Raw genomic sequence first — 41,508 nt, forward strand, 5'->3', positions numbered from 1 at the left:
GGTGGGTGAATCAGTACGGTACTACAACAGGGAACGTCCACACCTGTCACTAAAATACAAAACCCCCGATGCAGTGCATCGGGGGTTTTAACCTGAAAAGGTGTCAACCTATACCAGGACTAGTCATTATGCAGCACGACTCGCTAGCATCAGCACCACTTTAACGTGGTCCATATTGTGCAGATGTCAGTTTCGCAATGTGACGCCTACCGCAATTCCCGCATTCTCTATCCGGCTATGTGCAGTTGCACAATGTCAGGCGTGCGTGGGATGCGTATTCTGTCAATTCTTCCCTATCTCTGGAGTGATTGATGGCCACCTATCATCTCGATGCGCGACTGGCTCAGGATATTGTTGCCCGCACCATGCAAATTATTGACAGTAATGTCAACGTGATGGATGCACGCGGCCGCATTATTGGCAGCGGCGATCGTGAGCGTATTGGCGAATTGCACGAAGGTGCGCTGCTGGTGTTATCGCAGGGAAGGGTGGTGGATATTGATGAAGCCGTGGCGAAACATCTGCATGGTGTGCGGCCCGGCATCAATTTGCCCCTGCGTATTGATGGCGACATTGTCGGGGTGATCGGTTTGACCGGGCAACCGACGGCACTGCGACATTACGGTGAACTGGTGTGTATGACCGCCGAAATGATGCTGGAACAGGCGCGGCTGTTACACATGCTGGCGCAAGACAGTCGTTTGCGCGAGGAACTGGTACTGAACCTGATCCGTAGCGATACGCTTTCACCTGCGCTGAGCGAGTGGGCGCAGCGCTTGGGCATCGATCTCAATCAGCCGCGCGTGGTGGCGGTGGTGGAGGTGGACAGCGGCCAGCTTGGCGTTGACAGCGCCATGTCGGAACTGCAGCAGTTGCAAACACTGCTGACGACGCCGGATCGTGACAACCTGATTGCCATCGTCTCACTCACCGAAATGGTGGTGTTGAAACCGGCGCTTAACGCCCACGGCCGTTACGATCAAGACGATCACCGCCGTCGCGTGGATCAGTTATTACAGCGTATGAAAGAGAGTGGCCAGGTGCGGATGCGCATCGCGCTGGGTAATTTCTTTACTGGTCCCGGCAGCATTGCGCGCTCCTACCGCACGGCGCGCACCACGATGATGGTGGGTAAACAGCGCATGCCGGAGCAGCGCAGCTTCTTCTATCAGGATTTGGTGCTGCCGGTGCTGCTGGATAGCCTGCGCGGTGGCTGGCAAGCCAATGAACTGGCGCGTCCGTTGGCAAAACTCAAAGCCAATGATAATAATGGATTACTGCGCCGTACGCTGGTGGCGTGGTTCAGTCATAACGTCCAGCCGAGCGCCACGGCACGCGCACTGTTTATCCATCGTAATACGCTCGAATATCGCCTTAACCGCATCTCTGAGCTAACCGGATTAAACCTCGGGAATTTTGACGATCGACTGCTGCTGTATGTGGCATTGCAACTGGATGAACAGAGCTGACCCGCATCGTGGTCTGGAGAGGAAGATGCCCCGATTGAAAGTGCCTCTGGTCTGGCTGCTGGCCGGTTGGCTTGTGACCGCAACCTGCCAGGCTCAAGCCGTTTCGCTGGCCTTTATATCCGGCGAAGAGCTGCAACTTACGCGAGCCGCACTGCAGAATCATCAGGCTGCGCCGCAGACGGAACAGGCGTGGCAACAACTCAAACAGGCAGCCGATCGCGCGCTTAAGCAGCCAAACCCCAGCGTGATGCAGAAAGGGATGTTACCTCCCAGCGGTTCCCGCCATGATTATCTCAGCCTGAGCGCCTACTGGTGGCCGGATCCCGATAAGCCCAATGGCTTGCCTTGGGTACGCCGCGATGGCGAGGTCAACCCGGCGAGTAAAAACGACCAAAGCGATGGTGTGCGTCTGGCCCGTTTCACTGCGGATGTGCAGGTTTTGGCACTTGCCTGGTACTTTTCCGGCGACACCCGTTATGCAGCGAAAGCCCAATCGATGATTCGCAGCTGGTTTATCGATCCAGCTACCCGCATGAATCCCAACCTTAATTTTGCTCAGGGCGTGCCGGGTAAGGCACAGGGCCGACATACTGGCGTGCTGGATGGGCGTTACTTTGCTACGCGCGTGGTGGATGCACTGCAGCTACTGCAAGATTCGCCCGGCTGGCACCAACAGGATCAGGTTGCATTGCACGCATGGTTTAGCGATTACCTTGACTGGCTATTGCACAGTAAGCTGGCACAAGGCGAGCGTGATGCACCTAATAATCATGGCAGCTGGTATGCCGCACAGGTGGCGGGCATTGCGTGGTATTTGCATCAACCTCAGGTGATTAAGCAGATGGTGGTGTTAGCCCAGGATAAAATAGCCGGGCAAATTCGTGCGGACGGAACGCAGCCAATGGAACTGGCACGCACACGCTCGTTCCATTACAGCTATTTCAATTTGCAGGCACTGACAAACGTCGCGCAACTGGCGCAGCGCAGTGGAACCGGCGATCTCTGGCATTATCATCAGCAGAGCGGTTCATTGTTGAGTGCACTGGATTATATGGCTCCTTTTAGCGATGACAGCAAAATCTGGCCATGGAAAAACCGCGATCGTGTCAGTCTGCGCTTGATTCCACTGCTCTCGCTTGCGGATAGCAGCCTGAATAGCGACCGCTACCAGCGATGGATCCACCGCGCGATTGAAATGCATTCGGCGGCCAATATCAGCGCAGCAGAAGCGCGAGGTGCGGAAAGAGAAGCACTGCGTGATATTTGGTTGTTATCGCGGCCACCCACGCATCTGTGATGGTCAGGTTACATTCGAGGTTGTGTGCTGTTGAGCATTAAACCCATCGATGCCCTGTGTGCAGCATCGGCATCGCCAATCATGATCGCTTCGTAAATCTTGCGGTGTTCATCCAGAAAAATATCCTGCGCGCTGGAGGGCCAGGTGAAGAAGCACTTAAAGATGGTTTCCAGCAGATTACCAAACGGGATGTAAAAACAGTTGTCCGTGGAGTGAAAGATCAGACGATGAAAGGCGCTATCCACCTCCAGCCAGCGAGCAAGATCGAAGGAGCTTGCGGCGCAAACGGCGATCATTTCGCGGAATAAAACAGAAAGCTCAATGCGTTGTGACTGAGTAGCGTGCAACGCAGCTAGCCTGGCGGCCTGCGGTTCAATGGCCTCACGGAATGCCAGAAACTGTTGATACATCTCTGCCGTTGATTCGATGCCCTTCATCCATTCCAGCAGTTGCACATCAAGCAGATTCCAGTACGTGCGGTCACGTACATGCGTGCCGAGCTTGGGGCGCGATTCCAATAATCCTTTCGAAGATAATAGTTTGAGTGCTTCACGCACGGCAGTTCGGCTGACGCCAAAGTGGCTGCACAGCTCGACTTCGCTGGGCAGAACATCACCGGCCTTAAGCGTTCCAGATAGAATTTTTTGCGCGAGGTCACCGGCGATATGAACATCCAGACCGCGCTGTCCTGAGGTGATGGCTGCGAATTGCATGGTTTTTGTTTTACCGGAAGTCAGACATAACCCGATAGTAGCCAGGGATTATGAATACAGGTAGGTGAAACAGTCCCAGATAAAACTGAAATAAGGCAAAAAAAAGGCCAGCGTAAGCTGGCCCTGGGAACGCGGGGGAAATTAACGACCGTTGCGGGTCAGTTGATCCAGATCGGATTCAATTTCAGCGATCTTATTCGATACCACGTTTTCCAGATGACGCAGATCCGCGAGGATTTTGCGTTTCAAATCGACTTCAACCTGATCGCGCTGGCAAATCTGATCCAGTTCGTCGATCACGTAACGCAGGTTCGGGCTGATTTCCTGTACTTCTTTATAGCCCTGGCTGGTGTGATCGGCCACGACGGTTTTGCGCTGACGCGGGTATTTGAATTTCACGCTTTTCGCGAAGAATTCACCTTTGTCTTTGCGGAAGTAGATTTTCAGAATGTCGTTGCTGGCTTCCTGACGCAGGCTGTAACGGTCGATGTCTTCAGGAGAGCTGATACCTAAGCTTTTCAGGTTGTCGTACATAGCGTTTATATTCCATCTAAGAGTGGGTGAGCGCGCAGGACTATCATCATCATTCGGGATGCAGCAGAAACGCAGCAACCGGAACGCTTACGGCATACTTAATCAACTGTAGACACAAAAACCGGGATGAACAGTGCGCGACCGGAGTTAACTGGCGCGGATTATGAACTGTTTGAAAAATAAACGCACCAGTTAATTCGCGGCGCGAAGCAGGTAGTTGGGGCGAGAGTGTAAAGAAATGATTACGGGCCTGAATACAGGCCCGTCGGCAGGGTTATCGGACTAAATCAGGGTTTAGTCGATGGTACGCAGCAGTTCGTTAATACCGGTTTTCGCCAGAGTTTTGGCGTCCACTTTCTTCACGATCACGGCACAGTACAGGCTGTAGCTACCATCTTTAGACGGCAGGTTGCCTGATACCACCACGGAACCTGCTGGAACGCGGCCGTAATGCACTTCGCCGGTTTCACGATCGTAGATTTTGGTGCTCTGACCGATGTAAACACCCATGGAGATCACTGAACCTTCTTCAACGATTACGCCTTCAACGATCTCGGAACGTGCGCCGATGAAGCAGTTGTCTTCGATGATGGTTGGGTTCGCCTGCAGTGGCTCCAGAACACCGCCGATGCCAACGCCGCCTGACAGGTGAACGTTTTTACCGATCTGCGCGCAAGAACCTACAGTGGCCCAGGTGTCAACCATGGTGCCTTCATCAACGAAAGCGCCGATGTTAACGTAAGAGGGCATCAGCACGGTGTTACGAGCAATGAAAGCGCCCTGACGCACGGCTGCTGGTGGTACAACGCGGAAACCGGCGTTCTTGAAGCGTGCTTCATCCCAGTTAGCGAACTTCATTGGCACTTTGTCGTAGAAGCGGGTTTCTGCGCCGTCAATCACCTGATTGTCATTGATGCGGAAAGACAACAGCACCGCTTTCTTCAGCCACTGATGCGTTACCCACTCTCCGTTGATCTTTTCAGACACGCGCAGTTCGCCGCTATCCAGCAGGCCAATCACCTGTTCGATGGCTTCACGGGTCACGCTGTCCACGCTCGCTGGCGTGATATCGGCGCGGCGCTCAAAGGCAGATTCAATAACGCTCTGTAACTGTTGCATATTTTTTTCCTGATTCTGTCATAACGGAATGCACGCCAAAAAGCGTACATAGTAAAATTGCCTGGCAAACATCATTCACGTTGCAGGACAAAACACGAAGTGTTTTGAACAGCGCTCGCGCTGGCCCCGCAGGGGTGAGGCCAAAGGCCGAATCACGCGGCGACGCAGTGAATCCCCGGGAGCATACATCAGTATGTGACCGGGGTAAGCGAGGAAAGCCAACCCACCTGCAGCGTTAAGGATGGAAGCCAGGTCACAGTTTATCGTTTGGATTGAGGGCCTCTGTCAACCGTTGTTGCAGCACATTGCGCATTTCTACATCAAGTGCGCGTCGCTCGCTGTCCGCAAGGATGAAAAGATCCTCAACCCGTTCGCCAATCGTACTGATGCGCGCGCCGTGCAGTGAAACGCCGAGGTCGGCAAACACTTCCCCAACACGCGCCAGCAAGCCTGGCTGATCCAGCGCCACCAATTCCAGATAACTCCGACGGTCGGTATGCGTCGGCAGGAAATTCACTTCGGTATCGACACTAAAGTGCTTGAGGCGTGCAGACTGGCGACGTGTGCGCGGCGGCACCCATTCGGTTTGGGTAATCGCTTGTTCCAGCGCCTGCATGATCATCGGATGGCGATCGGCGGCCAGCGGGCTGCCATCCGGCTCCAGCACAATAAAGGTATCCATTGCCATGCCGTCGCGGCTGGTAAAGATCTGGGCATCGTGCACGCTCAGGTTGCGGCGGTCCAGTTCACCGGCTACTGCGGCAAACAGGTGAGGGCGGTCCGGGCTCCAGATGAAAATTTCAGTCCCACCGCGTGTGGCCTGTGGGCTGACCAGTACCAGCGGTTTGGTGAGGTCGTGGTCGATCAGGTGACGCGCGTGCCATGCCAGCTGATTCGGCGTGTGACGCAGGAAATAGTCAGCACGGCAGCGGCTCCAGATATGGTGCAAACGCTCTTCGTTGAGGTTTTCCATACGCAACAGCGCGAGGGCCTGTAAACGGTGATGACGCACGCGTTCGCGTAAATCCGGGCTGTTTTCCATGCCGCGACGCAGCTGTTTTTCAGTCGCGAAGAACAGTTCGCGCAGCAGGCTCTGCTTCCAGCTGTTCCACAGACTCTCGTTGGTGGCGCAGATGTCGGCGACGGTGAGACACACCAGATAACGCAGGCGGTTTTCATTTTGCATCACTTCGGCGAATTGCTGGATTACCGTCGGATCCTGAATATCGCGGCGCTGAGCGGTGACCGACATCAGCAGGTGATGGCGCACCAGCCAGGCCACCAACTGCGTTTCCCGCGAGTTGAGCCCATGCAATTCAGCAAAATCAAGCGCGTCCTGCGCCCCCAGAATCGAGTGATCACCGCCGCGCCCTTTGGCGATATCGTGCAGCAGGGCGGCCATCAGTAACAATTCGATTTGTGGCAAACGCGGCCAGAGTTCAACACATAATGGGTGCATCGGACGCGTGGCTTCGTTGGCGAAGCTTTCCAGCTTTTGCAGGACGCGAATGGTGTGCTCATCCACCGTGTAGGCATGGAACAAGTCAAACTGCATCTGTCCGACAATATTGCCCCACAGCGGCGTATACGCCCAAAGGACACTGTGGCGATGCATCGGAACCAGCGCACGCTTCACTGCACCCGGATGGCGCAGAATCGACATAAAGGTCTCGCGCGCTTCAGCAATCTGGCACAGCGGCTGCTTCAAATGGCGACGCGCATGGCGTAAATGACGTAGCGTGGTGGAGTAAATGCCGGTGATGTTCTCATTTCGCACCATCACGTAGAACATGCGCAGAATTGCCTGCGGTTCACGTTCGAACAGCGTGGGATCGCGCAGATCGATCAAATTGCCGCGCAGCTGGAAATCATCATCGATGCTGCGCGGTTTCTCAGTAGTGGAGAGGGCGAGAATCGCTTCATCAAACAGCTGCAGCAGCATCTGATTGAGTTCACCAATGCGGCGTGTCACCCGGTAAAAGTCTTTCATCATGCGCTCAACCGGCTCATTGCCTTCGCCGAGATAGTTGAGCCGCTGTGCCACAGTCAATTGGCGATCAAACAGCAAACGGTTGTCGTAACGCGTCAATGTTAGGTGCAGTGCAAAGCGAATGCGCCAGAGGAACATTTGGCACTCATTGATTTCGTTGCGCTCGGCTTCGGTGATGAAACCAAAACCCACCATTTCATCCATGGTGGTCGCGCCAAAATGACGGCGCGCAACCCACTGCAGGGTGTGAATATCGCGCAGGCCGCCGGGGCTGCTTTTAATGTCTGGTTCGAGGTTGTAACTGGTGCCGTGATAGCGCTGATGGCGTTCCTGCTGCTCTTCAATTTTTGCCGCAAAGAAGCGCGATGATGGCCAGAAACCATCGCTGAAAATGTTCTTTTGTAGCTCAAGGAACAGAGCGACATCGCCAGTCAGCATGCGGGATTCAATCAGATTGGTGGCCACGGTGAGATCCGATAAGCCTTCCAGTAAGCACTCTTCCAACGTGCGAACGCTGTGGCCAACTTCGAGCTTTAAATCCCACATCAGCGTCAGTAGTTCGCTGGTGCGCTGTGCGGCGGCGTCATCCAGTGGCTGGCGGCTGAGGATCAAGACATCGATATCGGAGAGGGGGTGTAGTTCACCGCGTCCGTAGCCGCCCACCGCGACCAAGGCAATTTCTTTCATCTTATCGAAGCCGTAGAAACGCCACAGACGGCGTAACAGGCGATCGATAAACAGGGTGCGGACGTCAATCAACGATTCGACATCCGTACCCGCATCAAAGGCCACGCCCAGATGCTGCTGAAATTGCTCAAGATAAAGTTTTATTTTGTCACGCGTCAGGGCTTCATCAGGCCAGCTGGCGGGGGAATCGGTCAGGCATTTGTGTACTGCTTCGGTCACGCTACCACTCATCGACATGCCTCGTAAGCGCCAAAAAAAAGGCCGGCATTAAGCCGGCCTGGTACTGTCTTCAAGAACGTTACGCGTTATTTTCGAGCACCGCAGCAATGGTGTCATCTTCACGCAGCGTAAGAATCTCACAGCCGTTTTCTGTCACCACAATAGTATGCTCATACTGCGCGGACAAGCTGCGATCTTTGGTTTTTACGGTCCAGCCATCCTTCATGGTGCGGATACGATAATCACCGGCATTGACCATCGGCTCGACGGTAAAGGTCATCCCCGCCTGCAACACCACGCCGCCGTCATCGGCATCGTAATGCAGCACCTGTGGCTCTTCATGGAAACCTTTGCCGATGCCGTGGCCGCAATACTCGCGCACCACCGAGAAATCCTGCGCTTCAACATATTGCTGGATGGCACGGCCCAGCTCACGCAGGCGGATGCCCGGCTTCACCAGACGCAACGCAATGTAGAGGCTTTCCTGGGTGACACGACACAGTCGCTCGCCTTGAATGGTCGGTTTGCCCACGATGAACATTTTTGAGGTATCGCCGTGATACTCCTCTTTGATAACCGTAACGTCGACGTTGACCACATCGCCATCTTTCAAGACGCGATCATCGCTCGGAATGCCGTGGCACACCACTTCATTGACCGAAATACACACTGATTTCGGGAAGCCGTGATAGCCAAGGCACGCTGAGATAGCCTGCTGCTTGTTAGTGATGTGATCGTGGCACAGGCGGTCGAGTTCGCCGGTGGTCACACCCGGCACCACGTGCGGGGCGATCATTTCCAGCACTTCAGCAGCCAGACGGCCTGCCACGCGCATTTTTTCGATTTCTTCAGGGGTTTTAATTGAAATGGCCATTAAATAATCCGCAATCGCCGACATTTTCGACAATAATGAGTTCTGTGGCAGTCATGTTAGCAGCCAGCAATTAGGCTGCCAAATCGGGATTGTCCACGCCTGTCGACGCTAACTACTATTGGCGTATTCCTGCGCATTATGGTATAAAGCGCGCCGACGATTCTCTGTCACCTTCCTGGCTGGCGAGAAACGCATAAAACTCACTTTGTGTACTAAAACACACATGTATCGACACATACTCCGGGGTGCCTTGAAAGAGGTCGGTTGTATGGGATACATGGAGGCCCAACCCCAATCATACTTTAGAGGTAATCATGGCAACTGTATCAATGCGCGACATGCTCAAGGCTGGTGTTCACTTCGGTCACCAGACCCGTTACTGGAACCCGAAAATGAAGCCATTCATTTTCGGCGCACGTAACAAGGTTCACATCATCAACCTTGAGCAAACTGTACCTATGTTCAACGACGCTCTGGCTGAGTTGCAGAAGATTTCTTCACGTAAAGGCAAAATCCTTTTCGTTGGTACTAAGCGCGCTGCTGCCGAATCTATTAAAGAGTCAGCTCTGAGCTGCGACCAGTTCTTCGTTAACCACCGCTGGTTGGGTGGCATGCTGACTAACTGGAAAACTGTTCGCCAGTCAATCAAGCGTTTGAAAGATCTGGAGTCTCAGTCTCAGGACGGTACTTTCGACAAACTGACCAAGAAAGAAGCGCTGATGCGCACTCGTGAACTGGCCAAGCTGGAAAACAGCCTGGGCGGTATCAAAGATATGGGCGGTCTGCCGGATGCACTGTTTGTAGTTGATGCTGATCACGAACACATCGCTATCAAAGAAGCAAACAACCTGGGTATCCCAGTATTTGCTATCGTTGATACTAACTCTGATCCAGATGGCGTTGATTTCGTTATCCCAGGTAACGACGATGCGATCCGTGCTGTAAGCCTGTACCTGACTGCTGTTGCGACTACCGTGCGCGAAGGCCGTTCACAGGACCTGGCTGAGCAGGCTGAAGAAGCTTCAGAAGCTTAATAAGGTTCGCTCTTTCTAAGAGCCCTTAGACATCAGATGTTATCTGTTAAGGGGGCCGCACAGGCCCCTTTTATTTATCTAAGTTTGCCACGCTCCCTATGGGTGAGCGGGGCAGAGTAAATTTTCCGCAACAAGTTTCTGACAGTGTGAATGCACACAGAGACGAATCGAGGATTTTGGAATGGCTGAAATTACCGCTGCATTGGTAAAAGAACTGCGTGAGCGTACTGGCGCAGGCATGATGGACTGCAAAAAAGCGCTGACTGAAGCGAACGGCGACATCGAGCTGGCGATTGAGAACATGCGTAAATCTGGCGCGATCAAAGCCGCTAAGAAAGCAGGCAACGTTGCTGCTGACGGCGTGATCAAAACCAAAATCGCTGATGGTTTCGCACTGATTCTGGAAGTGAACTGCCAGACCGACTTCGTTGCTAAAGATGCTGGTTTCCAGGCTTTCGCAGACAAAGTACTGGACGCAGCTGTTGCTGGTAAAGTGACTGATGTTGAAGCTCTGAAAGCGCAGTTCGAAGAAGAACGCGTAGCGCTGGTTGCTAAAATCGGTGAGAACATCAACATCCGTCGTGTTGCTATCCTGGAAGGCGCTCAGCTGAACAGCTATCAGCACGGTGCACGTATCGGCGTAGTGGTTTCTACCACCGGTGCTGACGAAGAGCTGAGCAAGCAAGTTGCTATGCACGTTGCTGCAAGCAAGCCAGAATTCGTTAAGCCAGAAGACGTGTCTGCTGATGTGGTTGAGAAAGAGTACCAGGTTCAGCTGGACATCGCCATGCAGTCTGGCAAGCCAAAAGAAATCGCAGAGAAAATGGTTGAAGGCCGCATGAAGAAATTCACCGGCGAAGTTTCTCTGACCGGTCAGGCTTTCGTTATCGACCCAAGCAAAACCGTTGGCCAGGCTCTGAAAGAGAAAGGCGCAGACGTGATTAACTTCATCCGCTTCGAAGTGGGCGAAGGCATCGAGAAAGTTGAAGCTGACTTCGCAGCAGAAGTTGCTGCAATGTCTAAACAGTCTTAATGCTCCGAAAGAACCGCCGGAAGGCGGTTCTTTTTTGTCTGCGTTTTGCGTGGACCACTTTTCAGTCTCATCCCAATAGCTTTTTTCGTTCGCTAAGCGGATGATCGATCAGATTTAACTTCTCATTCATCATATCTTCCAGGAAGAATTGACCATGGCGACCAACGCAAAACCTGTATATCAACGTATCCTGCTAAAACTGAGTGGCGAAGCACTGCAAGGTGCCGAAGGTTTTGGTATTGACGCGAGCGTGCTTGACCGTATGGCGCAAGAGGTGAAAGAGCTGGTTGAGCTGGGCATCCAGGTGGGTGTGGTTATTGGTGGCGGTAACCTGTTCCGTGGCGCAGGCCTGGCTCAGGCAGGCATGAACCGTGTGGTCGGCGATCATATGGGCATGCTGGCAACCGTGATGAACGGTCTTGCAATGCGTGACGCATTGCATCGTGCGTATGTTAACGCGCGTCTGATGTCCGCGATTCCGCTGAATGGCGTGTGTGATAACTACAGCTGGGCAGAAGCGATCAGCCTGCTGCGCAATAACCGCGTGGTGATCTTCGCCGCCGGTACGGGTAACCCGTTCTTTACCACTGACTCAGCCGCTTGCCTGCGTGGCATCGAAATCGAAGCCGATGTGGTGCTGAAAGCCACCAAAGTTGACGGTGTTTATTCAGATGACCCGGTGAAAAACCCGGACGCTACACTGTATGAACAGCTGACTTATGGCGAAGTACTGGATAAAGAGCTGAAAGTCATGGATCTGGCGGCCTTTACGCTGGCTCGTGATCATCAATTGCCGATCCGCGTCTTCAACATGAACAAGCCTGGCGCACTGCGTCGCGTAGTGATGGGTGAAAAAGAAGGCACCCTGATTACGCATTAATACCCGACGCAAGATAAAATAAGGTATATTCTGTTGGCGCGATGCAATGGCATCGCGCAGCTTTCAGGATGATCGATGTTTATCGATACCACTTCCGGGTTGCCCGGAAATGGCCAGGTCAAACCGAATCCAAGGGTTTTAACGTGATTAACGACATTAAAAAAGATGCCGACACGCGCATGGAAAAATGCGTGGATGCATTCAAAAACCAAATCAGCAAAGTGCGCACCGGTCGTGCTTCGCCTTCACTGCTCGACGGCATTATGGTTCCTTACTACGGTACACCTACGCCATTGCGTCAGCTGGCGAGCGTCACGGTAGAAGATTCTCGTACGCTGAAAATCAACGTGTTTGACCGCTCACTGAGCCCGGCCGTTGAAAAAGCCATTATGGCATCTGACCTGGGTCTGAACCCAAGCTCAGCAGGCACCGATATTCGTGTGCCACTGCCAGCGTTGACAGAAGAGCGTCGTAAAGATCTGATCAAGGTCGTGCGTGGCGAAGCGGAGCAGGGTCGTGTTTCTGTTCGTAACGTGCGCCGTGATGCTAATGACAAGATCAAAGCACTGCTGAAAGACAAAGAGATCAGCGAAGACGATGAACGTCGCTCGCAGGAAGAGATCCAGAAAATGACCGATGGCTACATCAAAAACCTTGATGCTGCATTGGCCGAAAAAGAAAAGGAACTGATGGATTTCTAATTCCCATCAGAACACCTATACCCAAAATAATTCAGGGTGCAGGAAGGCGGCAAGGGAATGAATCTCCAGGAGCTTACTCAGGTAAGTGACTGGGGTGAATGAGCTTAGCCAACGCACCTGCAACTTGAAGTATGACGGGTATAAAACGCCGTTCAGAGACGTTGTACGACTCTGGCGGCGTTTTACATTGTGCCTGGCGCTGTTGCAGGCACGATCCACGACGTCACAGGGATAGCATGATGAAGCGATTAACTCTGCTGGGTTCCACCGGCTCGATTGGTACCAGTACGCTGGCAGTCATCGCGGCCAATCCAGACCTGTATCAGGTCACCGCGCTGGTGGCGGGTCAAAACGTAGCGCTGATGGCTGAACAGTGTCAGCAATTTACCCCACGTTATGCGTCGATGTCTGATGAAGCCTCCGCACAGGCGCTGCGTGAGCGACTGAGAGCATTAAATCTTCATACCGAAGTGCTCTCCGGCGTTCAGGCGGCTTGCGAGCTGGCTGCATTGGATGAAGTGGATCAGGTGATGGCGGCCATCGTTGGTGCTTCTGGCCTGCAACCCACGCTTGCCGCGATTCGTGCCGGCAAAACTGTTTTACTCGCGAATAAAGAGTCACTTGTCACGTGCGGCCGCCTGTTTATGGAGGCGGTACGTCATCACAATGCCCAGTTGTTGCCGGTCGACAGCGAGCACAACGCCATTTTTCAGAGTTTACCCGCTTCCATACAGCATCAGTTGGGGTACGCTGATCTGCGAGAGAATGGCATTGATTCTATTCTCCTTACGGGATCGGGTGGTCCTTTTCGTGACACGCCATTAGCGGATTTGGCCGCCATGTCGCCAGATCAAGCGTGTGCACATCCGAACTGGTCAATGGGGCGTAAAATCTCTGTTGATTCGGCCACCATGATGAATAAAGGTCTTGAATACATTGAAGCCCGCTGGCTTTTTAATGCCACTGACGCACAGATGGAAGTCATCCTGCATCCGCAGTCGGTGATTCACTCCATGGTGCGTTACTGCGATGGCAGTGTGCTGGCGCAGCTAGGATCGCCTGATATGCGAACGCCTATCGCCCACAGTATGGCATGGCCAGCACGTATTTCGGCCGGTGTAACGCCACTCGATTTCACGCGAATGAAGTCACTGACGTTTGCTGAGCCGGACTATGAGCGCTATCCCTGCCTGAAGCTGGCGATTGATGCTTGCTCAACAGGGCAGGCCGCCACCACCACGCTGAATGCGGCAAACGAAGTGGCCGTCGCGGCATTTCTGCAGTATCAGATTCGCTTTACCGACATCGCCGCCATTAACAGCGAAGTGCTGGCGTCCCTGGTGTGCCCGGAGCCGGGCAGCATTGAGGATGTGATGGAGATTGATCGGTTAGCGCGTATCTGTGCCACAGAATTGCTACCACGCTTTCGTTTAGCAGGTTGATACTTCCCGCTATTTGTTCGCTCAGGGTGAAAATGGTATAGTCGCTCGCTCGCGTTTTTCGGCCCGACATTGTTTCGATGTCATCTGGTAGCGATACCGGGGTTTGCCGCAGGCGCAATGTATTCAGAAACCACAGCATTTCTGATGAAAGGAATTATTACGCGTTATGTCGTCCAACAATCACAACACAATCGATGACGAGTCGTACTGCACGCCACGTCACGTGGCCATCATTATGGATGGTAATGGTCGCTGGGCAAAAAATCAGGGCAAACTGCGTATTTCAGGCCACAAAGCCGGGGTAAAATCAGTACGCCGGGCCGTCAGCTTTGCGGTCAGCCACAAACTGGAAGCGCTCACGCTCTACGCGTTCAGCAGTGAAAACTGGAGCCGACCGGTACAGGAAGTGACGGCCTTAATGGAATTGTTTGTCTGGGCGCTCGACAGCGAAGTCAAAAGCCTGCACAAACACAACGTGCGTCTGCGCGTGATTGGCGATATCAGTCGTTTCAATAATCGTATTCAGGAACGCATTCGTCGCGCCGAGGAACTGACTCAGCAAAATAATGGACTCACCCTCAACATTGCTGCCAACTATGGCGGCCGTTGGGATATTATCCAGGGTGCCAGAAAACTGGCTGAACAGGTTCAGGAAGGTTTATTACGTCCTGACCAGATAACCGAAGAAAGTCTGGCTCCGTATCTGTGTATGCAGGAGCTGGCGCCGGTGGATTTAGTGATAAGGACCGGGGGAGAGCATCGGATTAGCAACTTCCTGCTGTGGCAGATCGCCTATGCTGAGTTTTGGTTTACCGATGTTCTTTGGCCTGATTTTGATGAACACGTTTTTGAAGGTGCACTGAATGCATTCTCTTCGCGGGAGCGACGCTTTGGCGGCGCGGCACCAGGCGGCGCCTGAGCAATCTGGGGGTAACCTTTGCTGAAGTCTCGTCTGATCACCGCGCTTATTTTGATTCCGCTGGTGATCGCTGCTCTGTTTTGGTTACCGCTGTCCGGATTTGCGATTACCACCATCATCATCTGTATGCTTGCCGCCTGGGAATGGGGGCAGTTTGCAGGTATGGCATCGCGTCAGCAACGTATCTGGCTGGCGGTGCTTTGCGGCCTGATACTCGCGGTGATGCTGTTTACCCTGCAACCCTACCAACGTAATCTTCATCAGTTCCAGATGGAAGGCTCCCTATGGGCTTCTCTGGGCTGGTGGATCGTCGCTCTGGTTCTGGTGCTCTTCTATCCTGCATCTGCCGCACTGTGGCGCCATTCGCGCCCATTACGCCTCATATTTGGTCTTCTGACCGTTATCCCCTTCTTCTGGGGCATGATGGCGCTGCGCCAATATCACTATGATACTGACCACTTCGCTGGTGCGTGGTGGCTGTTGTTTGTGATGTTCATCGTGTGGGGCGCAGACTCTGGTGCTTATATGTTTGGTCGTCTGTTCGGCAAACATAAGCTGGCACCCAAAGTTTCGCCGGGCAAAACCTGGGAAGGCTTCTTTGGTGGTTTGCTCTCTTCAGCGATTATTGCGTGGCTGTTTGCGATGTTAGCGCCACTCACTGTCGCGCCAGGCACGTTGGTGATATGCGCCGTCATTGCCACACTGGCTTCCGTACTGGGCGACCTCACTGAAAGCATGTTCAAACGTGAAGCGGGCATCAAAGACAGCGGTAACTTGATTCCGGGTCACGGTGGTATCCTCGATCGTATCGATAGCCTGACCGCTGCGGTGCCGGTTTTTGCCTGCCTGCTGCTGCTGGTGTTCCGCACCCTCTGAGGATTAGCGACAATGTTGAGCATACTCTGGAGTTTTGTCGCCTTTATCGTGGCGCTTGGCGTACTGATCACCGTGCACGAATTTGGCCATTTTTGGGTCGCCCGCCGCTGCGGTGTCAAGGTCGAGCGTTTCTCGATTGGCTTTGGCAAAGCATTGTGGCGTCGCAGCGATCGTCAGGGCACCGAATATGTCATCGCGCTGATTCCACTCGGCGGCTACGTCAAAATGCTCGACGAGCGCGTTGAGAGCGTTCCTGCTGAATTGCGCCATCAAGCCTTCAACAACAAAACCGTGCTGCAACGTGCCTCAATCATTGCGGCCGGTCCTATCGCTAACTTCATTTTTGCCGTTTTTGCCTACTGGGTGGTCTTCATCCATGGCGTACCGGGTGTACGCCCGGTGGTTGGCGAAATTCTGAACGGATCCGTCGCTGCTGAAGCGCAAATTACCTCCGGTATGGAACTTAAAGCGGTAGATGGTATCGAAACGCCTGATTGGGATGCTGTGCGTATGGCGCTGATCGGTAAAATTGGCGACAGCAATGCCACGCTTACCGTCTCGCAATTTGGTGAAGAAGCCACACAGCAGAAGCAGTTAGATTTGCGCGAATGGCAATTTGAACCAGATAAACAAGATCCGGTTGTCGCGTTAGGGATTCGTCCACGTGGGCCGCAGATTGAAACGACCTTAGCGGAAGTACAGGCAAACTCACCGGCAAGCGTTGCCGGTTTGCAAGCGGGCGATAGGATCGTTAAAGTCGATGGTCAGCCGTTAACACAATGGCAGGCTTTTGCGGCACAGGTACGCGATAATCCGCGCAAAAACATGGCGCTGGATGTTGAACGAAACGGCGAACAGGTGGCGTTGACGCTAACGCCAGAAGCAAAACCGGGTAATGAAGCGGAAGGCTTCGCGGGTGTCATCCCGCGCGTGATTCCGCTGCCTGATGAGTACAAAACGGTAAGGCAGTACGGACCCTTTGCTGCAATTGGTGAAGCCAGTGTCAAAACCTGGCAGCTGATGAAGTTAACGGTCTCAATGCTGGGCAAGTTGATAACCGGGGATGTGAAGCTGAATAACCTGAGCGGGCCAATTTCGATTGCGCAGGGTGCGGGGTTATCAGCGGAGTACGGGGTGATTTACTATCTGATGTTCCTGGCGCTGATCAGCGTCAACCTAGGGATCATCAACCTGTTCCCTCTGCCGGTATTAGATGGTGGACATCTGCTCTTTCTGGCGATCGAAAAGATCAAAGGAGGACCGGTGTCCGAGCGAGTTCAGGACTTCAGTTATCGCATTGGCTCAATTTTGCTGGTGTTATTAATGGGGCTTGCACTTTTCAATGATTTCTCACGTCTGTAATAGCTGGAACGCAGACAGGCGCGGGATGTGTTAGGAAAACGCATAACAACGATGGCGATGAAAAAGTTGCTCATAGCGTCGCTGCTGTTCAGCAGCGCCACCGTTTACGGTGCAGACGATTTCGTAGTGAAGGACATTCATTTCGAAGGTCTCCAGCGAGTCGCCGTCGGCGCGGCTCTGCTCAGCATGCCCGTACGTGTCGGTGATACGATTTCTGACGACGACGTCAGAAACACCATTCGCTCACTGTTCGCCACTGGCAACTTTGAAGATGTGCAGGTTCTGCGCGACGGTACAACCCTGATTGTTCAGGTGAAAGAACGTCCGACCATTGCCAGCATCACTTTCTCCGGTAATAAAGCGGTGAAAGAAGAGCAACTGAAGCAAAACCTTGAAGCTTCGGGTGTGCGCGTCGGTGAAGCACTCGACCGCACCACGCTCTCTTCGATTGAGAAGGGCCTGGAAGACTTCTACTACAGCGTCGGTAAATACACCGCCAGCGTGAAAGCGATTGCGACACCGCTGCCGCGTAACCGTGTGGATCTGAAGTTCGTCTTCCAGGAAGGCGTTTCTGCTCAGATTCAGCAGATCAACATCGTCGGCAACAAAGCCTTTAGCTCTGACGAACTGATCTCGCGCTTCTCACTGCGTGATGAAGTGCCATGGTGGAACGTGGTAGGCGATCGTAAATACCAGAAACAAAAGCTGGCCGGGGATCTTGAGACCCTGCGTAGCTTCTATCTGGATCGCGGTTATGCGCGCTTCAACATCGATTCAACTCAGGTGAGCCTGACGCCAGATAAAAAAGGCATCTACATCACCGTGAACATCAACGAAGGCGATCAGTACAAGATTGCCGGCGTGATCGTGAACGGCAGCATGGCGGGCCATTCTGCTGAAATCGAAAAAATGACGCGTATTCCATCGGGTGAGCTGTATAACGGCACCAAAGTCACGCAGATGGAAGACGACATCAAAAAACTGCTGGGTCGTTATGGCTATGCCTATCCGCGTGTGGTGACACAGCCGGAAATTAACGACGCAGACAAAACCGTTAAACTGCACATCAATGTGGATGCCGGTAACCGTTATTACGTGCGCAAAGTGCGCTTCGAAGGTAACGACACGTCGAAAGATGCCGTGCTGCGCCGTGAGATGCGTCAGATGGAAGGCGCCTGGTTGGGCAGTGACCTGGTTGATCAGGGTAAAGAGCGTCTGAACCGTACCGGTTACTTTGAAACCGTCGATGTGGACACTCAGCGTGTGCCAGGTTCTCCGGACCAGGTAGACGTCGTTTACAAGGTTAAAGAGCGTAACACCGGTACCTTCAACTTTGGTGTCGGTTACGGTACTGAAAGTGGCGTCAGCTTCCAGGTGGGTGTGACCCAGGAAAACTGGCTCGGCACCGGCAATACCGTTGGCATCAGCGGTACCAAAAACGATTACCAAACCTATGCTGAATTCTCACTGACCGATCCGTATTTCACGGTCGACGGTGTGAGCCTCGGTGGTCGCGTTTTCTATAACGACTTTAAAGCGGATGATGCTGATCTGTCTGACTACACCAACAGAAGTTATGGTGTGGATGGCACGTTGGGCTTCCCAGTTAATGAAAACAACACATTACGTGTCGGCCTGGGTTATGTGCATAACGACCTGTCTAACATGCAGCCGCAGGTTGCGATGTGGCGTTATCTTGACTCGGTTGGTCGTCATCAGGGTCTGAATGATGATGGTGATTTCTCAGCAGATGATTTCACCTTCAACTACGGTTGGACGTATAACACGCTTGACCGCGGTTTCTTCCCAACCAAGGGTAACCGTACCAACCTGAACGGCAAAGTGACCATTCCAGGTTCTGACAACGCCTTCTACAAAGCGACGTTGGATACCCAGCAGTACGTGCCATTGAACCGTGATGGCACCTGGGTGGTGCTGGGACGTGGCCGTGTAGGATATGGTGACGGGCTCGGTGGAAAAGAGATGCCGTTCTATGAGAACTTCTACGGCGGTGGTTCAAGTACGGTTCGTGGCTTCCAGTCCAATACCATTGGTCCGAAAGCGGCTTATCTGAACGATCACTCGTCCACCTGTAATCTGACCGATGCTAACGGTATCTGTAAGTCAGATGATGCGGTGGGTGGTAACGCCATGGCGATTGCCAGCCTTGAGCTGATCACGCCAACGCCGTTCCTGAGCGAGAAATACGCTAACTCAGTCCGTACTTCGGTGTTTATGGATGCCGGTACTGTCTGGGATACCAAATGGCAGAACACCGCAGAAACACGTGCGGCGGGGATTCCGGACTACAGCGATCCGAATAACATTCGTGTCTCTGCGGGTGTCGCCCTGCAATGGATGTCGCCATTAGGTCCGCTGGTATTCTCATATGCTCAGCCGATGAAGAAAGTCGAGGGAGACAAGTCAGAGCAGTTCCAGTTTAACATTGGTAAAACCTGGTAAGGCTCTGAACAAGGAAGTGAATATACCGTCTTGCATCCGTGTCGCGCATGAGCGTGACACGCTGCAAACACACACGTTGAGGTAAGGAGTTTATAGTGAAAAAGTTGTTCTGTGCTGCTGCTCTGGGTGTTGCATTAGCTGCTTCTGCGGGTGCCCAGGCGGCCGATAAAATCGCCGTCGTGAACCTGAGCCAGGTTTTCCAGCAATCTCCGCAGCGTGCCGCTGTTGCTAAACAGCTTGAGGGTGAGTTCTCAAGCCGTGCTTCTGACCTCCAGTCGCAGCAGCAGAAAATCCAGGGCGAAATCCAGGATCTGCAGCGTAATGCGTCAACCATGAAGGCCAGCGACCGCACCAAGAAAGAGAAGCAGATTGCTTCTGAGCGTGCTGCCTTTGAACAGAAAGCGCAGGCTTTCGACAAAGACAACCAGACTCGTCAGATGCAGGAGCGTAACAAGCTGCTGGCTAAAATCCAGACCGCTGTACAGTCTGTAGCAAAAAGCGATGGTTACGATCTGGTGCTGGATTCTCAGGCCGTTCTGTACTCTTCTGCTGATGCTAAAGACATCACTGCTGACGTTGTAAAACAGGTTAAATAATCGATGTCATCAATTCGACTGGCTGATTTAGCCCAGCAGTTGGATGCAGAATTGCACGGAGATGGCGATATCGTCATCTCCGGCATTGCTTCTATGCAATCCGCCACCACTGGTCAAATCACTTTTCTTGCAAACAGCCGCTACCGCGAGCAGCTCGCTCATATCCAGGCTTCAGCCGTGGTGCTGACGGAAGCGGATCTGGAGTGGTGTAAAACCGCTGCCCTGGTGGTGAAAAATCCTTACCTTACGTACGCTCGCATGGCACAACTGCTGGACACAACGCCGCAGCCCGCGCAGAATATCGCGCCCAGTGCGGTGATCGATCCGACAGCGACGCTGGGTAAGAACGTTTCGGTGGGTGCGAATGCGGTGATCGAATCTGGCGTTGAGCTGGGTGACGACGTCGTAATTGGCGCAGGATGTTTTGTTGGTAAGCAGACGCGTATCGGTCGCGGCTCACGTTTGTGGGCTAACGTCACGATTTACCACGAGATCCAGATTGGTCAGGATTGTCTGATTCAATCCGGCACCGTTATCGGCGCCGATGGTTTCGGGTATGCTAACGACCGTGGCAATTGGGTGAAAATTCCACAGCTGGGTACTGTCGTGATTGGGGATCGGGTAGAAATTGGTGCCTGTACCACTATCGATCGCGGTGCACTGGATAACACTCTGATCGGCAATGGTGTTATCATAGACAACCAGTGTCAGATTGCGCACAACGTTGTGATTGGAGATAACACGGCCGTTGCGGGCGGTGTGATCATGGCGGGTAGTCTGAAGATTGGACGTTATTGTATGATTGGCGGCGCCAGCGTCATTAACGGCCATATGGAAATCTGTGACAAAGTGACCGTAACGGGCATGGGCATGGTAATGCGCCCGATCACAGAGCCTGGGGTATACTCATCGGGTATCCCACTGCAACCCAACAAAACCTGGCGTAAAACGGCAGCCCTGGTGATGAATATCGATGAAATAAGCAAACGCTTAAAAGCCATCGAACGTAAGGTCGGCAAAGACGACTAAACGCATCCCAGCTACCCGCTTTCATAAAAAAGCAGCGTGCCCTCTTGCAACTTCGGCTTAACCCGAAAGAGTAAGAAGGTCTCTCAGGAAAGCGTTACGCCACCGAACTGATTTGCGGCCTGCGGAGGATCATTTTGATCTGTGCAGGCCGTGTTATTATTGCCATCAGATTTTTTAGGACAGGAAGAGTATTTTGACAACTGAAACGCATACTCTGAAAATCGAAGAGATTTTAGAACTGCTGCCGCACCGCTATCCGTTCTTGCTGGTTGACCGCGTGCTGGAATTTGAAGAGCATAAATATCTGCGTGCGGTGAAGAACGTTTCTGTTAATGAACCGTTTTTCCAGGGACACTTCCCTGGTAAGCCGATTTTCCCAGGCGTTCTGATTCTGGAAGCAATGGCGCAGGCAACGGGTATTCTGGCGTTCAAAAGCGTTGGGAAACTGGAACCGGGCGAGCTGTACTACTTCGCCGGTATCGACGAAGCCCGCTTCAAACGTCCAGTGGTACCGGGCGATCAGATGATTATGGAAGTGACCTTCGAGAAAACTCGTCGTGGTCTGACGCGCTTCAAAGGCGTGGCAACTGTAGACGGCAAGATTGTCTGTGAAGCGACCATGATGTGTGCCCGTAGCCGGGAGGCATAATTAGTGATTGATTCAACCGCCAACATTCATCCCAGTTCCGTCATTGAAGAAGGTGCCGTCATCGGCGCCAATGTTCACATCGGCCCGTTCTGCTTTGTCGGCGCTAACGTGGAAATTGGTGAAGGTACGGTGCTCAAATCGCACGTGGTGGTGAACGGCCACACGCGCATCGGCAAAGATAATCAGATCTATCAGTTTGCTTCGATTGGTGAAGTGAACCAGGACCTGAAATATGCCGGTGAACCGACCCGTGTTGAAATCGGCGATCGTAACCGCATCCGCGAGAGCGTCACCATTCATCGTGGCACCACGCAGGGCGGCAACCTTACCAAAATTGGCAGTGATAACCTGCTGATGGTCAATGCGCACATTGCGCATGACTGTGTGATTGGTAACCGTTGCATCTTCGCCAACAACGCCACGCTGGGCGGCCATGTCACCGTAGATGATTTCGCGATTATTGGCGGTATGACAGCAGTACACCAGTGGTGCACCATTGGCGCACACGTGATGGTTGGTGGTTGTTCAGGCGTCGCCCAGGATGTGCCGCCGTACGTTATCGCGCAGGGTAACCACGCGACGCCGTTCGGTATTAACATCGAAGGTCTTAAGCGTCGTGGCTTTAGCAAAGAAGCACTGCACGCCATTCGCAATGCGTACAAGCTGCTTTACCGCAGTGGTAAAACGCTGGATGAAGTGAAACCAGAGATTGAAGAGCTGGCAAAACAACATAGCGAAGTACAGCCTTTCTACGATTTCTTTGCTCGTTCAACACGTGGATTGATTCGTTAATCCATGTCAGTGCGTCCCTTAACGATTGCCCTGGTCGCCGGAGAAACCTCCGGCGATATTCTTGGTGCAGGTCTCATTCGTGCGCTCAAAGCGCGTCATCCTGATGCCCGCTTTGTGGGCGTTGCCGGTCCGCTCATGCAAGCTGAGGGCTGTGAAGCCTGGTATGAGATGGAAGAGCTGGCGGTAATGGGCATTGTTGAAGTGCTCGGTCGCTTGCGTCGCTTGCTAAAAATTCGCAAGGATTTGACGCAACGCTTCACCGAACTCAAGCCGGATGTGTTTGTTGGCATTGATGCGCCAGACTTTAACATCACGCTGGAAGGCAGCCTGAAGCGCAAGGGTATTCGCACCATTCATTACGTCAGTCCCTCGGTTTGGGCCTGGCGACAAAAGCGTGTGTTCAAAATTGGCCGTAATACCAATCTGGTATTGGCGTTTTTGCCGTTTGAAAAAGCGTTTTATGATCGATTCAATGTACCTTGCCGTTTTATCGGTCACACCATGGCCGATGCGATGCCGCTGCAGCCGGATAAGTCCGCTGCACGACATGAATTAGGTATCGCTGACGATGCTATTTGCCTTGGCTTGTTGCCGGGCAGCCGTGGTGCAGAAGTGGAAATGCTAAGTGCAGATTTCCTGCGAGCGGCGCAGTTGCTGCGTCAGCGCTATCCCACGCTGGAAATCGTCGTGCCACTAGTGAACGCCAAACGTCGTGAACAGTTTGAGCAGATTAAAGCTGAAGTGGCGCCTGAGCTGCCGATGCATTTGCTGGATGGCAAAGGCCGTCAGGCCATGATCGCCAGCGATGCGGCGATTCTCGCCTCGGGCACTGCCGCGCTGGAATGCATGCTGGCGAAGTGTCCGATGGTGGTGGGTTACCGCATGAAGCCTTTCACCTTCTGGTTAGCAAAACGTCTGGTGAAAACACCGTATGTTTCGCTGCCCAATTTGCTGGCTGGCCGCGAGCTGGTGAAAGAGTTACTGCAGGAAGAGTGCCAGCCGGAAGCACTGGCGGCTGCACTCGAACCATTGCTGCATGCCGGGCCAGAGCGCGATGTGCTGCTGAATACCTTCAACGAATTACATCAACAGATTCGCTGGAATGCCGATGAGCAGGCCGCGGATGCCGTACTGGAGATCGTCAATGGCTGAGTTTATCTACCCTAACGCGCAGCGCATTGCCGGCGTCGATGAAGTGGGGCGTGGCCCGTTGGTGGGTGCCGTTGTCACCGCCGCAGTGATCCTCGATCCCGCTAATCCGATTAATGGTTTGGCCGATTCAAAAAAACTCTCTGAAAAGCGCCGACTGGCGCTGTATGACGAGATCAAAGAGAAAGCGCTGGCCTGGAGCCTCGGTCGTGCGGAGCCTGAAGAGATTGATCAGATCAACATCCTGCATGCCACTATGCTGGCGATGCAGCGTGCGGTAGCGGGTTTGCCTGTTACGCCTGACTTTGTCTTGATCGATGGCAATCGTTGCCCGGCATTACCGATGCCATCTCAGGCGGTAGTGAAGGGTGATAGTCTGGTGCAAGAGATCAGCGCGGCCTCGATCATTGCTAAAGTGACACGCGATCGTGAGATGGCGGAACTTGATCTGCTGTTCCCGCAATATGGTTTTGCCCAGCACAAGGGCTATCCAACGGCGTTGCACATGGAAAAACTGACGCAGTTTGGTGCCACGCCACATCATCGTCGCAGCTTTGCGCCGGTGCGTAATGCCCTGATGGATGCTGATGTGCTGGCCGCGCGTCAGCCGACTACGCTTTAATAGCCTGACGCTGTTTTAACCGGAAACTGATATGGCTGAACCTCGTTTTATACATCTGCGCGTACATAGCGACTATTCGATGGTTGATGGCCTGGCGAAAACCAAGCCACTGGTCAAGAAGGCGGCTGCGCTGGGCATGCCAGCCATCGCGATTACCGATTACATCAACCTTTGTGGGTTGGTACGTTTTTACGGTAGCGCGCACGATGCCGGTGTTAAGCCAATCATCGGTGCTGACTTCCATGTCGCCAGCGAATTGATGGGCGATGAGCTAACCCAGCTCACGGTGCTTGCCGCCAACAACACCGGTTATCAAAATCTGACGCTGTTGATTTCACGTGCCTATCAACGTGGCTATGGCATTGCCGGCCCGATTATCGACCGTGACTGGCTGGTTGAGCTGGGTGAAGGCATCATTTTGCTCTCCGGTGGGCGCAAGGGTGATGTTGGCCGCAGCTTGCTACGCGGCAACAGTGCGCTGGTGTCGCAATGCCTCAGCTTCTATCAGGAACATTTCCCCAATCGTTATTACCTCGAATTAACGCGTACCGGTCGTGCCGATGAAGAGGCTTATCTGCATGCTGCTGTAGAGTTAGCGATTGCCGAAGGTGTGCCGGTGGTGGCCACTAACGAAGTCTGTTTCCTTAATGAGGCCGATTTTGACGCGCATGAAATTCGTGTCGCCATTCACGACGGCTATACGTTGGACGATCCCAAGCGTCCACGCCTTTACAGTCCTCAGCAATATATGCGCAGCGAAGAGGAGATGTGCGAGCTGTTCTCGGACATCCCTGAAGCGTTAGAAAACAGCGTAGAGATTGCTAAGCGTTGTAACGTCACGGTGCGCCTTGGCGAGTACTTCCTGCCACAGTTCCCAACCGGCGAGATGACCACCGAAGACTTCCTGGTGGCGAAATCACGAGAAGGGCTGGAAGAGCGTCTGGAGTTTCTATTCCCGGATGACAAGGTGCGCGCTGAGAAGCGACCTGAATATGATGAACGTCTTGAGATAGAACTCAACGTTATCAACCAGATGGGATTCCCTGGCTACTTCCTGATCGTCATGGAATTTATCCAGTGGTCGAAGGATAACGGTATTCCCGTTGGGCCGGGCCGTGGTTCGGGTGCGGGTTCTCTGGTCGCGTATGCGTTGAAAATCACTGACCTCGATCCGCTGGAATTTGACCTGCTGTTCGAACGCTTCCTGAATCCGGAACGCGTATCGATGCCTGACTTCGACGTCGATTTCTGCATGGAAAAGCGCGATCAGGTGATCGATCACGTCGCCGAAATGTACGGGCGCGAAGCGGTTTCGCAGATCATCACCTTTGGTACCATGGCGGCGAAAGCGGTAATTCGCGACGTGGGACGCGTGCTCGGTCATCCGTATGGCTTTGTGGATCGCATCTCCAAACTGATCCCGCCCGATCCGGGCATGACGCTGGAAAAAGCCTTCGAAGCGGAACCGCAACTGCCGGAAATTTACGAGGCAGATGAAGAGGTCAAAGCGCTGATCGATATGGCGCGTAAGCTGGAAGGTGTCACGCGTAACGCCGGTAAACACGCCGGTGGTGTGGTGATCGCGCCAACTAAAATCACCGATTTTGCCCCGCTTTACTGTGATGAAAACGGCCAGTTCCCGGTCACCCAGTTTGATAAGAATGATGTGGAATATGCCGGCCTGGTGAAGTTTGACTTCCTTGGCCTGCGTACGCTCACCATCATTGACTGGGCGCTGAAGATGATTAACCCGCGCCGTGCCAAAGAAGGGCTGGAGCCGATTGATATCGCCGCCATCCCGCTGGAAGACAAGAAAAGCTTCGACATGCTGCAGCGTTCGGAAACTACGGCGGTATTCCAGCTTGAATCGCGCGGCATGAAAGACCTGATCAAACGTCTGAAGCCGGACTGCTTTGAAGATATGATCGCACTGGTGGCACTGTTCCGTCCGGGACCGCTGCAATCAGGCATGGTTGACAACTTTATTGACCGTAAGCACGGCCGTGAAGAGATTTCCTATCCGGATATTCAGTGGCAGCACGAAACCTTGAAGCCGGTGCTGGAACCGACCTATGGCATCATCCTGTATCAGGAACAGGTGATGCAGATTGCCCAGGTGCTGTCCGGTTACACCCTTGGCGGCGCAGATATGTTGCGTCGTGCAATGGGTAAGAAAAAGCCGGAAGAGATGGCTAAGCAACGTTCTGTGTTCCAGGACGGGGCGGAGAGCATGGGTGTTAACGGCGAACTCTCGATGAAGATCTTCGATCTGGTAGAGAAGTTTGCTGGTTATGGCTTTAACAAGTCACACTCCGCCGCCTACGCGCTGGTGTCATACCAAACGCTGTGGCTGAAGGCGCACTATCCGGCCGAATTTATGGCCGCGGTAATGACGGCGGATATGGATAACACCGAGAAGGTCGTTGGCCTGGTGGATGAATGCTGGCGTATGGGCTTGAAAGTACTGCCGCCAGATATCAACTCCGGCTTGTATCCCTTCCACGTGAATGAAGAAGGTGAAATCGTTTACGGCATCGGTGCGATTAAAGGCGTGGGTGAAGGGCCGATTGAAGCGATCATTGAAGCGCGTAACGAAGGCGGCTACTTCAAAGAGCTATTCGATCTCTGTGCGCGTACCGACACCAAAAAGATCAACCGCCGTGTGATGGAAAAACTGATCATGTCGGGCGCGTTTGATCGCCTCGGACCGCATCGTGCAGCCCTGATGAGCGCACTCAGTGATGCACTAAAAGCCGCAGATCAGCACGCAAAAGCAGAAGCGACCGGACAAGCCGACATGTTTGGCGTACTGGCCGAAGAGCCTGAGCAGGTGGAGAAGTCTTACACCAACATCACGCCATGGCCGGAACAAATTCAGTTAGATGGTGAACGTGAGACGCTGGGTCTATATCTCACTGGCCATCCGATTAATCAGTATTTGAAAGAAATCGATCGCTATGTTGGCGGCATGCGCCTGAAGGACATGCATCCGACGGATCGTGGTAAAGTAACCATCGCGGCCGGGCTGGTGATTGCCGCTCGCGTGATGGTTACGAAACGCGGCAACCGAATTGGTATCTGTACTCTCGACGATCGCTCAGGTCGTCTGGAAGTGATGTTATTTACCGATGCGTTAGATAAATACCAGCAGTTGCTGGAGAAAGACCGTATCCTGATCGTCAGTGGACAGGTCAGCTTTGATGACTTTAGCGGTGGCCTTAAAATGACCGCTCGAGAAGTGATGGACATCGACGAAGCGCGGGAAAAATACGCGCGCGGACTTGCTATCTCGCTGACGGACAGGCAAATTGATGACCAGCTTTTAAACCGTCTCCGCCAGTCTCTGGAGCCTCATCGCTCCGGGACCATTCCGGTGCATCTCTATTATCAGAGAGCAGATGCGCGGGCGAAGCTGCGCTTTGGTGCAGCGTGGCGTATTTCGCCCAGCGATCGTTTACTCAACGATTTGCGGTCGTTAGTAGGATCGGAGCAGGTGGAACTGGAGTTTGACTAAAACAGGAACATTATGAGTCTTAATTACCTGGATTTTGAACAGCCAATCGCAGAACTGGAAGCGAAAATCGACTCGCTGAAGTCAATTGGCCGTTCGGATGAAAAACACGATATTAATCTGGATGAAGAAGTGCAGCGTCTGCGCGAAAAAAGCGTTGAGCTGACCCGTAAAATCTTCTCCGATTTAGGTGCATGGCAGGTTGCGCAGCTCGCGCGTCACCCGCTGCGCCCTTATACGCTGGACTATGTCCGCAACGCGTTTGATGATTTCGATGAGTTAGCAGGCGACCGTGCTTATGCTGACGACAAAGCGATTGTCGGCGGTATTGCCCGTCTGGATGGTCGCCCTGTGATGATCATTGGACATCAGAAAGGTCGTGAAACCAAAGAGAAGATCCGTCGTAACTTTGGTATGCCAGCGCCAGAAGGCTACCGTAAAGCACTGCGACTGATGGAAATGGCTGAACGCTTTAAGATGCCATTGATCACCTTCATCGACACCCCAGGTGCTTATCCTGGCGTGGGTGCTGAAGAGCGTGGTCAGTCTGAAGCGATCGCACGTAACCTGCGTGAAATGTCAGGCCTTAAAATTCCGGTGATCTGCACCGTGATTGGCGAAGGCGGTTCCGGTGGTGCGTTGGCGATTGGTGTCGGCGACAAAGTGAACATGCTGCAGTACAGCACCTATTCGGTGATTTCACCGGAAGGCTGTGCGTCAATCCTGTGGAAAAGCGCTGATAAAGCGCCATTGGCTGCGGAAGCGATGGGCATCACTGCCGATCGCCTGAAAGAGCTGAAGCTGATTGACTCGATCATCCCAGAACCATTGGGTGGCGCGCATCGTCAACCGTTGGATATCGCCGCAAGCCTGAAGAAGCAACTGCTGGCGGATCTGGCCGATCTCGACGTGCTGAGCACTGAAGAGCTGCTTAACCGTCGCTATCAGCGTCTGATGAGCTACGGCTACGCGTAAGCCAGCTTGTGAAGTGAAAGAAGCGGACTCCGGTCCGCTTTTTATATGCCCGCTGATTACCGAGCGAGATCGTTCAGACTGCTATGAATTGGGCAGCAAAGACAATCTAATCAGTCAGAAAATACCTGTTTATAGAGCAAGGTGTCCATTCAATCATGAACTCACCTGAATATTAAGTGATGGCTGGCTGACGGCTACGAATCGGGCAGCAAAGACAATCTTACCTGCCAGAAAAGGGCATCCCGAAGAGCGAAGCGTTCGGGCCACGGATGGCCCGGTCGATCTGCATGGATGCGTTATTCCTTTGCGATCGGGCTGCCCTTTTCTGGCCTTGGCACCCAATTCACAGCGATCCCCCCTAAACAGCAAGACTGCCATTAACAACACCGCATTCCAGAACATTCCCCTCTTACTTTTCGCTATCCTTATTCAGTGCCATAACACCACAGGAGGTGAGCATTGAATATTATCGCGATCATGGGACCGCACGGCGCGTTCTACAAAGATGAACCGATTCGTGAACTGGACGCAGCCCTCAAGCTGCAAGGCTTCCAGACCGTCTATCCCAACAATGCCAGCGACCTGCTGAAACTGATTGAACACAACCCGCGCATCTGCGGCGTGGTTTTTGACTGGGACGATTACAGCCTGGCGCTGTGCAGCGATATCAATCAGCTCAACGAATATCTGCCGCTGTATGCCTTTATCAACACCCATTCGCAGATGGATGTGAGCATCAACGAAATGCGCATGGCGCTGCAATTCTTCGAGTATGCGCTCAACGCGGCTGACGACATCGCATTGCACATTCGCCAGTACACCGATGAATACATCGACAAAATCATGCCGCCACTCACCAAGGCGCTGTTTACCTATGTGAAAGAGGGCAAATACACCTTCTGCACGCCGGGCCATATGGGCGGCACTGCATTCCAGAAAAGCCCGGTGGGTAGCCTGTTCTATGATTTCTTCGGTGCGAACACGCTAAAGGCGGATGTCTCCATCTCCGTCACCGAACTCGGTTCGCTGCTTGACCACACCGGTCCGCATCTCGAAGCTGAAGAGTACGTCGCTCGCACCTTTGGAGCTGAACAGAGCTATATGGTGACTAACGGGACATCGACCTCCAACAAAATCGTTGGCATGTACGCCGCACCGGCAGGTAGCACGGTACTGATCGACCGTAACTGCCACAAATCACTCACTCATCTGCTGATGATGAGCGACATCATCCCGATCTGGCTCAAGCCGACGCGTAATGCGCTGGGCATTTTGGGTGGGATTCCGCAGCGGGAGTTCACGCGTGACAGCATCCAGCAGAAAGTTAATCAGACGCCGCGCGCCAGTTGGCCGGTGCACGCGGTGATCACTAACTCCACTTATGATGGCCTGCTGTATAACACCCAGTACATCAAAGAGACGCTGGATGTGCCGTCGATCCATTTCGATTCGGCTTGGGTGCCGTACACCAACTTCCATCCGATCTACAGCGGCAAAAGTGGTATGAGCGGGGAGCGAATACCCGGCAAAGTGATTTATGAAACGCAGTCGACGCACAAACTGCTGGCGGCGTTTTCTCAGGCCTCGCTGATTCATATTAAAGGTGATTACGACCACGACACCTTCAATGAAGCCTATATGATGCACACCACCACATCGCCGAGTTACGCGATTGTCTCATCGATTGAAACGGCGGCAGCGATGCTACGTGGCAATCCTGGTAAGCGACTGATCAACCGCTCAGTCGAGCGTGCTCTGCATTTCCGTCGTGAGATTCAGCGGTTACGAGAAGAGTGTGATGGTTGGTTCTTTGATATCTGGCAGCCCGAGCAGGTGGATGAAGCTGAGTGCTGGGCGATCCAACCGGGTGAAGAGGACTGGCATGGCTTTACGCAAGCCGATCGCGACCACATGTATCTCGACCCGATCAAAGTGACCATCCTGACGCCCGGCATGAGTGAATTAGGCAAAATGGCAGAAGAGGGGATTCCAGCGGCGCTGGTGGCGAAGTTCCTCGATCAGCGCGGTGTGGTGGTGGAGAAAACCGGGCCGTACAATTTACTGTTCTTGTTCAGCATTGGTATCGATAAAACCAAAGCGATGAGCGTGCTGCGTGGCCTGACCGAGTTCAAACGCGCCTACGATCTCAACCTGCGGGTGAAAAACATGCTGCCGGATCTCTATGCCGAAGATCCCGACTTCTATCGCAATATGCGCATACAGACATTGGCGCAGGGCATTCATAACCTGATCCGGCAACACGATCTGCCGCGCCTGATGCTCAAAGCGTTTGATGTGTTGCCCGAATCGAAGATGACGCCGCATCAGGCATTCCAGCGCCAGGTACAGGGTAAAGTTGAAACCATCGATATTCGTGAACTGGTCGGACGCACTTCCGCCAACATGATTCTGCCTTATCCGCCGGGTGTACCTTTGGTGATGCCTGGTGAGATGATCACTGAGGAGAGTCGGTCTGTGCTCGACTTTCTGCTGATGCTCTGCACCATCGGACGGCACTATCCAGGCTTTGAGACCGATATCCATGGCACCACGCTAACCGACGATGGACGTTATCTGGTGCGTGTGCTGCGTGAAGAGAACACCCATTAACTTCAGATAATTGCCTCTTTTCAGCGCCGCACCGAGCACGTAGGCTTAGCGGCTGATTCTATAGGAGCCGCTATGCTGCAGATAAAACAGATCCACCACATTGCCATTATTGCCACCGACTATCAGCGCAGTAAGGCGTTTTACTGTGACGTGTTGGGGTTTGAATTGCTGGGCGAGTATTACCGCGCCGAGCGTGATTCGTGGAAAGGGGATCTGGGACTGAACGGGGTTTACACCATCGAGCTGTTCTCGTTCCCTACACCGCCGCCACGCGTCAGCGGTCCTGAAGCCTGCGGTATGCGCCATCTGGCGTTTTGTGTTGATGATGTTGAACAGTCGATTGCGGCTTTGGCAGAGAAAGGTGTGGTGTGCGAACCGATTCGCATTGATGCGCTAACCGGCAAGGCGTGCACCTTCTTCCCGGATCCAGACGGTTTGCCGCTGGAGCTGTATCAAGCGTAAAATAGCCTTCGCTGCGGGCCGCAATCAGGCGGCTCGCGTTGATGGATAGCGCTATGTCCTTTTCTCATCTTGCTTCGCTGCTGACACCCGACGCCCGCTGTGTGCTGGCGTTCAGTGGCGGGTTGGATTCCACCGTCTTGCTGCACCAACTGGTGAGCTGGCAACGCCAGCAGCCGCAGCTGCGCGTGCGCGCGTTACACGTCCATCACGGGTTAAGCCCGAATGCTGATAACTGGGCAACGCATTGTCTGCAAATCTGCCAGCAGTGGCAGATTCCCTGCGAGGTACTGCGGGTGCAAGTAGATGGCCATGCTAAGGGTATTGAGGCTGCGGCGCGTGATGCTCGCTATCATGCGCTGTTTCAACAGCTGCAACCCGGTGAGCACTTACTTACGGCCCAGCACCTGGATGACCAGTGTGAAACGCTGTTGTTAGCCTTAAAAAGGGGTAGCGGTCCAGCGGGGCTGGCGGCAATGCCAATACAGCGTCAGGTGGGTGGGCATTCGCACTTACGCCCGTTACTGGATCTCAGCCGCCAGCAACTCGAAGCCTATGCGGCAGAACACCGCTTACGCTGGATTGAGGATGAAAGTAACGCAGACAGCCGCTATGACCGCAATTTTCTTCGTCAGCAAATTTTGCCGTTGCTGCAGATGCGCTGGCCACATTTCAGTGCAGCTAGCTCGCGCAGTGCCGCGTTGTGCGGCGAGCAGGAGCAGTTGCTGGATGAATTACTGGCGGAACAGTTAGCTCAGCTCACTGATACACAGGGCGCACTGCATTTTCCGCCAATGCTGGCGATGAGTGAAATGCGACGTCATGCTTTATTGCGACGTTGGATCGCACAGCAGGGCGGCGCAATGCCTTCACGGGACGCCTTAAAACGTATCACTGATGAAGTGATGCAAAGCCGTGAAGATGCCAATCCCTGCCTGCGTTTCGGTGCCTTCGAGCTACGCCGTTATCGACAACTGCTATTTTGGCTTCGATCGCAGCCATCACTGAGTCAGTACTCGCTAACCTGGCATGACCGCAAGCAACCACTTGTGTTGCCAGAGGGTGTGGGGGAGCTACAGGCCGATGTGGGATTGGCATGTTTACGTCAACCCACTGAGGACGAATCGATCAACATTCGTTTTCAAGCCAGCGGCTATCATCATCTGCTGGGCCGTGCAGGAGGCCGGGAGATGAAAAAATTGTGGCAGGAGTTAGGTGTGCCACCCTGGCAGCGTGAACGTATTCCTTTGATTTACTACAACCAGACGCTGATCTGTGCACCGGGAATCTTTGTCACCCGCGAAGGTGCAGCCAGTCATGAGCAAGGCTGGCAGGCGATCTGGCTAAAACAACAATAACAGGAAGAGCAATGATGAAATACTGGATGGCAGCCATGGTGCTGGCTGCTGCGCTGCCGGCTTTTGCCGACGGTGATGTAAACGCGGGCGCGCAGAAAGCAGCAACCTGTCTGGCGTGTCATGGGGCGGAAGGCAAAAGTGCGGTGCCGCTTTATCCCAATCTTGCCGGGCAACATGCGCCTTACCTGCTGCATTCGTTGCAGGCTTACAAAAAAGGGGAGCGCAGTGGTGGTCAGGCAGAAGTGATGAAAGCGTTTGTCGCGGGATTGAGCGATCAGGATATGGAAGATTTATCGGCGTATTACAGTTCGCTGAAGCCGTAGGCGAGGAGGGCGGGAGATCAGTTCCCGCCCGAATGCAGGATTTATTCGTCTTCGCTGACGATGACGGTGCCCAGCTCGGGGTGACTGAAGCTGGCAATATGGTCAAGCCGCAGTTCGCGGGTTTCACCGGAGAGATCGACCGTCAGGTACTCCACGTTTTTACGTGAGACCATGTCAACGGCTTTCGCCTTGAGCTGATCGCCGTTTTTTAACTCCAAAGACAGCGTCCAGTGTTTGGTGCAGGCGAGTTCGAGGCTATCGTAGTCATCGCAGTTGATGGGTTTGTAGGCTTCATTCGTCAACATAGTCGCTCACCAATAAGTTAGCAGCAGCATAAGCTGCTTGTTCCCTGACAGAAGAGTTTAGCGCAGAATTAGCGGCAATATCGTTGAGTGCGTTTAGCGCGCAACCTATCGCGTCTGGCACATACCCCAGGTCGCCACTTCCAATTTGGGCATATTTCTGGCGAACTAACTCACAATACTTTTGCACATACACCTCCTCAGCAGAGCTTAAATACTCTGGTTGATAAGCGACTATATCACAGGATTTTCATGGAAATCAGCCAGGAGAAGCCGGGATGTACGCAAAGAAAAGTGAAAAAGTGACACACAGCGCTGGTCTTAAGCCTTAAGACGGCGCACAAAAGGTTAAGTTGATGAACAGGTTATTACGCGACGCAATGTCGTTCTTAAAGGCAGGTGACAGATGATCGTGCTGTCGCGTTCGGTTTCACTTGCAGACAATGAAGTCGAGCTCAGTGCCATTCGTGCACAAGGCGCGGGTGGGCAGCATGTGAATAAAACGTCCACTGCTATCCATTTGCGTTTTGATATTCACGCTTCTTCGCTGCCGCCGTTCTATAAGGAGCGTTTGCTGGCCGCAAGCCACCATTTGATTACGGCAGAAGGCGTGGTGATCATCAAATCTCAGGAGTATCGCAGTCAGGAAATGAATCGTGAGGCGGCCCTGCAACGGCTCATCAATCTGATTCACGAGTTAACCACGGTTGAAAAGGTACGGCGTGCAACGCGTCCTACGCGGGCGTCAAAAGAAAGGCGGCTGGATGGTAAATCGCGGCGAAGCAGTGTGAAATCGATGCGGGGTAAAGTGCAATAAAAAACGCCTCCTGGGGGAGGCGTCTCGCGATTACTTGTTCAGCGCTTTTGCCAGGAACTCGACAATATCGTGCTGTTTGATCATCTGCTTCTCGCTTGATGAACGAGATTTGTACTCAATCTCTTCATTATCGAGGTTACGATCACCAATCACGATGGTGTGCGGCACGCCAATCAGTTCCATATCAGCGAACATTACACCTGGACGCTCTTTACGGTCATCCAGAATCACATCAATGCCTTTTGCACGCAGCTGGCTGTACAGCTCTTCAGCCAATTCTTTCACGCGGAAAGATTTCTGCATATTCATCGGCAGAATCGCGACTTCGAACGGCGCTAGCGCTGCAGGCCAGATAATGCCACGTTCGTCATGGTTCTGCTCGATGGCTGCGGCCACTACGCGAGTGATACCAATACCGTAGCAACCCATGGTCATGACCTGGTTACGACCTTCTTCGCCTTGAACGGCGGCCTTCATCGCTTCCGAGTATTTGGTGCCTAACTGGAAGATGTGACCGACTTCGATACCGCGTTTGATCTGCAGCGTGCCTTTGCCATCCGGGCTTGGATCACCTTCTACCACGTTACGGATATCTTCCACGCGTGCTTCTGGCAGATCGCGCAGCCAGTTAATACCGGCAAAGTGCTGTCCATCAATGTTAGCGCCTGCAGAGAAGTCACTCATTTTGGCAACGGTGCGGTCAGCAATCACTGGAATGCTCAGACCAACCGGGCCGATCGAACCAAAACCAGCGCCTACCACTGCACGAATGGCTTCTTCGTTGCCCATCTCCAATGGAGAGGCCACGATATCAAGATGCTCAGCTTTGACTTCGTTAAGCTCATGATCGCCGCGAACCAGTAAAGCTACCAGCGCGTGGCCGCTCTCTTCTGTGGCTTTCACAATCAAAGTCTTAACGGTTTTCTCGATTGGGATCTGATGTTGTTCAACCAGCTCTGCAATCGTCCTGGCATTTGGCGTGGCGAACTGCGTCATGTCCTGCGTTGCCGCTGGACGATCGCCTGCTGGCGCCAATGCTTCCGCTTTTTCTATGTTGGCGGCGTAATCCGATTCGCTAGAGAAGATCACATCATCTTCACCGCTCTGCGCCAATACCTGGAATTCATGCGATGCGCTACCACCAATTGAGCCGGTGTCAGCTTGTACGGCACGGAAATCCAGCCCCATACGGCTGAAGCTCTGGCTATAAGCGCGATACATCGCATCGTAGGTTTCCTGCAGCGATTCCTGAGTTGTGTGGAACGAGTAAGCATCTTTCATGATGAACTCACGCGAACGCATCACACCGAAGCGCGGACGCACTTCATCGCGGAATTTGGTCTGGATCTGATACAGATTCAGCGGCAGCTGTTTGTAAGAACTCAGTTCATTACGGATCAGGTCGGTGACCACTTCTTCATGGGTCGGACCCAATACGAACGGACGCTCGTGACGATCTTTAATGCGCAGCAGCTCAGGGCCGTACTGCTCCCAACGACCGCTCTCTTCCCACAAATCGGCAGGCTGAACCACCGGCATGGAGATCTCAATTGCGCCCGCGTTGTTCATCTCTTCGCGTACGATATTTTCAACTTTTCGCAGTACGCGAACACCGGTCGGCAACCAGGTATAAAGACCGGAAGCCAGTTTGCGGATCATACCGGCGCGCAGCATCAGCTGGTGGCTGATCACTTCCGCATCGGATGGCGTCTCTTTCAGGGTAGAGAGCAGATATTGAGTAGTACGCATTGATTACGATTCCAGTTGTACGGAAGGACACGGACAAAAAATTTTCTGGCGGCTAGTGTACCAGCGAGATCCATCACTCAAAAGCTTGTTTTAGCGCGGATCGAGGGCGATCACTTCAGTGCCGACTTCATCGATACGCCAGCGCACATTAAAGTCGAGCAGCCAGGCAGCATACTCACGATCTTCCGCTTCGCCTTTACGGTAAGCCGGACGGGGATCTTGCGCTAAAACGTCAGCGATAAAGCGTGCCAGATGGGGATAGTTTTTCTGCTGCTGAATCTGGCTCTGCGCTAAAGCAGAGAAGCGCACGGGCATGGTGGCATCCGGGGCGCTTTGGGCAAATCCGGCGCGTGCATCAGGCAACGCTTCAGCAAACGGCAGGTACGGTTTGATATCGACCACCGGTGTGCCATCCACTAAATCCAGGCTACCGAGCTGTAAAATGACCTGCTGCTTCTCGCAACGAATGCCTTTTAACTCAACCAATGACATGCCAATGGGATTGGGACGGAAGGTTGAGCGTGTGGCAAACACGCCCATACGTGCGTTTCCACCTAACCGCGGTGGTCGCACTGTTGGACGCCAACCGCCTTCCATAGTTTGATGGAAGACGAACAGCACCCAAAGATGGCTGAAGGCTTCAAGCCCGCGCACCGCTTCTGGCTGATTATACGGCGGCAGCAAGTGCAGCTCGCCGCCGCCATCCTGCACTAAGCCAGGCTGGCGCGGTACAGCAAATTTCTCTTTCCACGGCGAACGAATCAAGCCGATTTGCGCAAAGGCAAAATCACTCATTGATTAGAAACTTTCAGTGCAGAGCCCTGGCAAATGGCCTGGCGATAGCAGCCTGGCGTGCTGGTGACGATCTCGCACTTATGCAGCAATACCGCGTTAGCTTTCATACCCGCCGCTTTAATCTGCAGACGCTTACGCGCGGTGTTAATGTTCGGTGGTGAATCCTGGCTGCTGCTCTGACAATCATCGGCAGAGACTTCACCCAGGTCGCGGAACGGATTGCTGACCAGAGCTGTGGCGTCGGTGTAAATCTTCACCGGCGCCGGGCGTGGAGTCGGTTTACGTTCAGGTTCGCTGGATGACTGTTGCGGGCGAGCGGGAGCACTGCTTATTGGGTGATATTCACGAACACACCCGGTTAGCATCAATGCTAACAAGCAGAGCGGTAAAAAACGCATGGCAACATCCTCAGTAGTAAAAAGTGGCGTTATTGAAACAAGGACGGGATTAAATAACAAGTCAGCAAAAAGAAAGGGCGGCCTAAGCCGCCCTGGATGGCATCAAAGGCAAAAATTACCAGCCTTTGACTGCACCACCGTTGAAGATTTTATTCGCGGCTTCTGAAACTTCATCAGACTGATATGCCTGAACAAATTTCTTCACGTTTTCCGCATCTTTATTATCTTCACGGCTGACGATCAGGTTCACGTAAGGAGAATCTTTATCTTCGACAAAGATGCCGTCTTTCGCAGGTGTCAGGCCAATCTGGCTAGCGTAAGTGGTGTTGATCACTGCCAGTGCAATCTGCTGATCGTCCAGTGAACGTGGCAGTTGCGGCGCTTCCAGCTCAACAATCTTCAGGTTTTTCGGGTTCTCAACGATATCCAGTGAGGTTGGCAGCAAGCCCACGCCATCTTTCAGTTTAATCAGGCCCACTTTCTGCAGTAGCAGCAGTGAACGACCGAGGTTGGTTGGATCGTTAGGGATAGCGACCTGCGCACCGTTCTGCAGTTCATCCAGTGATTTGATTTTCTTCGAGTAGCCGGCAATCGGGTAAACAAAGGTATTGGCCACGGCAACCAGCTTGTAACCGCGGTCTTTGATCTGCTGATCCAGATAAGGCTTATGCTGGAAGGCGTTAACATCGATATCGCCTTTGCTCAACGCTTCGTTTGGCAGCACGTAATCGTTGAAAGTCACCAGTTCAACATCCAGACCGTATTTCTCTTTAGCGACCTTAACAGCGGTTTCAGCAACCTGCTGCTCAGCACCGACAATCACACCCACTTTAATGTGGTTTGGATCTTTAGCTTTCTGATCGCATCCTGCCAGCGCAATTGCGCCAATCAGAGCACCCACAGCGGCAATCTTTTTAAATGTGAAAGACATATCCCTTCCTTAATAGAGGACTATTGATGTTGTTTACTTATTTATGGGACACAGCACGCACAATGCGGTCGCCACAGAACTGAATTAAATACACCAGAACAACCAGCAAAATCAGTACGGTATTCATTACCGTAGCGTTATAGCCAATGTAACCATACTGATAGCCAATCTGACCCAGACCGCCAGCGCCGACAGCACCGCCCATGGCGGAGTAGCCGACCAGCGTAATCAGGGTAATTGTAGCGGCATTCACCAGACCCGGCAGGGCTTCTGGGAGCAACACTTTACGTACGATCTGTAGTGGCGTTGCACCCATCGCACGTGAGGCTTCAATCAAACCGGTTGGCAACTCCAGCAGTGCATTCTCAACCATACGCGCAATGAAAGGTGCGGCGCCGACCGTCAGTGGCACGATAGCGGCTTGCAAACCAATGGAGGTGCCGACAATCATGCGTGTGAAGGGAATCATCCATACCAGTAATATGATAAAGGGAATTGAGCGGAAGATATTCACCACCGCGGAAAGCACGCGATAGAGGGCGCCATTGGCCAGAATTTGCCCTGGGCGGGTGACGTACAGCAGCACGCCTACCGGCAGACCGAGCACAAAACCAAAGAAACCGGAGACGAAGGTCATCATCAGCGTTTCCCAGACGCCACGCGTCAGTAACCACATCATCGCTTCAGACATAACCCAGTACCTCTACTTTCACATGATTTTCTTTCAGCCAGGCAATCGCTGCCTGTGTATCTGTTTCACTACCATCCATTTCCGCCAGCATAATGCCGAACTTCACACCGCCGGCGTAATCCATCTGCGCACTGATAATGTTGTTATTGACGTTGAAGCGACGTGCGGCTTCTGACAGCAGCGGTGCATCGACCGATTTTCCGGTGAACTCAAGGCGCAACAGCGGGACACTTTCAGCCGAGGCTAGCGGCTGCATACGCTGCTGGTAATCGTCTGGGATATCCAGATGCAGCGTCGATTGAATAAACTGCTGAGCCAATGGCGTTTTAGGATGTGAGAACACTTCGCTAACGCTGTCTTTCTCGATCAGCTCACCATTACTGATGACGGCAACCTGGTCGCAGATGCGTTTCACGACATCCATCTCATGGGTGATCAGCAGAATAGTGATCCCCAGTCGGCGGTTGATGTCTTTCAGTAATTCTAAAATGGAACGCGTCGTTGCCGGATCGAGGGCGCTGGTGGCTTCGTCACACAGCAAAACCTTTGGATTAGTAGCCAACGCACGCGCAATCGCCACACGCTGTTTCTGTCCGCCGGAAAGATTCGCAGGCCAGCTGTCGTGTTTGTCTGCCAGCCCAACTAACTCCAGCAGTTCAGTCACACGGCTTTTGATCTGCTCGCGTGACAGGTTTCCCAATTCAAGCGGCAGCGCAACGTTACCGGATACGGTACGTGAGTTCATTAAATTGAAGTGCTGGAAGATCATGCCAATCTGACGACGTGTCAGCGTCAGTTTTGAGGAGGAGAGGGCAGTCAAATCCTGACCATCCACCAGAACGCGCCCCGATGTTGGACGCTCAAGTAAGTTAACGCAGCGGATGAGCGTACTTTTACCGGCACCGGATGAACCGATGACGCCATAAATCTGTCCGGCAGGCACGTGCAGGCTGACGTCGGAGAGCGCCTGAATAGTGCGTGAACCTTGCTGGAACACTTTGGTAATGTTTTCGAGTTTAATCATTAGTTTAATAGTTATCGTATTACGTTGTCCGTGGTGTATCGGCTTCCACGCGATGACGCTGCGTGAAATTTGGATGGATGTTAAGGCATCCAGACGGCTAAATCAATCGAAGTCATTCAATCTGCCATTCTCTCTATATATGCAATCATGCGATACTGTGCGGCATTATTTGCAGCAGGAGTTTCTACGTGTCGAACAAAGTCCCCGCTATTTTTCTAGATCGTGATGGCACCCTGAATGTCGATCACGGTTATGTTCATGAAATCGATAATTTTGAATTCATCGACGGTACCATTGAAGCGTTACAGGCGCTGAAGAAGATGGGTTACGCGCTGGTACTGGTGACTAATCAGTCCGGTATTGCGCGCGGCATGTTTACTGAAGACCAGTTTATGCAGCTCACCGAATGGATGGATTGGTCGCTGGCAGATCGTGATGTTGATCTTGATGGCATCTATTTCTGTCCTCATCTGCCAGATGCAACAGTAGAAGAGTATCGCCAGGTGTGTGATTGCCGTAAGCCGCAGCCCGGTATGCTGCTCTCTGCGCAGAAGCATTTGAACATCGATATGGCTGCTTCTTATATGGTTGGCGACAAAATAGAAGATATGCAGGCGGCGTTGGCGGCAGGTGTGGGCACTAAAGTGCTGGTTCGCTCTGGTAAGCCTGTCACTGCAGAAGGGGAAAATGCAGCCGATTGGGTGCTTAATAGCCTCTCAGAGCTGCCTGGACGTATTAAAAAGGGGTGACGTAGACTGTTTTGTGCAATTTTCAAGCGAACGAATGAAAATCTTAAAAATTGCCCTTGCGCTTCCTCAGAACCTCCCTATAATGCGCCACCACTGAGACGGCAAAGCGGCAACGCAGACGGCTCAGCAGGGAGTGAAGTGATTCATCCCGCCAGAGAAAAACGCTGAAAAAAGTGTTTGACTCTGAAGGAGAGAAGCGTAATATACGCCACCTCGCAACAGCAAGTTAAAACGCTGATTGCACTGCTCTTTAACAATTTATCAGACAATCTGTGTGGGCACTCGCAGGATTGATATCAACGTCTCCGGACGTAAAAAATATCAAGTCTCACGAGTGAACACATAATGAAATTCATTATGACGTTTT

General features: G+C 53.0%; 38 protein-coding genes. 25 read left to right on the forward strand and 13 right to left on the reverse strand.

All coding sequences use genetic code 11. From position 1 onward, the window contains the following. Positions 1-311: 311 nt before the first annotated feature. Together LBW88_RS25570 and LBW88_RS25575 are read left to right on the forward strand one after the other, a co-directional pair. Positions 312-1,469: a CdaR family transcriptional regulator gene (locus LBW88_RS25570; protein WP_224935498.1), complete on the forward strand. Its 1,158-nt coding sequence runs from the start codon at positions 312-314 to the stop codon at positions 1,467-1,469. 25 nt (positions 1,470-1,494) lie between these two features. After that, a complete protein-coding gene (locus LBW88_RS25575; RefSeq protein WP_224935496.1) occupies positions 1,495-2,766 on the forward strand; it encodes an alginate lyase family protein in 1,272 nt (423 codons plus the stop codon). Between the two features lie 8 nt (positions 2,767-2,774). Here LBW88_RS25575 and LBW88_RS25580 read toward each other — a convergent pair whose 3' ends face one another. From LBW88_RS25580 to map, 5 genes are all read right to left on the reverse strand, one after another. Continuing rightward, positions 2,775-3,479: a FadR/GntR family transcriptional regulator gene (locus LBW88_RS25580; RefSeq protein WP_224935494.1), complete on the reverse strand. Its 705-nt coding sequence runs from the start codon at positions 3,477-3,479 to the stop codon at positions 2,775-2,777. A gap of 141 nt (positions 3,480-3,620) precedes the next feature. Further along, the gene (locus tag LBW88_RS25585; protein WP_034829501.1) at positions 3,621-4,013 is read right to left on the reverse strand and encodes a DUF3461 family protein; all 393 of its coding nucleotides are present in this window, start codon (positions 4,011-4,013) and stop codon (positions 3,621-3,623) included. A gap of 294 nt (positions 4,014-4,307) precedes the next feature. Further along, positions 4,308-5,132, reverse strand: a complete 825-nt coding sequence (gene dapD, locus LBW88_RS25590) for a 2,3,4,5-tetrahydropyridine-2,6-dicarboxylate N-succinyltransferase (RefSeq protein ID WP_034829499.1) — start codon at positions 5,130-5,132, stop codon at positions 4,308-4,310. A gap of 253 nt (positions 5,133-5,385) precedes the next feature. Then, the gene (gene glnD / locus LBW88_RS25595; RefSeq protein ID WP_224935492.1) at positions 5,386-8,040 is read right to left on the reverse strand and encodes a bifunctional uridylyltransferase/uridylyl-removing protein GlnD; all 2,655 of its coding nucleotides are present in this window, start codon (positions 8,038-8,040) and stop codon (positions 5,386-5,388) included. A gap of 67 nt (positions 8,041-8,107) precedes the next feature. Beyond that, entirely contained in the window at positions 8,108-8,902 is a 795-nt protein-coding gene (map, locus tag LBW88_RS25600; protein ID WP_224935490.1) for a type I methionyl aminopeptidase, read from the reverse strand. Positions 8,903-9,216: 314 nt separating this feature from the next. Between map and rpsB the strand changes: the two genes are divergently transcribed. The 21 genes from rpsB (at position 9,217) to LBW88_RS25705 (ending at position 33,685) form a co-directional block, all read left to right on the forward strand. Beyond that, positions 9,217-9,936, forward strand: a complete 720-nt coding sequence (gene rpsB / locus LBW88_RS25605) for a 30S ribosomal protein S2 (RefSeq protein ID WP_224935488.1) — start codon at positions 9,217-9,219, stop codon at positions 9,934-9,936. A gap of 181 nt (positions 9,937-10,117) precedes the next feature. Beyond that, positions 10,118-10,969: a translation elongation factor Ts gene (gene tsf / locus LBW88_RS25610; RefSeq protein WP_166934125.1), complete on the forward strand. Its 852-nt coding sequence runs from the start codon at positions 10,118-10,120 to the stop codon at positions 10,967-10,969. A gap of 154 nt (positions 10,970-11,123) precedes the next feature. After that, on the forward strand, positions 11,124-11,849 hold the full coding sequence (gene pyrH / locus LBW88_RS25615; protein WP_034829488.1) for a UMP kinase: 726 nt from the start codon (positions 11,124-11,126) through the stop codon (positions 11,847-11,849). Between the two features lie 143 nt (positions 11,850-11,992). Then, positions 11,993-12,550, forward strand: a complete 558-nt coding sequence (gene frr, locus LBW88_RS25620) for a ribosome recycling factor (protein ID WP_224935486.1) — start codon at positions 11,993-11,995, stop codon at positions 12,548-12,550. A 239-nt stretch (positions 12,551-12,789) separates the two neighbouring features. Then, positions 12,790-13,992 (forward strand): 1-deoxy-D-xylulose-5-phosphate reductoisomerase, encoded by a 1,203-nt coding sequence (gene ispC / locus LBW88_RS25625; protein WP_224935484.1) that lies wholly within the window; start codon positions 12,790-12,792, stop codon positions 13,990-13,992. A 166-nt stretch (positions 13,993-14,158) separates the two neighbouring features. Continuing rightward, positions 14,159-14,911 (forward strand): (2E,6E)-farnesyl-diphosphate-specific ditrans,polycis-undecaprenyl-diphosphate synthase, encoded by a 753-nt coding sequence (gene ispU / locus LBW88_RS25630; RefSeq protein ID WP_034829480.1) that lies wholly within the window; start codon positions 14,159-14,161, stop codon positions 14,909-14,911. 18 nt (positions 14,912-14,929) lie between these two features. After that, positions 14,930-15,787: a phosphatidate cytidylyltransferase gene (cdsA, locus tag LBW88_RS25635; protein ID WP_224935482.1), complete on the forward strand. Its 858-nt coding sequence runs from the start codon at positions 14,930-14,932 to the stop codon at positions 15,785-15,787. 12 nt (positions 15,788-15,799) lie between these two features. Further along, positions 15,800-17,149 carry a sigma E protease regulator RseP gene (gene rseP, locus LBW88_RS25640; RefSeq protein WP_224935480.1) on the forward strand — a complete coding sequence of 450 codons (1,350 nt, stop codon included), beginning with the start codon at positions 15,800-15,802 and terminating at the stop codon, positions 17,147-17,149. A 51-nt stretch (positions 17,150-17,200) separates the two neighbouring features. Next, positions 17,201-19,612: an outer membrane protein assembly factor BamA gene (gene bamA / locus LBW88_RS25645; RefSeq protein ID WP_224935503.1), complete on the forward strand. Its 2,412-nt coding sequence runs from the start codon at positions 17,201-17,203 to the stop codon at positions 19,610-19,612. 95 nt (positions 19,613-19,707) lie between these two features. Then, positions 19,708-20,208 (forward strand): OmpH family outer membrane protein, encoded by a 501-nt coding sequence (locus tag LBW88_RS25650; protein ID WP_224935478.1) that lies wholly within the window; start codon positions 19,708-19,710, stop codon positions 20,206-20,208. A 3-nt stretch (positions 20,209-20,211) separates the two neighbouring features. After that, positions 20,212-21,237, forward strand: a complete 1,026-nt coding sequence (gene lpxD, locus LBW88_RS25655; RefSeq protein ID WP_224935476.1) for a UDP-3-O-(3-hydroxymyristoyl)glucosamine N-acyltransferase — start codon at positions 20,212-20,214, stop codon at positions 21,235-21,237. Positions 21,238-21,430: 193 nt separating this feature from the next. After that, positions 21,431-21,886, forward strand: a complete 456-nt coding sequence (gene fabZ, locus LBW88_RS25660; protein WP_013507953.1) for a 3-hydroxyacyl-ACP dehydratase FabZ — start codon at positions 21,431-21,433, stop codon at positions 21,884-21,886. Positions 21,887-21,889: 3 nt separating this feature from the next. Continuing rightward, the gene (gene lpxA / locus LBW88_RS25665) at positions 21,890-22,678 is read left to right on the forward strand and encodes an acyl-ACP--UDP-N-acetylglucosamine O-acyltransferase (RefSeq protein ID WP_045832791.1); all 789 of its coding nucleotides are present in this window, start codon (positions 21,890-21,892) and stop codon (positions 22,676-22,678) included. A 3-nt stretch (positions 22,679-22,681) separates the two neighbouring features. Then, positions 22,682-23,830, forward strand: a complete 1,149-nt coding sequence (gene lpxB / locus LBW88_RS25670) for a lipid-A-disaccharide synthase (RefSeq protein WP_224935474.1) — start codon at positions 22,682-22,684, stop codon at positions 23,828-23,830. Then, positions 23,823-24,449, forward strand: a complete 627-nt coding sequence (rnhB, locus tag LBW88_RS25675) for a ribonuclease HII (RefSeq protein WP_224935472.1) — start codon at positions 23,823-23,825, stop codon at positions 24,447-24,449. Before lpxB ends, rnhB begins: the two co-directional genes overlap by 8 nt. 31 nt (positions 24,450-24,480) lie before the next feature. Continuing rightward, positions 24,481-27,963: a DNA polymerase III subunit alpha gene (gene dnaE, locus LBW88_RS25680; RefSeq protein WP_224935470.1), complete on the forward strand. Its 3,483-nt coding sequence runs from the start codon at positions 24,481-24,483 to the stop codon at positions 27,961-27,963. Positions 27,964-27,975: 12 nt separating this feature from the next. Then, positions 27,976-28,935, forward strand: coding sequence for an acetyl-CoA carboxylase carboxyl transferase subunit alpha (gene accA / locus LBW88_RS25685; RefSeq protein WP_224935468.1), 960 nt, complete (start codon positions 27,976-27,978; stop codon positions 28,933-28,935). A 459-nt stretch (positions 28,936-29,394) separates the two neighbouring features. After that, positions 29,395-31,545: a lysine decarboxylase LdcC gene (locus tag LBW88_RS25690; protein WP_224935466.1), complete on the forward strand. Its 2,151-nt coding sequence runs from the start codon at positions 29,395-29,397 to the stop codon at positions 31,543-31,545. 72 nt (positions 31,546-31,617) lie between these two features. Beyond that, a complete protein-coding gene (locus LBW88_RS25695) occupies positions 31,618-32,007 on the forward strand; it encodes a VOC family protein (protein ID WP_224935463.1) in 390 nt (129 codons plus the stop codon). A gap of 53 nt (positions 32,008-32,060) precedes the next feature. Further along, positions 32,061-33,362, forward strand: a complete 1,302-nt coding sequence (gene tilS, locus LBW88_RS25700) for a tRNA lysidine(34) synthetase TilS (RefSeq protein ID WP_224935459.1) — start codon at positions 32,061-32,063, stop codon at positions 33,360-33,362. A 14-nt stretch (positions 33,363-33,376) separates the two neighbouring features. Beyond that, positions 33,377-33,685 carry a c-type cytochrome gene (locus tag LBW88_RS25705; RefSeq protein WP_224935500.1) on the forward strand — a complete coding sequence of 103 codons (309 nt, stop codon included), beginning with the start codon at positions 33,377-33,379 and terminating at the stop codon, positions 33,683-33,685. Between the two features lie 41 nt (positions 33,686-33,726). On the opposite strand, the gene rof is transcribed toward LBW88_RS25705, so the two are convergent. Beyond that, a complete protein-coding gene (gene rof / locus LBW88_RS25710; protein WP_038648888.1) occupies positions 33,727-33,990 on the reverse strand; it encodes a Rho-binding antiterminator in 264 nt (87 codons plus the stop codon). Beyond that, positions 33,977-34,177 carry a YaeP family protein gene (locus LBW88_RS25715; RefSeq protein ID WP_100704667.1) on the reverse strand — a complete coding sequence of 67 codons (201 nt, stop codon included), beginning with the start codon at positions 34,175-34,177 and terminating at the stop codon, positions 33,977-33,979. The genes rof and LBW88_RS25715 overlap by 14 nt, the downstream gene beginning before the upstream one ends. A gap of 216 nt (positions 34,178-34,393) precedes the next feature. Here LBW88_RS25715 and arfB point away from each other — a divergent pair, with 216 nt between their 5' ends. Further along, the gene (gene arfB, locus LBW88_RS25720; protein ID WP_224935456.1) at positions 34,394-34,804 is read left to right on the forward strand and encodes an alternative ribosome rescue aminoacyl-tRNA hydrolase ArfB; all 411 of its coding nucleotides are present in this window, start codon (positions 34,394-34,396) and stop codon (positions 34,802-34,804) included. A gap of 30 nt (positions 34,805-34,834) precedes the next feature. Here arfB and proS read toward each other — a convergent pair whose 3' ends face one another. From proS to metN, 6 genes are all read right to left on the reverse strand, one after another. Further along, on the reverse strand, positions 34,835-36,553 hold the full coding sequence (gene proS, locus LBW88_RS25725) for a proline--tRNA ligase (protein WP_224935453.1): 1,719 nt from the start codon (positions 36,551-36,553) through the stop codon (positions 34,835-34,837). Positions 36,554-36,643: 90 nt separating this feature from the next. Then, positions 36,644-37,348 (reverse strand): tRNA (N6-threonylcarbamoyladenosine(37)-N6)-methyltransferase TrmO, encoded by a 705-nt coding sequence (tsaA, locus tag LBW88_RS25730; protein ID WP_224935451.1) that lies wholly within the window; start codon positions 37,346-37,348, stop codon positions 36,644-36,646. Beyond that, complete coding sequence (rcsF, locus tag LBW88_RS25735; RefSeq protein WP_224935448.1) at positions 37,345-37,746, reverse strand: Rcs stress response system protein RcsF; 402 nt, start codon at positions 37,744-37,746, stop codon at positions 37,345-37,347. The genes tsaA and rcsF overlap by 4 nt, the downstream gene beginning before the upstream one ends. A gap of 115 nt (positions 37,747-37,861) precedes the next feature. Next, positions 37,862-38,677, reverse strand: coding sequence for a MetQ/NlpA family lipoprotein (locus LBW88_RS25740; RefSeq protein WP_100704672.1), 816 nt, complete (start codon positions 38,675-38,677; stop codon positions 37,862-37,864). A gap of 37 nt (positions 38,678-38,714) precedes the next feature. Continuing rightward, on the reverse strand, positions 38,715-39,368 hold the full coding sequence (locus tag LBW88_RS25745; RefSeq protein ID WP_224935445.1) for a methionine ABC transporter permease MetI: 654 nt from the start codon (positions 39,366-39,368) through the stop codon (positions 38,715-38,717). Then, a complete protein-coding gene (gene metN, locus LBW88_RS25750) occupies positions 39,361-40,392 on the reverse strand; it encodes a methionine ABC transporter ATP-binding protein MetN (RefSeq protein ID WP_224935442.1) in 1,032 nt (343 codons plus the stop codon). The genes LBW88_RS25745 and metN overlap by 8 nt, the downstream gene beginning before the upstream one ends. A 188-nt stretch (positions 40,393-40,580) precedes the next feature. Between metN and gmhB the strand changes: the two genes are divergently transcribed. Next, positions 40,581-41,141: a D-glycero-beta-D-manno-heptose 1,7-bisphosphate 7-phosphatase gene (gene gmhB / locus LBW88_RS25755; RefSeq protein ID WP_224935440.1), complete on the forward strand. Its 561-nt coding sequence runs from the start codon at positions 40,581-40,583 to the stop codon at positions 41,139-41,141. The last annotated feature ends 367 nt before the right edge of the window (positions 41,142-41,508 follow it).

Source organism: Pantoea sp. alder81 (assembly GCF_020179835.1).
In the GTDB taxonomy this organism is placed as follows: domain Bacteria; phylum Pseudomonadota; class Gammaproteobacteria; order Enterobacterales; family Enterobacteriaceae; genus Pantoea.

Excerpts from the sequence above, each read along its gene's own strand:
- LBW88_RS25570 (WP_224935498.1), top strand. The coding sequence starts at position 312 with ATGGCCACCTATCATCTCGATGCGCGACTGGCTCAGGATATTGTTGCC.
- LBW88_RS25575 (WP_224935496.1), top strand. The coding sequence starts at position 1,495 with ATGCCCCGATTGAAAGTGCCTCTGGTCTGGCTGCTGGCCGGTTGGCTT.
- LBW88_RS25580 (WP_224935494.1), bottom strand. The coding sequence starts at position 3,479 with ATGCAATTCGCAGCCATCACCTCAGGACAGCGCGGTCTGGATGTTCAT.
- LBW88_RS25585 (WP_034829501.1), bottom strand. The coding sequence starts at position 4,013 with ATGTACGACAACCTGAAAAGCTTAGGTATCAGCTCTCCTGAAGACATC.
- dapD (WP_034829499.1), bottom strand. The coding sequence starts at position 5,132 with ATGCAACAGTTACAGAGCGTTATTGAATCTGCCTTTGAGCGCCGCGCC.
- glnD (WP_224935492.1), bottom strand. The coding sequence starts at position 8,040 with ATGAGTGGTAGCGTGACCGAAGCAGTACACAAATGCCTGACCGATTCC.
- map (WP_224935490.1), bottom strand. The coding sequence starts at position 8,902 with ATGGCCATTTCAATTAAAACCCCTGAAGAAATCGAAAAAATGCGCGTG.
- rpsB (WP_224935488.1), top strand. The coding sequence starts at position 9,217 with ATGGCAACTGTATCAATGCGCGACATGCTCAAGGCTGGTGTTCACTTC.
- tsf (WP_166934125.1), top strand. The coding sequence starts at position 10,118 with ATGGCTGAAATTACCGCTGCATTGGTAAAAGAACTGCGTGAGCGTACT.
- pyrH (WP_034829488.1), top strand. The coding sequence starts at position 11,124 with ATGGCGACCAACGCAAAACCTGTATATCAACGTATCCTGCTAAAACTG.
- ispC (WP_224935484.1), top strand. The coding sequence starts at position 12,790 with ATGAAGCGATTAACTCTGCTGGGTTCCACCGGCTCGATTGGTACCAGT.
- ispU (WP_034829480.1), top strand. The coding sequence starts at position 14,159 with ATGTCGTCCAACAATCACAACACAATCGATGACGAGTCGTACTGCACG.
- rseP (WP_224935480.1), top strand. The coding sequence starts at position 15,800 with ATGTTGAGCATACTCTGGAGTTTTGTCGCCTTTATCGTGGCGCTTGGC.
- bamA (WP_224935503.1), top strand. The coding sequence starts at position 17,201 with ATGGCGATGAAAAAGTTGCTCATAGCGTCGCTGCTGTTCAGCAGCGCC.
- lpxD (WP_224935476.1), top strand. The coding sequence starts at position 20,212 with ATGTCATCAATTCGACTGGCTGATTTAGCCCAGCAGTTGGATGCAGAA.
- lpxB (WP_224935474.1), top strand. The coding sequence starts at position 22,682 with ATGTCAGTGCGTCCCTTAACGATTGCCCTGGTCGCCGGAGAAACCTCC.
- rnhB (WP_224935472.1), top strand. The coding sequence starts at position 23,823 with ATGGCTGAGTTTATCTACCCTAACGCGCAGCGCATTGCCGGCGTCGAT.
- dnaE (WP_224935470.1), top strand. The coding sequence starts at position 24,481 with ATGGCTGAACCTCGTTTTATACATCTGCGCGTACATAGCGACTATTCG.
- accA (WP_224935468.1), top strand. The coding sequence starts at position 27,976 with ATGAGTCTTAATTACCTGGATTTTGAACAGCCAATCGCAGAACTGGAA.
- LBW88_RS25695 (WP_224935463.1), top strand. The coding sequence starts at position 31,618 with ATGCTGCAGATAAAACAGATCCACCACATTGCCATTATTGCCACCGAC.
- tilS (WP_224935459.1), top strand. The coding sequence starts at position 32,061 with ATGTCCTTTTCTCATCTTGCTTCGCTGCTGACACCCGACGCCCGCTGT.
- LBW88_RS25705 (WP_224935500.1), top strand. The coding sequence starts at position 33,377 with ATGAAATACTGGATGGCAGCCATGGTGCTGGCTGCTGCGCTGCCGGCT.
- rof (WP_038648888.1), bottom strand. The coding sequence starts at position 33,990 with ATGTTGACGAATGAAGCCTACAAACCCATCAACTGCGATGACTACGAT.
- arfB (WP_224935456.1), top strand. The coding sequence starts at position 34,394 with ATGATCGTGCTGTCGCGTTCGGTTTCACTTGCAGACAATGAAGTCGAG.
- proS (WP_224935453.1), bottom strand. The coding sequence starts at position 36,553 with ATGCGTACTACTCAATATCTGCTCTCTACCCTGAAAGAGACGCCATCC.
- tsaA (WP_224935451.1), bottom strand. The coding sequence starts at position 37,348 with ATGAGTGATTTTGCCTTTGCGCAAATCGGCTTGATTCGTTCGCCGTGG.
- rcsF (WP_224935448.1), bottom strand. The coding sequence starts at position 37,746 with ATGCGTTTTTTACCGCTCTGCTTGTTAGCATTGATGCTAACCGGGTGT.
- LBW88_RS25740 (WP_100704672.1), bottom strand. The coding sequence starts at position 38,677 with ATGTCTTTCACATTTAAAAAGATTGCCGCTGTGGGTGCTCTGATTGGC.
- LBW88_RS25745 (WP_224935445.1), bottom strand. The coding sequence starts at position 39,368 with ATGTCTGAAGCGATGATGTGGTTACTGACGCGTGGCGTCTGGGAAACG.
- metN (WP_224935442.1), bottom strand. The coding sequence starts at position 40,392 with ATGATTAAACTCGAAAACATTACCAAAGTGTTCCAGCAAGGTTCACGC.